Annotated in this window: 53 protein-coding genes and 1 pseudogene (1 of these 54 cut by a window edge); 25 read left to right on the top strand and 29 right to left on the bottom strand. The window is 63.1% G+C overall.

Annotated elements, in window-relative coordinates:
* On the bottom strand, window positions 1–856 hold the 5' portion of the coding sequence (locus tag IVA95_RS26825; RefSeq protein WP_247513223.1) for a GH1 family beta-glucosidase. 557 nt of this gene lie to the left of the window's left edge; only the first 856 of its 1413 coding nucleotides appear in the window; the start codon lies at window positions 854–856; the stop codon falls past the left edge of the window.
* Window positions 857–1155: 299 nt separating this feature from the next.
* Between IVA95_RS26825 and IVA95_RS26820 the strand changes: the two genes are divergently transcribed.
* A complete protein-coding gene (locus IVA95_RS26820) occupies window positions 1156–2703 on the top strand; it encodes a glycosyl hydrolase family 17 protein (protein ID WP_346658051.1) in 1548 nt (515 codons plus the stop codon).
* Window positions 2704–2728: 25 nt separating this feature from the next.
* Here the strand turns inward: IVA95_RS26820 and IVA95_RS26815 are convergent, their stop codons facing one another.
* The 5 genes from IVA95_RS26815 to IVA95_RS26795 all read right to left on the bottom strand — a co-directional run bounded on the left by IVA95_RS26815 (window position 2729) and on the right by IVA95_RS26795 (window position 7826).
* The gene (locus tag IVA95_RS26815; RefSeq protein ID WP_247513222.1) at window positions 2729–3796 is read right to left on the bottom strand and encodes a threonine aldolase family protein; all 1068 of its coding nucleotides are present in this window, start codon (window positions 3794–3796) and stop codon (window positions 2729–2731) included.
* Between the two features lie 40 nt (window positions 3797–3836).
* On the bottom strand, window positions 3837–4982 hold the full coding sequence (locus tag IVA95_RS26810; protein ID WP_247513221.1) for an alpha-hydroxy acid oxidase: 1146 nt from the start codon (window positions 4980–4982) through the stop codon (window positions 3837–3839).
* Window positions 4983–5098: 116 nt separating this feature from the next.
* Complete coding sequence (rpsD, locus tag IVA95_RS26805; RefSeq protein WP_247513220.1) at window positions 5099–5716, bottom strand: 30S ribosomal protein S4; 618 nt, start codon at window positions 5714–5716, stop codon at window positions 5099–5101.
* A 305-nt stretch (window positions 5717–6021) separates the two neighbouring features.
* A complete protein-coding gene (locus tag IVA95_RS26800; RefSeq protein WP_247513219.1) occupies window positions 6022–6801 on the bottom strand; it encodes an acyltransferase in 780 nt (259 codons plus the stop codon).
* 200 nt (window positions 6802–7001) lie between these two features.
* Window positions 7002–7826: an aldolase/citrate lyase family protein gene (locus tag IVA95_RS26795; protein WP_247513258.1), complete on the bottom strand. Its 825-nt coding sequence runs from the start codon at window positions 7824–7826 to the stop codon at window positions 7002–7004.
* A gap of 3 nt (window positions 7827–7829) precedes the next feature.
* Between IVA95_RS26795 and IVA95_RS26790 the strand changes: the two genes are divergently transcribed.
* Entirely contained in the window at window positions 7830–9026 is a 1197-nt protein-coding gene (locus IVA95_RS26790; RefSeq protein WP_247513218.1) for an acyltransferase, read from the top strand.
* A 234-nt stretch (window positions 9027–9260) separates the two neighbouring features.
* Window positions 9261–9728: a heme-binding protein gene (locus IVA95_RS26785; protein WP_247513217.1), complete on the top strand. Its 468-nt coding sequence runs from the start codon at window positions 9261–9263 to the stop codon at window positions 9726–9728.
* A 45-nt stretch (window positions 9729–9773) separates the two neighbouring features.
* On the opposite strand, the gene murI is transcribed toward IVA95_RS26785, so the two are convergent.
* The 4 genes from murI to IVA95_RS26765 all read right to left on the bottom strand — a co-directional run bounded on the left by murI (window position 9774) and on the right by IVA95_RS26765 (window position 14263).
* Window positions 9774–10562, bottom strand: coding sequence for a glutamate racemase (murI, locus tag IVA95_RS26780; RefSeq protein WP_247513216.1), 789 nt, complete (start codon window positions 10560–10562; stop codon window positions 9774–9776).
* Between the two features lie 191 nt (window positions 10563–10753).
* On the bottom strand, window positions 10754–12061 hold the full coding sequence (gene purB, locus IVA95_RS26775; RefSeq protein ID WP_247513215.1) for an adenylosuccinate lyase: 1308 nt from the start codon (window positions 12059–12061) through the stop codon (window positions 10754–10756).
* A gap of 178 nt (window positions 12062–12239) precedes the next feature.
* Window positions 12240–12893 carry a response regulator transcription factor gene (locus IVA95_RS26770; protein WP_247513214.1) on the bottom strand — a complete coding sequence of 218 codons (654 nt, stop codon included), beginning with the start codon at window positions 12891–12893 and terminating at the stop codon, window positions 12240–12242.
* The gene (locus IVA95_RS26765) at window positions 12893–14263 is read right to left on the bottom strand and encodes a histidine kinase (RefSeq protein WP_247513213.1); all 1371 of its coding nucleotides are present in this window, start codon (window positions 14261–14263) and stop codon (window positions 12893–12895) included. Before IVA95_RS26765 ends, IVA95_RS26770 begins: the two co-directional genes overlap by 1 nt.
* A 202-nt stretch (window positions 14264–14465) precedes the next feature.
* Here IVA95_RS26765 and IVA95_RS26760 point away from each other — a divergent pair, with 202 nt between their 5' ends.
* The 4 genes from IVA95_RS26760 (at window position 14466) to IVA95_RS26745 (ending at window position 17457) form a co-directional block, all read left to right on the top strand.
* A complete protein-coding gene (locus IVA95_RS26760) occupies window positions 14466–15233 on the top strand; it encodes a MotA/TolQ/ExbB proton channel family protein (RefSeq protein ID WP_247513212.1) in 768 nt (255 codons plus the stop codon).
* A complete protein-coding gene (locus tag IVA95_RS26755; protein ID WP_247513211.1) occupies window positions 15230–15904 on the top strand; it encodes a hypothetical protein in 675 nt (224 codons plus the stop codon). The genes IVA95_RS26760 and IVA95_RS26755 overlap by 4 nt, the downstream gene beginning before the upstream one ends.
* Window positions 15897–16505 carry a hypothetical protein gene (locus IVA95_RS26750; RefSeq protein ID WP_247513210.1) on the top strand — a complete coding sequence of 203 codons (609 nt, stop codon included), beginning with the start codon at window positions 15897–15899 and terminating at the stop codon, window positions 16503–16505. Before IVA95_RS26755 ends, IVA95_RS26750 begins: the two co-directional genes overlap by 8 nt.
* A 355-nt stretch (window positions 16506–16860) precedes the next feature.
* Complete coding sequence (locus IVA95_RS26745; RefSeq protein ID WP_247513209.1) at window positions 16861–17457, top strand: TetR family transcriptional regulator; 597 nt, start codon at window positions 16861–16863, stop codon at window positions 17455–17457.
* A gap of 133 nt (window positions 17458–17590) precedes the next feature.
* Here IVA95_RS26745 and IVA95_RS26740 read toward each other — a convergent pair whose 3' ends face one another.
* The gene (locus IVA95_RS26740; protein WP_247513257.1) at window positions 17591–17944 is read right to left on the bottom strand and encodes a DNA-directed RNA polymerase subunit N; all 354 of its coding nucleotides are present in this window, start codon (window positions 17942–17944) and stop codon (window positions 17591–17593) included.
* 206 nt (window positions 17945–18150) lie between these two features.
* Complete coding sequence (rpe, locus tag IVA95_RS26735) at window positions 18151–18852, bottom strand: ribulose-phosphate 3-epimerase (RefSeq protein WP_247513208.1); 702 nt, start codon at window positions 18850–18852, stop codon at window positions 18151–18153.
* Between the two features lie 260 nt (window positions 18853–19112).
* On the opposite strand from rpe, the gene IVA95_RS26730 reads away from it, so the two are divergent.
* The gene (locus tag IVA95_RS26730; RefSeq protein WP_247513207.1) at window positions 19113–19862 is read left to right on the top strand and encodes an EF-hand domain-containing protein; all 750 of its coding nucleotides are present in this window, start codon (window positions 19113–19115) and stop codon (window positions 19860–19862) included.
* A gap of 10 nt (window positions 19863–19872) precedes the next feature.
* Here the strand turns inward: IVA95_RS26730 and IVA95_RS26725 are convergent, their stop codons facing one another.
* The 3 genes from IVA95_RS26725 to IVA95_RS26715 form a co-directional block, all read right to left on the bottom strand.
* Complete coding sequence (locus IVA95_RS26725; protein WP_247513256.1) at window positions 19873–20070, bottom strand: KTSC domain-containing protein; 198 nt, start codon at window positions 20068–20070, stop codon at window positions 19873–19875.
* Window positions 20071–20139: 69 nt separating this feature from the next.
* Window positions 20140–21135, bottom strand: coding sequence for a P1 family peptidase (locus tag IVA95_RS26720; RefSeq protein WP_247513206.1), 996 nt, complete (start codon window positions 21133–21135; stop codon window positions 20140–20142).
* A 68-nt stretch (window positions 21136–21203) separates the two neighbouring features.
* Window positions 21204–24014, bottom strand: a complete 2811-nt coding sequence (locus IVA95_RS26715; protein ID WP_247513205.1) for a PAS domain S-box protein — start codon at window positions 24012–24014, stop codon at window positions 21204–21206.
* Here IVA95_RS26715 and IVA95_RS39095 point away from each other — a divergent pair.
* On the top strand, window positions 24013–24693 hold the full coding sequence (locus IVA95_RS39095) for a response regulator (RefSeq protein ID WP_346658050.1): 681 nt from the start codon (window positions 24013–24015) through the stop codon (window positions 24691–24693). The two genes, IVA95_RS26715 and IVA95_RS39095, sit on opposite strands and share 2 nt — an antisense overlap.
* 54 nt (window positions 24694–24747) lie before the next feature.
* Here IVA95_RS39095 and IVA95_RS26705 read toward each other — a convergent pair whose 3' ends face one another.
* The 8 genes from IVA95_RS26705 to IVA95_RS26670 form a co-directional block, all read right to left on the bottom strand.
* The gene (locus tag IVA95_RS26705; RefSeq protein WP_247513254.1) at window positions 24748–26241 is read right to left on the bottom strand and encodes an HWE histidine kinase domain-containing protein; all 1494 of its coding nucleotides are present in this window, start codon (window positions 26239–26241) and stop codon (window positions 24748–24750) included.
* A gap of 16 nt (window positions 26242–26257) precedes the next feature.
* Window positions 26258–32548, bottom strand: a complete 6291-nt coding sequence (locus IVA95_RS26700) for a HAMP domain-containing protein (protein ID WP_247513204.1) — start codon at window positions 32546–32548, stop codon at window positions 26258–26260.
* Between the two features lie 257 nt (window positions 32549–32805).
* A complete protein-coding gene (locus tag IVA95_RS26695; protein WP_247513203.1) occupies window positions 32806–33924 on the bottom strand; it encodes a branched-chain amino acid ABC transporter substrate-binding protein in 1119 nt (372 codons plus the stop codon).
* Between the two features lie 158 nt (window positions 33925–34082).
* Window positions 34083–34820 (bottom strand): ABC transporter ATP-binding protein, encoded by a 738-nt coding sequence (locus IVA95_RS26690; protein WP_247513202.1) that lies wholly within the window; start codon window positions 34818–34820, stop codon window positions 34083–34085.
* Entirely contained in the window at window positions 34817–35242 is a 426-nt protein-coding gene (locus IVA95_RS26685; protein ID WP_256470298.1) for an endonuclease domain-containing protein, read from the bottom strand. Before IVA95_RS26685 ends, IVA95_RS26690 begins: the two co-directional genes overlap by 4 nt.
* A 95-nt stretch (window positions 35243–35337) precedes the next feature.
* Window positions 35338–36171 carry an ATP-binding cassette domain-containing protein gene (locus tag IVA95_RS26680; RefSeq protein WP_247513200.1) on the bottom strand — a complete coding sequence of 278 codons (834 nt, stop codon included), beginning with the start codon at window positions 36169–36171 and terminating at the stop codon, window positions 35338–35340.
* The gene (gene livM / locus IVA95_RS26675) at window positions 36168–37487 is read right to left on the bottom strand and encodes a high-affinity branched-chain amino acid ABC transporter permease LivM (RefSeq protein ID WP_346658049.1); all 1320 of its coding nucleotides are present in this window, start codon (window positions 37485–37487) and stop codon (window positions 36168–36170) included. The genes IVA95_RS26680 and livM overlap by 4 nt, the downstream gene beginning before the upstream one ends.
* An 11-nt stretch (window positions 37488–37498) precedes the next feature.
* Window positions 37499–38416, bottom strand: a complete 918-nt coding sequence (locus IVA95_RS26670) for a branched-chain amino acid ABC transporter permease LivH (RefSeq protein ID WP_247513199.1) — start codon at window positions 38414–38416, stop codon at window positions 37499–37501.
* Between the two features lie 275 nt (window positions 38417–38691).
* Between IVA95_RS26670 and IVA95_RS26665 the strand changes: the two genes are divergently transcribed.
* Complete coding sequence (locus IVA95_RS26665) at window positions 38692–38865, top strand: hypothetical protein (RefSeq protein ID WP_247513198.1); 174 nt, start codon at window positions 38692–38694, stop codon at window positions 38863–38865.
* Window positions 38866–39105: 240 nt separating this feature from the next.
* Here the strand turns inward: IVA95_RS26665 and pcaC are convergent, their stop codons facing one another.
* The 3 genes from pcaC to IVA95_RS26650 all read right to left on the bottom strand — a co-directional run bounded on the left by pcaC (window position 39106) and on the right by IVA95_RS26650 (window position 41849).
* Window positions 39106–39498, bottom strand: coding sequence for a 4-carboxymuconolactone decarboxylase (gene pcaC / locus IVA95_RS26660; RefSeq protein ID WP_247513197.1), 393 nt, complete (start codon window positions 39496–39498; stop codon window positions 39106–39108).
* Between the two features lie 109 nt (window positions 39499–39607).
* On the bottom strand, window positions 39608–40390 hold the full coding sequence (pcaD, locus tag IVA95_RS26655) for a 3-oxoadipate enol-lactonase (protein ID WP_247513196.1): 783 nt from the start codon (window positions 40388–40390) through the stop codon (window positions 39608–39610).
* A gap of 103 nt (window positions 40391–40493) precedes the next feature.
* Window positions 40494–41849, bottom strand: a complete 1356-nt coding sequence (locus IVA95_RS26650; protein ID WP_247513195.1) for a 3-carboxy-cis,cis-muconate cycloisomerase — start codon at window positions 41847–41849, stop codon at window positions 40494–40496.
* A gap of 156 nt (window positions 41850–42005) precedes the next feature.
* On the opposite strand from IVA95_RS26650, the gene IVA95_RS26645 reads away from it, so the two are divergent.
* The 12 genes from IVA95_RS26645 to IVA95_RS26590 all read left to right on the top strand — a co-directional run bounded on the left by IVA95_RS26645 (window position 42006) and on the right by IVA95_RS26590 (window position 52144).
* Complete coding sequence (locus IVA95_RS26645) at window positions 42006–42452, top strand: carbon monoxide dehydrogenase subunit G (protein ID WP_057837317.1); 447 nt, start codon at window positions 42006–42008, stop codon at window positions 42450–42452.
* A gap of 185 nt (window positions 42453–42637) precedes the next feature.
* On the top strand, window positions 42638–43117 hold the full coding sequence (locus IVA95_RS26640) for a (2Fe-2S)-binding protein (protein WP_028349934.1): 480 nt from the start codon (window positions 42638–42640) through the stop codon (window positions 43115–43117).
* Between the two features lie 69 nt (window positions 43118–43186).
* Window positions 43187–43990 carry a xanthine dehydrogenase family protein subunit M gene (locus IVA95_RS26635; RefSeq protein ID WP_247513194.1) on the top strand — a complete coding sequence of 268 codons (804 nt, stop codon included), beginning with the start codon at window positions 43187–43189 and terminating at the stop codon, window positions 43988–43990.
* Window positions 43991–44027: 37 nt separating this feature from the next.
* Entirely contained in the window at window positions 44028–44936 is a 909-nt protein-coding gene (locus IVA95_RS26630) for a MoxR family ATPase (protein WP_247513193.1), read from the top strand.
* 146 nt (window positions 44937–45082) lie between these two features.
* Window positions 45083–46288, top strand: a complete 1206-nt coding sequence (locus tag IVA95_RS26625; RefSeq protein ID WP_247513252.1) for a VWA domain-containing protein — start codon at window positions 45083–45085, stop codon at window positions 46286–46288.
* 11 nt (window positions 46289–46299) lie between these two features.
* A complete protein-coding gene (locus IVA95_RS26620; RefSeq protein ID WP_025589337.1) occupies window positions 46300–46629 on the top strand; it encodes an XdhC family protein in 330 nt (109 codons plus the stop codon).
* The gene (locus IVA95_RS26615; protein ID WP_247513192.1) at window positions 46626–47342 is read left to right on the top strand and encodes an XdhC family protein; all 717 of its coding nucleotides are present in this window, start codon (window positions 46626–46628) and stop codon (window positions 47340–47342) included. The genes IVA95_RS26620 and IVA95_RS26615 overlap by 4 nt, the downstream gene beginning before the upstream one ends.
* On the top strand, window positions 47339–48943 hold the full coding sequence (locus IVA95_RS26610; RefSeq protein WP_247513191.1) for a molybdopterin-binding/glycosyltransferase family 2 protein: 1605 nt from the start codon (window positions 47339–47341) through the stop codon (window positions 48941–48943). The genes IVA95_RS26615 and IVA95_RS26610 overlap by 4 nt, the downstream gene beginning before the upstream one ends.
* Before the next feature lie 236 nt (window positions 48944–49179).
* Window positions 49180–49569 (top strand): DUF4189 domain-containing protein, encoded by a 390-nt coding sequence (locus IVA95_RS26605; RefSeq protein ID WP_247513251.1) that lies wholly within the window; start codon window positions 49180–49182, stop codon window positions 49567–49569.
* Between the two features lie 149 nt (window positions 49570–49718).
* A complete protein-coding gene (locus IVA95_RS26600; RefSeq protein ID WP_247513190.1) occupies window positions 49719–50129 on the top strand; it encodes a DUF2000 family protein in 411 nt (136 codons plus the stop codon).
* Between the two features lie 279 nt (window positions 50130–50408).
* Window positions 50409–51275: an SMP-30/gluconolactonase/LRE family protein gene (locus tag IVA95_RS26595; RefSeq protein WP_247513189.1), complete on the top strand. Its 867-nt coding sequence runs from the start codon at window positions 50409–50411 to the stop codon at window positions 51273–51275.
* Window positions 51276–51649: 374 nt separating this feature from the next.
* Window positions 51650–52144, top strand: a complete 495-nt coding sequence (locus IVA95_RS26590; RefSeq protein ID WP_247513188.1) for an ester cyclase — start codon at window positions 51650–51652, stop codon at window positions 52142–52144.
* 218 nt (window positions 52145–52362) lie between these two features.
* On the opposite strand, the gene IVA95_RS26585 is transcribed toward IVA95_RS26590, so the two are convergent.
* On the bottom strand, window positions 52363–53412 hold the full coding sequence (locus IVA95_RS26585) for an MBL fold metallo-hydrolase (protein ID WP_247513187.1): 1050 nt from the start codon (window positions 53410–53412) through the stop codon (window positions 52363–52365).
* A 387-nt stretch (window positions 53413–53799) separates the two neighbouring features.
* On the opposite strand from IVA95_RS26585, the pseudogene IVA95_RS26580 reads away from it, so the two are divergent.
* Window positions 53800–53877, top strand: a pseudogene (locus IVA95_RS26580) (DUF2000 domain-containing protein); the annotation flags it as partial.
* Between the two features lie 106 nt (window positions 53878–53983).
* Here IVA95_RS26580 and IVA95_RS26575 read toward each other — a convergent pair.
* Both IVA95_RS26575 and IVA95_RS26570 read right to left on the bottom strand, forming a co-directional pair.
* Window positions 53984–54172 (bottom strand): hypothetical protein, encoded by a 189-nt coding sequence (locus IVA95_RS26575; protein ID WP_213245874.1) that lies wholly within the window; start codon window positions 54170–54172, stop codon window positions 53984–53986.
* A 118-nt stretch (window positions 54173–54290) separates the two neighbouring features.
* Window positions 54291–54608, bottom strand: coding sequence for a hypothetical protein (locus IVA95_RS26570; RefSeq protein ID WP_247513186.1), 318 nt, complete (start codon window positions 54606–54608; stop codon window positions 54291–54293).
* A gap of 471 nt (window positions 54609–55079) precedes the next feature.
* On the opposite strand from IVA95_RS26570, the gene IVA95_RS26565 reads away from it, so the two are divergent.
* Both IVA95_RS26565 and IVA95_RS26560 read left to right on the top strand, forming a co-directional pair.
* A complete protein-coding gene (locus IVA95_RS26565; RefSeq protein ID WP_247513185.1) occupies window positions 55080–56393 on the top strand; it encodes a sulfite oxidase in 1314 nt (437 codons plus the stop codon).
* Complete coding sequence (locus tag IVA95_RS26560; RefSeq protein WP_247513184.1) at window positions 56393–56740, top strand: hypothetical protein; 348 nt, start codon at window positions 56393–56395, stop codon at window positions 56738–56740. The genes IVA95_RS26565 and IVA95_RS26560 overlap by 1 nt, the downstream gene beginning before the upstream one ends.
* Window positions 56741–56786: the final 46 nt, after the last annotated feature.

Raw genomic sequence — 56786 nt, 5'->3', positions numbered from 1 at the left:
ACGCCTCGGTATATTTTCCTTCGAGCATCACGGTCAGATAGCCGGCGTTGAGTTCGCGCGTCGCGGTCTCGGCGGCGCGGATGTTGGCTGATGTTTCGATGGCAGGGATGCAGCTCACGGCATTTTCCGCCGGACCGACCTTCGTTCCGGCACGCCCATGGGCGCGGATGGCCTGAACCGCGAGACCATGTCCCAGCGCAACGTGGTGACGGACCTGGTTCAATCCTGACTGAGGCAGTTTGAGGCCTGGCGCGTCGGCACCGAGGCCGTGGCCGAGATGAACGAGCCTGGAGCATTCGTTGATTGTGAAGAAATGCTTCACGCGATCACTCAAGCGGGCAGTGACATGGGCGGCGTAGTCCGCGAAAGCCTTTGAGGTATCTCGCGAAGTCCAGCCGCCGAAGCGATCCTGCAGCGCTTGCGGCAGGTCCCAATGATACAGCGTCGCAAACGGTTCGATGCCATTCGCCAACAACTCGTCGACAAGGCGGTGATAGAAATCGAGGCCCTGTGGATTTGCCGACCCTATCCCATTCGGGAAGATGCGTGGCCATGCGATCGAGAATCGATAGGCTTTTGTGCCCAGCGACTTCATGAGCTGGACGTCTTGCTTGTAGAGACGATAATGGTCGGTCGCGGTGTCGCCATTGCTGCGATCGGAGATGGTGCCAGGCGTGTGGGCAAAGCGGTCCCAGATCGACGGCCCGCGGCCGTCTTCGTTGACAGCGCCCTCGACCTGATAGGCTGAGGTGGCAGTGCCCCACAGAAAACCGTTCGGAAAGCTCAAGGGCTTTTGATGTATTCCGGTCGCGTGATTCGATTGCGCCGTGCTGGACTTGGCTGACAGCATCGACATGCCAAACGCCGACCAGCCTGCAAGTCTGCCAACTTGTCGCCGGGAAAATCTCTTGAATGCCATCATTCTACTCGTCAGGCGCGATCAATTTTGCGCAAACAAAGCTCACTTTTGAAGGAGCTTAGTATCACGGCTTCCGTGCTCTCGCGCAATTGTACACATGGCGGGACCAGCGGGTCGACATGCCTGTCGCGCACGGCTAAACAGGCTCGTCTATTCGTCCTATTAGGGGAGCAGGACCAATCGGCTTTCGCACGCCGCTGGCGCTTTTATTTCTATCGCTGGGCATCGTTGTCGCGGTGTGGTGGTGGCTGGCCACGCCGGTAGCGCTGACGCGCGCGCCGATTGATGATGCATCGAAGCTGGAGTGCGTTTCCTACGCGCCGTTCCGCAACGATCAGACGCCGCATGACCCGACGCTTATCGTCAAGCCGGAGCAGATCGCGGAGGATCTGAAGGAGCTTGCCAAGGTCTCCAAATGCATCCGCACCTATTCCATCGATAACGGGCTGGACAAGGTGCCCGAGCTTGCATCCAGGGTCGGATTGAAAGTTCTGCTCGGCGTTTGGATCGGGCGTGATCGCGCGAAGAACGCGCAACTCGCCGACATTGCGGTCTCGCTGGTGAAGGATCATCCCGGCACGGTCGCAGCGCTCATCATTGGCAGCGAAGTGCTGCTGCGCGGCGACATGACCGTCGGCGACCTTCGCCAAACGATCCAGTCGGTCAAGCCGCGCGTGGACATTCCGGTGACCTATGCCGATGTCTGGGAATTCTGGCTGCGTTACCGGGAAGTGGGCGCCGATGTCGATTTCGTCACCGCTCATTTCCTGCCCTATTGGGAGGACATTCCTCCGCGCGCCGAGGATGCGGCCGCGCATGTCGATGATGTCCGCAAGCAGGTGGTCGCGGCCTTTCCGGGCAAAGAGATTTTGATCGGTGAGACCGGTTGGCCAAGCCACGGGCGGATGCGCGACGGCGCGCTGGCTTCCCGCGTCAACCAGGCACGTTTCATTTCCGAGATTCTCGAACGGGCAAGGCGCGACAATTTTCGCGTCAATCTGTTCGAGGCCTATGACGAGCCGTGGAAGCGCCGCTGGGAAGGAACGGTGGGTGGCTATTGGGGACTGTTCGACGGGGCCGAACGCAAGCTGAAATATCCGGCCGGCGTCGCCATCAGCAACTACCCTTTCTGGAAGCTGCAGATGGCAGGCGGGCTGCTTCTTTGCCTCTGTGTGTTCGCCGTTGCCTGGTTCACGCCGAAGCGCCAGCCGGCGTTGTCATCGTGGGCCGCGGTCGCCGCATCCGCGACCGCTGGCGGGATATTGCTGGGCATCAGCATCGACAAGATGCTCCAGGAAAGCTACGGGCTCGGCGGTTGGCTAGTTCAGGGCTTTCTGTTGACGGCGGCAGTGACAGCGCCGCTGCTGGCTACCTGCGCCCTGATGTCGGGGCGGGGGCTTCCGGCGTTTCTTGAAGTGTTGGGGCCGCGCAAGGGCCTGACCCCATTGTTCATGAGCAACATACTGGGCGTGATGCTGATCGTGACGACGCTCATTGCCGCGCAGACCGCGCTCAGTCTGGTATTCGACGCCCGCTGGCGCGATTTCCCGTTCGCCGCCCTGACCATGGCCGTGGTGCCGTTCTGGACATTGGCGTTTCTCAACGGTTCGAAATCCGGCGAGCGGCCGCTTGCCGAAGCCGTGTTTGCCGCGCTGTTCGCGCTGGCTGCGATCTATATCGTCTTCAACGAAGGCTTCCAGAACTGGCAGGCGATGTGGACCGGCGCGGTGTATCTGCTGCTCGGCAGCGCGCTGTGGCGGGGGCGCACGCCTGCCGTGGCCTGAGTTCACGGCCTCGGGCTGACGCCTCTCACGTGCCGCGGACGATCTCGCGCACCAGCCCGACCGTCTCCTCGATCATCGCAGCACTGACGTCGAGATGCGTGCAGGCGCGGATGCGGCCGTCCATCATGGCGAGCAGCACGCCCCGCTTGCGCAAGGCCTCGACCATTTTGTTGCCCGCGATCCCGGCTCTATCAGGCTTGAAGAACACCAGATTGGTCTCTGGCTCTTGCACCTCGATGCCGTTGATCTGCGACAGCCCTCGCGCCAGCGCACGCGCATTGGCGTGATCGTCGGCGAGGCGGTCGACGTGATGGTCGAGCGCGTAGACGCAGGCCGCGGCGCAAATGCCGGCCTGCCGCATCGATCCGCCGAGGCGCTGCTTCCAGCGCCAGACGTCGTCGATGAAGGCGCGCGACCCCGCGATCACGCCGCCGATCGGCGCACCAAGGCCTTTTGAGAAATCGATCCAGGCGGAATCCCATCCTGCGGCCATGTCGCGCGCCGATATTTTGGTGGCGACGCAAGCGTTCAACAGCCGCGCGCCATCCATATGGGTGATGAGCCCGTTCGCCTTGGCGATCTCCACGATCTTGTCCAGCGCCGCCTTCTTCCAGATGGTGCCACCGCCGATATTGGCGGTTTGCTCGACGCTGACGACGGTCTGCGGCGGCTGATAACGCGAGCGCGGGTGCAGCGCAGCGCGGAATGTTTCCGGCGTGAATTGTCCGTCCTCGCCCGGCAGCGGCGTGATCTGGAATCCGCCCAGCGCTGCATGCGCGCCGCCTTCGCGGGCGATGATATGCGCGGTGGCATGGGCCAGAATTTCATCGCCCGGCCGGCAATGCGCGAGCGTCGCCGCGACGTTGCACATGGTGCCCGACGGCATGAACACGGCGGCTTCCTTGCCGAGCAACTCGGCCACGCGCTCGCACAGCAGGTTCACCGTCGGATCGTCGCCGATCTGCTCGTCGCCGACTTCCGCCCGCGCCATCGCCTCGCGCATGGCGGGCGTCGGTCGCGTCTGCGTGTCCGACAACAGGTTGATGCGGATGGGATCGGCCTTGGGATCGCGCGGAGCAGGGGTGTAGTGCATGGCAGTTTCTCGTCTCTTTCAACTTGATGCGGGACAGAAATTATCTGAACCGCAGATTTTCGCGAGAGAGCTGATTGATCGCAGTGCATCCCATCAGCTTCATTCCCCGCTCGAGTTCCGACCGCATCAGGTCGAGAGCCCGCTCGACGCCGGCCTGGCCGGCCGCCGCGAGAGGATAGAGATAATAACGTCCAACGCCTACAGCCTTGGCTCCAAGCGACAATGCCTTCAAGACATGGGTGCCCCGCTGAATTCCGCCGTCCATGATCACGTCAATTCGATCGCCAACAGCATCGACGATTTCGGCCAATTGATCGAATGGCGCGCGTGAACCGTCCAACTGCCGGCCGCCATGATTGGACAATACGATGCCGGTGCAACCGATCTCGACGGCGCGCCTGGCGTCCGCTACCGACATGACGCCCTTCAGGCAGAATTGCCCGTTCCATAGCTGGACCATTTCAGCCACATCGTCCCAGTTCATCGAAGGGTCCAGCATCTCGGTAAAATATTTGGAGATCGACAGCGCGCCGCTGCCCATATCGACGTGCTGGTCCAACTGCGGAAGCTTGAACCGCTCGTGCGTGAGATAATTGATGCCCCAGGCCGGCTTGATCCCGAACTGGTACATCCCGGCAAGCGTCAGCCGAAATGGAATCGAAAAGCCGGTGCGCTTGTCGCGCTCGCGGTTCCCGCCTGTGATGCTGTCCACGGTGAGCATCATCACCTGGACGCCGGCTTCTTTCGCGCGTTGCATCATCGTGCGGTTGAGGCTGCGATCCCGGTGATAGTAGAACTGATAGACCTGCGGCGTGTCGTGTGCCTGGCGCAGTTCCTCGAGGCTTACCGTGCCGAGCGAGGATACGCCGAACATCGTCCCGTACTTCGCCGCAGCGGCGGCAACGGCGCGTTCGCCGGTATGATGGAATAGGCGTTGCAGTGCGGTCGGAGAGCAATAGATCGGCATCGCCAGCTTCTGGCCCAGGACTGTCACCGACATATCGATGTTTTCGACGCCGCGCAGGACGTTGGGTACCAGGTCACAGCGCTCGAAACTTGCGGTGTTCCGGCGATGGGTCACCTCGTCGTCAGCCGCGCCATCGATGTAATCGAAGATAGGGCCGGGCAGCCGTCGTCGGGCCAGCCTGCGGAAGTCATGAAAGTTGTGGCAGTCGCGCAAGCGCATGTTGACCCGAATTGATTTAAGCCGCGGCGAGGCTCGGCGTTGAGACGACGCCATACTCGCATACAAAAAGGCCCCGGCAAAACCGGGGCCTTTGATATCTCCGAACCGTACTCCGATCAGCGCGAATAGAATTCGACGATCAGGTGCGGCTCCATCTGCACTGCGAACGGCACGTCCGACAGCGCGGGGATGCGGGTGAACTTCGCCGTCATCTTGGAGTGATCGGCCTCGATGAAGTCGGGCACGTCGCGCTCGCCGAGCTGGCTTGCTTCCAGAACCGGGGTGAGCTGCTTGGAGGATTCCTTGACCTCGACGAGGTCGCCCGGCTTGAGCTTGTAGCTCGGAATGTTGACGCGGCGGCCGTTCACCTTGATGTGGCCGTGGTTGATGAACTGGCGCGCGGCGAACATCGTCGCGACGAACTTGGCGCGATAGACCACGGTGTCGAGACGGCGCTCCAAAAGGCCGATCAGGTTCTCACCGGTGTCGCCCTTCATCCGGCCGGCCTCGACATAGATGCCGTGGAACTGGCGCTCGGAAATGTTGGCGTAGTAACCTTTAAGCTTCTGCTTGGCGCGGAGCTGGACGCCGAAGTCGGACAGCTTGCCCTTGCGGCGCTGGCCGTGCTGGCCGGGGCCATATTCCCGGCGGTTCACGGGGCTCTTCGGGCGGCCCCAGATGTTCTGGCCCATACGGCGATCAATCTTGTATTTCGCCTCACTGCGCTTTGTCATCGCGTCCTCTGCTTAAGAGTTTGAGTTTTGAGGAAACGCGCCCTCCTGTGCACCGGGGTTGCCGGGGCCGACAGGTCCGCCTCGAAAGCTCGGGGAAGGACCACGGGTCGCGAAACGCATCGCGGGCCGAAACCGGCCCGCGAGCAAGCGGGTTCTTAGGGAGAAACCGCCGTTCTGTCAATGAAATGGATGTCATTCCGGGGCGATGCTAAGCATCGAACTATGGTGCGCAATTGCGCACCTGAGAATCTCGAGATTCCGGGTCTGGTCCTGCGGACCATCCCGGAATGACGGCCTAGAGGCCGTCAGGTCGCGACCGCCCGGACCGGTTTGGGCTCGGTTTGCTGCCGATTGGCCCGCAATTCGGCTGATATTTCGCCGTTCAGCACCTGTTCCAGCCGGTTCAACGCCCTGGCCATCGGGGCGGCATCGGTAATCCGGTGATCCCAGCGCAAGACGACATCGATGGTCTGATCGGGCTTTTCCACCCCATAGCTCAGGACAAAGGGCCCGGGGCTGATGGCATGGAGCTGGCCCGCGCCATAGGCGGCCACGGAGGTGACCCCAAAACTGCCGAAATAATTGGCCCGCTGGCGGCCGAAATTCAGCCCGACCGCCCAGAACAGCCGCCGCAGCGGCAGCGGCAGCCGCGTGGTTCGCAGGATCTTCCGGAACGCCGGCACCTCGTCGATCGGCGCCACCTTGGCGTGCCGGATCAGCGCGTCGACCTCGGCAAGCGGCATTTCGTCGGGCGCGGCGACCTTTTGCGGCAGCACGCAATCCTGGCCGTCCTCGATCCGGGCGATCGCCACCATCGCGACGCTGCGCGGCAGCTCGTAGAAGGCCGGCATCGGCCATTTGACGTAGAGGGTGCGCAGGATCGGCTCTTCCTTGGCCACCAGCGCGAACGCCTTGACGAAAATCGCAGCCCAGCCCGGCCGCGGGGCGGCCTGCGCGCGGGCTTCCTGCAGGGTGCGTATGTTAAGGGAGCGCGAGAGCGAGACAAACGGCACGCCAAGCGACGCGTGCATGAGGTCAGCGACCAGACGGCGCGGTAGTGTGATTTTTCGAACCGTTCCGCGCATCGCTCCGCCCGGGTTTCCGCAATAGGCAATCAGAAAGCCGGCAGGCCGCCTCAGTAACCTGCCAGCACCTCATCTAGCACGAACAACGCGTTTTGACGCCATGAGGTTCGCATCCGGATTGCCCCGGTTGGCCGGCGCCGCGGCCCCGAGGGACCCCCGTAAACCCGAAGACTTTAAAGGACTTGCGGCCGTCTCGGCACCTATCGCTTGATCCCTTCAAAGCTTGCCGCGATGCCGCGCTGGAACAGCGACCAGTCGAAGCCGAGCGCCAGCGCGACGTAGCCGCGGTCGATCATCTTGTTGGCTTGCTCGGCGGTGCGCGCGACGCCGCCGATTGGTACGCCACTCCTAAGGATGCCTTCCTCGGCACGCTTCATCAGCGCCACCACCTCGGGATCATCCGGCAGGCCGCGCTTGTTGATGGAGGTGGCGAGATCGCCGGGGCCGATCACGGCGACATCGATGCCGGGCGTCGCCATGATCTCATCAATGCGCTCGACCGCCTCGACATGCTCGATGGTGACCATGCAGATCATGTCGTCATCCGCGGTCGCCATGTAATCCGCCATCGAGACGCCCCAGCGGAACGGCGCGTGAAATGGGCCCCACAGCCGATCGCCGTTCGGCGGATAGCGCACGCTGCGCACGGCTTTTTCGGCATCCGCGCGGCTGCAGATCATCGGGAAGTTGATGCCGAGCGCGCCGATGTCCATCGGCGCTTTCGCTAGCCAGGGCTCGTTGGCGGCAATCCGCACCATCGGCACGCAGGGCGTGCCTGAGGTGGCCGTAATCATCGCATGCGCCGAGCCGAGATCGATCGGGCCGTGCTCGAGATCGACGATGATAAAGTCGATCCCCGAACGCGCCATGATCTGCACGGTCTGGATCGAGGGGATGGTCGCGATCGCGCCGAAGGTCGGGCGTCCCTCCCGCCACGACTGGCGGAGACGGTTGAGCGGCGCTGGCTTTGCGGAGGTCAAGCGGAAGCTCCTAATTGATCGATTCAAAAAATCGGCGCTCGGCATTGTATGGATAAATTCGCGGGCCATCGAGCCACCTGTTTTTTGCGCATCGACATTCGGCCCGCCATGCATGGCGATACGGACATGCGTCAATCGCACAACCATATGTTAATACCTTACCCGCAAAAATTGCGTTCACAAAAATGGACGTGCCGGGGTGTTATGCGGACATTCTATGGTGTGCAAGCCATGCGCGGCGTCGCGGCGCTGGCTGTCGTCTGCGGACACGCGGTAATCGCCCGCTCTGATCCGGCGACGCAAAATGCTGCCGAAGCGGCGCACACGATCCTGGCGAGCGGCGTCGATATCTTCTTCGTCATTTCCGGATTCATCATTGCGACCACGGCCGCGTCGCAAACAGACGCGCTGAATTTCGCTTTCAGAAGGGCCATCCGAATCTATCCGATGTATTGGCTTGTATTGCTGGGGGCGTTTGTCAGTTCGTACTGGATCGCACCTGGCCCGGGAGATCGCGCTGCGCTGGACCTCGGCCACCTCTTCGCGTGGGACTATCCGAACTGGTATATCCCACCCGCCTGGTCGATCGCGTTTGAAATGCACTTCTACGCTGTTGTCGCGGTGATACTTGCCATTGCACCACACCGCCTTTTCGAGCTCTTGTTCGCAGGCCTGGGCGTTGCGGTGGTCGCGATCGTTTTTAAGCTGCCTCTCGGGATCTATTCGCATCCCCTAATTCTGGAATTCGGCGCCGGTGTCTTTATCGCTTATCTTGTCCGGATGAAGGGAACGCTGCCTGTTTTGCCATACAGTACGGCTATCTCCGCAGCCTTATTCGCTGCGGGTTGGTACTGGATCTTCGTCCACGGATCGAGCAATCCTCAACTCGCTCGTGTGCCGACCTATGGTCTTGGTGCGGCACTCCTCATCTATACCGTCGTCGCGGCCGAATTCCACGGCGCTTGCTTTTCGCGCATCCTGCAATGGTTCGGCAGCATCTCCTATTCGCTCTACATCTCACATTATTTGCTGATCAAATGGATCGCGAACTTCCCCGAGCTGTGGCAGATTTCGCCGGCAGGCGTCATCATAGCCAGCATCCTGCTTTCGATCGGCCTCGCGGCGATCCTGCACCTGCTCGTCGAAGTGCCGACGCTCAATTGGGGTCGCAAGCTCAGCCTGACGCGCAGGGGCGGCGAACTCCCGCTTACCTTCGCTGGCGCGCGAGATCTTCAGAAGCCCTAAGCGGGTTGATCAATGCCTGGCAGTTTACGCCGGCACGCGGCCGCCGAAAAACGGCATCAGCGCCTGGCTCAGCGTATGCGAATATCATCTCGGCCCCAGCCTCGGCGCTTCCGTAGTTCGGCTCGGGTGCTTGGCTGGTGGCGAACCACAGGGCTTTGCGACATCGTTGGACATCGACGTTTTCATCCACTCCGGTATGATCCCTGCACAATAAAACCTAGGGAGGAGTCAAAGATGAGGACAATTCTAGTCGCCGCTGCACTCGCCGCCCTTACTGTTGGCGCATCCGCTCAGGACAAGCGCCCCGACTACGGCACAGCGGTCAATGCCGCGGGTGCTAAGAAGATCGCAGCCGGCGTCCTCGCCGAATGCCAGAAGAACGGATGGAACGTGGCCGTCGCGGTGGTCGATAATCACGGCTTTCTTGTGTACTTCGAACGCATGGACAACACGCAGACGGCCAGCATGGACATCGCCATCGGTAAGGCGAGGTCCGCGGCGACCTATCGGCGCCCGACCCGTGTTTTCATGGAGGCGATCAACAAAGGCGGGACAGCCACGGCCACTCTGCCCGGGGTCTTTGCCTCGCCTGGCGGAGTGCCGATCATGGTCGACGGCAAAGTCACTGGCGGCGTGGGAGTGAGTGGCGTCACCGGCGACCAGGACGAGCAATGCGCCAAGGCCGGCCTTGGAACGACATAAGAAATTGCATCCCAATCCAGCGTACCGTGACGCGTCCTGACGGCCTTACGCCAGGATGCGGCCGCCGAAGAACGGCATCAGCGCCTGGCTCAGCTTATGCGGCCGCTGGGAGGTGAATATCATCTCGGCCCCAGCCTCGTCGCTTTTCCGGCCCGGAGACCCGAGCAGTTCGGACACGCGCCGGGCGATCGCGGGGGCTGGATCGATCCAGTCGACCGGCCACGGCGCGAGTTGGATCAGGCGATCGAGCAACAGCGGATAGTGGGTGCAGGCCAGCACGACGGTGTCGGTGCGATGCTCACCGTTTCCGACAAAGCAGGGGGCAAGCTCGGCCGCAATATCCTCGTCGCGCACGTCGTTGCCGCTGAGTGCGGCTTCGGCCAGCGAAGCGAGTTCGGCCGATCCGACCAGCGTCACCTCGCAGCCTTGCGCGAAATCATCGATCAGCCGTCTGGTGTATTCGCGCTTGACGGTGCCCTTGGTGCCGAGCACCGACACGCGTTTGGTCTTCGAGTTGGCGCAGGCCGGCTTGATCGCAGGCACGGTGCCGACGAACGGTACGCTATAAGCGTTGCGCAGATGCGACATCACGAGCGTCGAAGCGGTGTTGCAGGCGATCACCACCAGGGCAGGGGCGTGCCGGGCGATCAACTCGCCGACCAGCGGCACCACGCGGGCGATGATCTGATCCTCGCGGTGATGGCCGTAGGGAAAGAACGCGTCGTCGGCGACATAGACGTAGTGCGCATCGGGCTGGGCGCCGACGATCTCGCGCAGGACCGTGAGGCCGCCAAGGCCGGAGTCGAAGACGAGGATTTTCGGCGGGGATGACACGCTGCGACCTTAGCCGATCTGCGGTTACCGTTAGGTTGCTTCGAGGATGCCGGCGGGGGTCACGGGGGTTGTCGGCGGCGGTCGTGGCAATTTGGAATCATCTAATTCGGCTTGGCAAGGCCGGAAAACTGCTGGTTTGGCCACCCAGGAGGCCCAAAGGCGAGGCCCGACCGCTGCCGCCGGCCCAATCATCAGCTCTCGCCGAACACGCGCCTGAAGATCGTGTCGACGTGCTTGAAGTGATAGCCGAGGTCGAACTGCTCCTCGATTTCGGCATCGCTCAGATGCTTCTTCACGTCGGGGTCTTTTTTCAGCAGCGTCTGGAAGTCGCCTTCGCCGCGCCAGACCGGCATCGCGTTGCGCTGGACGTATTTGTAGGCGTCCTCGCGGCTGGCGCCCTTTTGCGTCAGCGCGATCAGCAGCCGCTGCGAGTGCACGAGACCGCCGAGGCGGTCGAGGTTCTTCTGCATGTTGGCAGGATAGATCAAAAGTTTCTCGATCAGCCCGGCGAGCCGCATCAAGGCGAAATCGAGCGTCACGGTGGCGTCGGGTCCGATCATGCGTTCGGCCGAGGAGTGCGAGATGTCGCGCTCGTGCCAGAGGGCCACGTTTTCCATCGCCGGCATCGCATAGGCGCGCACCATGCGCGACAGTCCGGTGAGATTCTCCGACAGCACCGGGTTGCGCTTGTGCGGCATCGCCGACGAGCCCTTCTGGCCCTCGGAGAAGAATTCTTCGGCTTCCAGCACCTCGGTGCGCTGCAGATGGCGGATTTCGATGGCGAGCCGCTCGACCGAAGAGGCGATCACGCCGAGCGTCGCAAAATACATCGCATGGCGATCGCGGGGGATTACCTGGGTCGAGATCGGCTCCGGCACCAGCCCCATCGCCTTGGCGACATGCTCTTCCACGCGCGGATCGATCTGCGCGAAGGTGCCAACGGCGCCCGAGATCGCGCAGGTCGCGACTTCCTTGCGGGCGGCGAGCAAGCGCTCGCGGGCGCGGGAAAATTCCGCATAGGCATAGGCAAGCTTAAGCCCGAACGTCACCGGCTCGGCGTGGATGCCGTGGGAGCGGCCGATGGTCGGCGTCATCTTGTGCTCGAAGGCGCGCTTCTTCAGCGCGGCCAGGACCTTGTCGAGGTCTGATATCAGGAGGTCGGCGGCGCGGGTGAGCTGCACGTTGAGGCAGGTATCGAGCACGTCGGAGGAGGTCATGCCCTGGTGGACGAAACGCGCCTCGGGGCCGACGATTTCGGCCAGATGGGTCAGGAAGGCAATGACGTCGTGCTTGGTCTCGCGCTCGATCTCGTCGATCCGCGCCACGTCGAAGGTCGCATCCCCGGCCTTGGCCCAGATCGTCTTGGCCGCCTCCTTCGGGATGACGCCGATTTCCGCCAGCGCATCAGCCGCATGCGCCTCGATCTCGAACCAGATCTTGAAACGGGTCTGGGGCTCCCAGATGGAGGCCATTTCGGGGCGGGTGTAGCGGGGGATCATCGAAAAACTCCGGACGAGCAGGGCGGGGCGGAAGGCTATCCCCGGCCGATTTGTTTTTTTACGCCACGGCTTAGCAAATCGTGTCAGGAGAGGCCACCCATACAGGGCCGCAGAGACGGGAAAACCGTGAGCTCCGGCAGGGCAGAAACCCGTTCGGCGACGGGGCGCCCCGCCGTCGCTACAGGCTGGCCAGCCCGCACTCCACGGCCAGGCGGACAAGCTGCGCGTCGGTGCGCATGCCGGTCTTGGTCTTGATCAGATAGTGGTAGTTCTGCACGGTCTTCATGCTGATATTGAGATTCGAGGCGATCTGCTCGGTGGTGGCGCCGGCAGCCAGTTGCCTGAGGATCTCGATTTCGCGCTCGCCCAGTTGGTCGAGCACCGATCCCGAGGGGGAGAGGCTTTCCAGCGCCAGCACGCGGGCGATGTCATCGCTCATCGCCTGTTCGCCGCGGACAAGCGAACGGATCGCCCGGATCAGCGCTGATGGGTCGGAGCCCTTCGTGACATAGCCGTTCGCGCCGGCATTGAAGGCGGCTTTCACCTGCGCCGCCTCGCAGTGCATGCTGAAGACGAGAATGCGGGTGTCGGAGGAGCGGGCGCGAATGTTCCTGATCGCCTCGAGCCCGCTGGCGCCCGGCATCGATATGTCCATCACCACCACGTCAGGAGCGTGCGCCTTGAACGCCCGATAGGCGTCGGCGGCGTTGTCGGCTTCGGCCACCACCTGGAAATCATCCTGATGCTCCAGCACGCGCCGGTAGCCTTGCCGGACTACGGGATGGTCGTCGACGAGCAGGATCGAAATGCCTTTGGTCTGCGACGCGGTCATCAGGCTGCAAGCGGGATAGTGGCGGCCACGCTGACCCCGCGGTTCGCATCCGCGATCGATAGCGAGCCGCCGAGCGCTGTGACCCTCTCGCGAATGCCGGTCAACCCAAAGCCGGGAGAGCGGGCCAATTTGGCCGCATCGCCGCCGCCGTCGTCCTCGACGTGGACCAGCAGCGCGTTTTCCGCGCCGGTGCGCCGCTCGATCCGCAGCACGATCACCCGCGCCGAACTGTGCCGCAAGGAATTGGTCAGGCACTCCTGGGCGACTCGATAGGCGGTCGCGGCGACGGCGCCGCGGACGTCGGCGAGATCACCCTTGAGATCGAGCTGGATCATCGGCTGTGCGGCGTTCCGCGAGCGCCAGCTATCGACGAGATCGACGAGGCAGGCCTCGAGCCCGAGTTCCTCGGCGGGCGGATGGCGCAAGCGGTTCAATGTATCGCGCAGACACGCCATGATGCGATGGGTGGCTTGCGAGATCATCCGCGCGTCCTGCGCAACCTCGCTCTTGTCTTTTTCCTGCGCGCTGGTTGCTTCGATCGTGTTGGCGAAAGCGAGGATCGCCGTCAGGTTCTGTCCGAATTCGTCATGCAGTTCACGGGCAAGCGCCCGCCGCTCGTCGCTGCGGATTTCGAGCAGGCGCCGGGTCAGCGCGGCGCGTTCCTCCATGGACTGCGCGAGACGGCCGCCGAGATCGCCGACGGCCTGTCCGATCATGGCAAGTTCCATCGATCGGAAGCGAGGCAGCGACGTGCTGTATTGTCCGCGCGCCATCCGCTGCAGCGCGGCGACGATCTGCTGCGCCGGCGCAAGCGTGTGCGCAATCGCGAGCGAGGCAAGCAGCGCGATTGCAACGGCCATCAGCAGGGCGACGTGGATGTTGTCGAGGATATGCTGCCAGGCGAGTGCGATGGCGGCATTTGGATCGGCAGCGGCCGAGACGCTGCCTGCGTTGGCCGCGCGGGTGCTGATCGGCCGGACGACCGCGGCGTGATCCCCAAGCAGTGTCTGCACGGTGGCCGCGAACCAGCGCGGCGGAGATTGGCCGATCCCCTTGTTCTGTCCGCAGAGCGGCTTCTCGAACGCGCCCGCCGGCTCGAGCCGGACGCAGATGCCCGGCGAGATCAGCCCCATCGTTTCGATGGTGCGCCATTCCGGCACCGGCAGGAGTTGCTCGCGCATTCTGTTGCTGCGCAACATCAATTCGCGCCAGTAGAGCGCTTCGAGCGCCACCGAGACACGCTCAGCGGAAGCGGCCGTGGCACGATCGACGCTGCGATGCGCGTCGATCGTTGCCCAGATGGTTGCCGCTCCCAGGCACAGGATGACCACGACAAACAGGCGGCCGACGAGCTGGAGCACGAGGCGCATGCGATCACTCCCGAATGTGCGGATAAGCGTAACAGCACCGCCAACCCGTGCCAATGCAGCGAGTTCTAATTCGGGAAAATTTCCCAACCAACCGTGGGCATATGTCTTTGGACGCGGTCGCGACCGCTGATCTATCAAAGCCAGGGCCTACTCGCAGGCGGCCTTTGGGCCGCGGTGCGCGTTTACAGGGAGCTCATGCAGCATGAGTGCAACGGCTGGCGCCGAGACCGCATCATCCGGCGCGGATACGTCGGAACGTAGCGTACTCCTGCTATGGATGATTTTCACCGGGCTTTCGGTTTTCGCCGTGGTCGTCATATGGCGATACGGATTGCTCCATCTGATGATCATTTCCGATCGCACCTACATTTCGAGCGTGATTGCCGTCCTCTATATCGTCACTTGCTTCCATTGCTTCTGGCGGACGCGTGCGATTGCGCGTGAAGGCGAGATCACGCGACGCTGCCGCGCGATCCTGGCGGGCCCTGGCGGCGCAAGGGGGCTGGACCAGAATGCGCGCGCCTTGCCGGGCGGACTGGTGACGGATCACATCCGCAGCCTGGTGCAGAAGGCGAGGGCGCAGGCTGCCGGGCGCATCGACCAGACGCTGCTGCTCCGCTCGCTCGCCGACCGGCTGCGCGGCTCCAACGGATTTGGCGTGTTCGTGTCCGATACGCTGATGAAGCTCGGGCTGCTCGGCACCATCATCGGCTTCATCATCATGCTGGCGCCGATTGCTACCCTCGATGCGGCCGACAAGGCTGCAATGAAATCATCGATGGGCTTGATGAGCGACGGCATGGCGGTGGCCATGTACACGACCTTGGCCGGCCTGATCGGCTCCATCCTCGTGAAGATCCAGTACTACATGCTGGATGCCGCGACCCAGCGGGTGTTTTCCGATGCCGTCATGCTGACCGAGACGCACGTCACCCCGGCCCTGGAACGCCATCTTGGAACGCCGGCATGATGGACGATTTCGGTCTCTATCCCCGCGAGGAGGCCTTCGATCCGCTCGGCGTGATGCTGTTCAAGGCGCTTCAGGTGATTGCGTTCCTGTTCTTCCTGGCGCTGCTCGCGGTTTCGCCGGACGCGAAGGACGGCAAGATCGATTCCAAAGCCGAGTTCATCATCACGATGGACTGGCCGGACAACCATCCTGACGATCTCGACCTGTTCGTGCAGGATCCTGCCGGCAACATCGCCTGGTATCGCCATCGCGAAGCCGGCTTCCTCACACTCGATCGCGACGACCGCGGCGGCGCCAACAATTTCATCATCGTCAACGGCAAGAAGATTGCGTCGCCGATCCGCGAAGAGATCGTCACCGTGCGCGGCATCGTGGCCGGCGAATACACCGTCAACGTCTCGCATTTTCAGGCAACGACCGGGCAGCCCGTCGCGGTGAGTGTGAAAGTCCAAAAGCTTAATCCGACCGCGCAGGTGATCTTCGATAACAAGCTGACGCTCGATCACACCGGCGAGGAAAAAACCGCGCTACGTTTCTGGCTGGATGCCGAAGGCAAGGTGGTCGATGTCCAGCAGCGACAGAAGTCACTGATGGAGACGTTCCGCAACGTCCGGGCCAATGGCGCGGATCTCGATCCGAAAACCGGCGTCAGGATGCCGCGCCGTGAGTAACCTGCAATCGGTCGTTCTCACGCTCGCTCTCAGTTACGCGCTGATCGGCGCGCTCTTGCTGATTGTCCTCGTCTATGCGCGCTTGCCCTGGTCGGCCAAGGCAGTCGCCGTGGTGGTGACGAGCGCGTTCTACATTGCGAGCTTCATGGGCGTGCGCGGCCTGTTGGGGTGGGCCAGCGTCGACAGGCTGCCCGCAAGTTTCAAGCTGTTGCAGGCGCGAATCGTGGAGCCGCACTCGCTGGAGGGCGATCCGGGCTCGATCTATCTCTGGGTCGAAGCGCTCGACGACGGCAATCGGCCGAGCGGCGTCCCCCGGGCGTTCCGCGTTCCCTATAGCGACAAGCTCGCGCAAAAGACCGACAAGGCGACCAGTGAGATCGCCGCCGGGCGACCGCAGGGCGGCCGCGCTGCCGATTTTGGCGATGGCGGGGGCAGCCTGCTCGAGGCTGTCAGGGAGTACATCATGCCCACGGCGATCATCGATACGTCGGGAGGCGACCCCTCCACGGGCGGGGGATTGGCCGCAGCACCCCGCGACGGCGACGGCGTGTTGTTTACGCCGCTGCTCCCGCCGCGGATGCCACCCAAGGACGAGCAGTAAGTTTAAGGCGGGAAGCGGCGGGGCTCAGAAGGTCGGTCGATCACGGGTTATTGAATGACAGATATTGAAATCTGTCAGCGAGACATGCTATATCCATTGCCGACGCTGATACTGGGCGTCACCCGGCTCGTTGGCTCTGAGCCCGGGTACTTGCAAAGGACTACGCCATGACTGCCCATCTCATTCATCTGACCGAACAAATCCAGCGCTGGCTCAACCAGAGCGTCGCCCGTCATCTGGCCGCCCAGGCCGAGCGGCTGGAACCGGTGAAACATTGACCCGCCAAAAGGGGTTAAAAGCGGATTGCAAGGGGGATTAGAATGACCACCCGTCCCATCGTTTCGCAGGTGTGCGCATGAACGAAGTCGTGGTTTTGACCCCCGAACGGATCCTGGAGGTCACCGAGGACGTGTTGCGCCGCTATGGACTGGCCAAAGCAACGGTGGTGGATGTTGCCCGTGCGCTCGACGTCAGCCACGGCAGCGTCTACCGCCATTTCCCCAGCAAGGCCTCATTACGCGAGGCGGTGGCCAGGCGCTGGCTCGACCGTCTCAGCGCGCCGCTCCTGAAGATCGCTGAAAGCTCCGGCCCGGCGCGGGCGCGGCTCGATAAGTGGCTGCGCACGATGTTTTCGATCAAGCACAAGCGGCTCGGCGACGACCCCGAGATGTTTGCGACCTACCTGACGCTGGCGCGCGAGGCCTGCAAGGCCGTGAACTGCCACAAGGACTGCCTGGTCGATCAGATTGCCATGATCCTGTCCGATGGCGTGAAGCAGGGTGTCTTTCAGGTGGCCGACGTCAAGGCGACGGCACGCGCCATTTTCGACGCCACCAGCCGCTTCCATCATCCTGCGCACGCCGAAGAATGGAACGAGCCGGGTGCCCCTGCGCGGATGGATGCATTGCTCGCGCTGCTGCTCAAGAGCCTGGAAGCGCCGCGCAATCGCTGAACTTTTCCTGCACATAGATCGCCGTTGCTCGACGCGACAATGCTCGCGCCTTCGGCACGCGCAGGATTCGCTGCGGACATTACCGGGCAGGGTTGCGCCACGGGACAACGCCGCGATCAGACGGCGCGTGCGCTCACTCGAGAGTCTGGACCGGCGGCAGCTTTGTGCTGGAGCGCGGCGGGTTCGGCACGGGATAACTGGTGACGCGGCCGCTCCGTTCGGCCTGACCGGCGGAATTGGATGCGGGGCCTACGGCTTCCGCTCTGGCGCCTCGCACGCTGTCTCTCGAAGTATGCCTCCGGTGCCGCGACGAGCGCGAGCCTTCCAGTCCCCACGAGCGCGATATCGACGGCCCGGCCGTGTAGCCGACGAACGCGCCGGCGACGGCCCCAACCGGGCCCAGCACGACGGCACCGGCTACGGCGCCGAGGGCCGCGTCGCCTGCGCGCTGCGCGAGCGCGGCTGAGGGCGCGAGTACCAGGAGCATTGCGGCTGCGGTGAAGGCCTTGATCATATCTCTGTCCCGTCCGTGAAAGACGGGATGCTGGTCCGCGTTTATGGCGAGATGCGTGAAGCTTTGTGGCCGGAGCATGGACTTTCGGGTTCCATGGCTCGCCGCACGCCGGGTGTGGCTTTCCTGCTGTCCTGCTTACGTCGTTCAGTGCGCTCGGCGTGTGAGGGCGGCAGTCCGCGCTAGACCGCTTCGCCGCGCGCCAGCGCCGCTGCGTTGCGGATCGCGGATATGTTGGCCTTGTAGGCTTCCATGGTGCCGCCCTTGAACACCGCGGAGCCCGCGACCAGCGCATTCGCGCCGGCAGCGGCCAATTGTCCGGCGACGTCAGGCGCGACGCCGCCATCAACCTCGATGTCGATCGGACGTCCCGCGGTCATCGCCCTGATGTCGCTGACCTTGCCGAGCGCGGATTTGATGAATGCCTGGCCGCCAAAGCCGGGATTGACCGACATGACCAGCACCAGATCGATCAGGTCGATGACATATTCGATCGCGCTCGCCGGCGTGCCCGGGTTGAGCGAGACGCCGGCCTTCTTGCCGAGCGCACGGATCGCCTGCAGCGAGCGATGCAGATGCGGTCCGGCTTCGGCGTGGACGGTGATGTGATCGCAGCCGGCCTTTGCAAACGCCTCGAGGTAGAGGTCGCAGGGCGAGATCATCAGATGCGCGTCGAAAATCTTCTTCGTATGCGGGCGCATCGCCTTGATGACATCGGGGCCGTAGGAAATGTTCGGGACGAAATGCCCGTCCATCACGTCGAGATGGATCCAGTCGGCGCCCGCCGCATCGACGGCGCGGACTTCCTCGCCGAGCTTGGCGAAATCCGCCGCCAAAATCGACGGTGCGATGACGAGGGGACGCGCCGCAAATTGCTGGGACATGTGCGTTTTCCCGAAAGGCTTGCGAGAAGGCGGAACGGCCCCGCGTAACATGCAGCACGGCCGGGGGCAATGCGGAGCGCCGACGTCTCCTGTGGGCGGAAAAATCTGCCGCGGCGGGCAGCTATTGCCGGGTTTGCTGATCGAACGGAATACGGAAGAGCCCGATTTTATTGGATTTTCTTCATGGCACAGCACTTGCTGAGGAAAGCGGACACGAGTGTGGGCCGCTATTTCCTGCGCGGCATTGTTGGAGTTCCGCCATGTTCTTTGCTCTGGGCGCCGCGTCATCGGCTATCGATGCTCTCAAGGCGCTGACGTCGTCGAAGTCACCAGCGTCATCCACCGGCGTCAGCCAGAACTCGGCAAGTCCGTTCGCCTTCATGTCCTCGAATGCGTCGGCTTCGATCGGCCCAGGAACTGGTTCGGGCGGCACCGGCTCGCCGATATCGCCGGAAACCATGAGCGCGCTGCTTGACGCGCAAAGCCAGTCTTCGACGGGATCGACCACAGCTTCCAAGAGCCGCCACAACGCGCTGAAGGATCTGTTCGGCCAGATCGATGGCGACGGCGACGGCAAGATCAGCAAGACGGAATTCGAAGAGGCGCTTGGCGCCGGCGGCACCAATCTTGCGCAGGCCGACAGCGTGTTCGGCAAGCTCGACCAGGACGGCGACGGCTCGGTCAGTCTCAAGGAACTGGCGTCGGCGCTCCGGCCCAACAACGGCCATCATCGCGATCGCGATGAGGCGAGCAATAGCGACGGATCAGCTTCCGATCCAGTCTCGCAGGCACGGCAGGGCGCTACCACCACGTCAGTCACCAACAGCGACGGTTCGGTAACGACATCGCTGACCTATGCGGACGGCTCGAAGGTGACGATGACGTCCCCGGCCTCCGGAAGCTCGTCCAGCGCGGCAACCTCGTCCTATAATTTCATCGAGCGGATGATCCAGCGCGAGGCCAAGGCGATTTCATCCGCCGCCACCGCGTCGCTGTCGGTCAGCGCCTGATTGCCGGTCGTCATGCCGAGCGTTCATGGACGATTTCGCGATACTGGTAGCGGTCGCGAATCTCGCGATTGAAAAAGCTGCCTTTTGAGAAGGCCGCCTTGAATGCCTCGAATACTTCAGGCGGAACGCCTTCATAGACGTAGCGGCGGCCGGTGACGAAGGTCACCTGCAAGGCGCGCCGGGCGGTATCATAACTGAAGTACCGTATGACGGTGGATGGCGTGGCGGCATCCGAAGTCGAACCCGCGACAACAACGTTACTTTCACGATTTCGTTGCTAGCCGAAGCGATCTTTCCAAGCAGGTAATGCGCCGGCAAACGGCAGTGCGGTCGCACAATGCACGCCGCGCCCGATCGCGCGCGAAACCGTGTTGGCGGCTACCATGCCGAGTTCGGTGAGGCCGAACAGCGGATCGATCGGCTTCTTGCCGGTCGCGGCGGCAAACACGACATCGCCGTCCAGCGGCGCATGCACGGGATAGATGGCGCGCGCCATGCCGGTTTGCGCGATCATCGCGAGCCGCCTGGCCTGCGGCTTGGTCAGCACCGCATCGGTGACGACGACCACCAGCGTGGTGTTCTGCGACGGAGTCGCCAACGGCGCGCCCTTGAGGCGGGCTCTCAGCATATCAGGCGTGAACGAGGGCGGCAGTCCGTGCCCGCCAAACTCGTTGTCCTTCTCGAACGGCGCCGCCCAGAACCACGGCCCGTCGCCGACCGTCACGCTGCCCACCGCATTGACCACCGCGAGCGCGCCGACGGTCACGCCGCCGTCGGTCTGTGCCGACGCGGAGCCGAGGCCGCCCTTGAAATTGGCAGTGGTCGCGCCGAGGCCGGCGCCGACGCTGCCGAGCGCGAAATCGTCAGCCGCCGCACTGGCCGCGGCGTAGCCGAGATCGCGATAAGGGGGAAAGCGTCCCCATGCTTTGTTGCCGCCGTTGAGCAGATCGAAGCAGATCGCGCCCGGAACGATCGGAATGACCGCGTCACGGATACGAAAGCCGCGCCCCTGTTCGGCAAGCCAGGCCTGCACGCCGCCGGCGGCATCCAGTCCGAGCGCCGAGCCGCCGGAAAGCGCGATGCCGTCGATCGCCTCGACGGTGCTTTCAGGGCTGAGCAGCGCTTCCTCGCGGGTGCCAGGGCCGCCGCCGCGCACGTCGATCGAGGCCACGGCGGGCGAGTCGAACAGGATCGCGGTGACGCCGGAAGCGGCGGCTACATCGTGGGCGTGGCCGACGCGAACGCCGGAAATATCGGTGAGCAGGTTTTTCAAAGCGCCCGTCCGTGGAGCTGCATCTGCCTGGAGCATTCCATCACGGATATCTCAGCCGCAGCGCTGCTTCAACTGGCCAGCGCCAGCCGGATCATCCGGGCAAGCTCGGATTTGCGATAGGGCTTTGCCAGCAGCAGCACGCCGGAATCCAGGCGTCCGTGATGGACGATGGCGTTTTCGGTATATCCTGAGGTGTAGAGCGTCTTGAGGTCAGGCCGGCGCTTCAGCGCCTCGTCGACGAGTTGGCGGCCGTTCATGATGCCAGGCATGATCACGTCGGTGAACAGCAGATCGATGGCGGGCCCATCGTCGATGATGCGCAGGGCATCGGAAGCGTTGGCTGCCTCCAGAGTCGTATAGCCCAGGCTCTCGATCTGGGTCATCACATAGCGCCGCACCAGCGCATCGTCCTCGACGACGAGGATGGTTTCATTGCCGCCCTCGATATTTCCCGAGACCAGCGCTTCCGCCGCGGTCTGCTGCAATCCCGTTGCCCGCGGCAAATAGATTTTGACCGACGTGCCGTGGCCTTCCTCGCTGTAGATCTTGACGTGTCCGCCCGACTGCTTGACGAAGCCGAACACCATGCTCAGCCCGAGGCCGGTGCCCCTGCCGACTTCCTTGGTCGTGAAAAAGGGTTCGAATACCCGTTCGAGCAGCGCGGGCGGGATTCCGGAGCCGGTGTCGCTGATTGCGATCATCACGTAATTGCCGGGCGTGACCTCGCTATGTAGGCTCGCGTAGTTTTCGTCGAGGAAGACATTGCTGGTCTCGAGCGCAAGCTTGCCGCCATTGGGCATGGCGTCGCGCGCGTTGATGGCCAGATTGAGGACGGCCGTGGTGAGCTGGCTCGGATCGACCAGCGCGGTCCACGCGTCCTCGGCCAATAGTGGCGTGATTTCGATGTGTTCGCCAAGGGTCGGGTGCAGCAGCTTGGCGGCCTCCAGCACCAGCGCGTTGACGTCGACTTCGACGGGCTGCAACGGCTGCTTGCGGGCAAAGGCGAGGAGATGCTTGGTCAAATTGGCCCCGCGCTCCGCCGCCTCATCGATCAATTTCGCGACGGCGGCGAGCTGGGGCTGATCGGCGACCGCTTCTTCCAGAATGCCGATGGTGCCGGTGATCACGGTCAGGATGTTGTTGAAGTCGTGCGCGACGCCGCCCGTGAGCTGGCCGACCGCGTCCATCTTCTGCGCGTGGCGCAATTGGGCTTCCGCAGCCTGCTTTTCGGTCAGGTCGCGGCCGATGAAGAAGTGGCGGCGGACCGGCTCCGACCAGGTCCCGGTCCAGTTCAACGCGACGGACTTGCCCTCCTTGCTGATATAGCGCGTCTCGAAATTGCGCTTGCTTCGCCCCCGTCGTCCCGCCCGCATCTCCTTGCGGGTGTGTTCGAGGTCGTCGGGGTGGATGAACTTGATCGCGTTGTGTCCGACCATTTCCGATGGCTGATAGCCAAGGATGTCGCTGACGCTCGGGCTGACCTGGATCAAATTCCCCACAGAATCGCTCACCAGGATGAGGTCATTCGAAGATTCGAATATGCGCCGCCGCTCTTCCATCTCCTGGTCAAGCGCCTTCTCCGTTCGTCTCCGTTCCGTAATATCGCGCGCGATCTTTGAAGCGCCGATGATCTCGCCGGAAGCCGACCGGATCGGAGAGATGCTGAGCGAGACGTCGACGGTACGTCCGTCCTTGCAGACGCGCGAGGTTTCATAATGTTCGAACCGCTCGCCATGGCCGACTCGTTCCAAGAGATTGCTGATCTCCGCGCGTTTGTCCGGCGGGACGATGATATCGATAGTCTTGCCGACCGCTTCCGCCGCCGTGAAGCCGAACAGGCGCTCCGCGGCGCCGTTCCAGCCCGAAATGGTTCCGTCGAGCAGTTTGGTGATGATGGCGTCGCTGGACGATTCCACGACGGCGCTGAACAGGCGCTCGCGTTCGGCGCGAAGATTCCTTTCCGACGCGGCTTCGCGGCGCGATGTTCCGAGCAGACGCGCGAGCTTGGCTTGCAGTCCGACATTATCGATCAGCAGCACGGCGAGCACGAAACTCGCGGCGCAGAGACCGTAGATGCGGCCGAGATAGAAGCCGACATCGAACCGCGCCACGTTCAGGATCGCCGATAAGGCTATATCGAACAACCAGGCGCTCATCACGACCATCAGCCAGACATCGAGAACGAAATGCGGCCTGCGAAGCCACAGCACCACCAATGCAGCGAAGCTCAGGCACCATACGGTCGACACCACTCCCAGCATGGTAGGCGTGTAATGACCGCCGCTCAGAAGGATCGGCAGATGGTCGTGCTGCGCGGTGACGAGCCAGGTGAATGCGGCCATCGCGACACTGACCGCAACGATGCTCGTAACGACGGCCGCCCGGGCCGAGCCCCGTATCTTCGGCTCGTCGTCCCCTGCTTTCAGCAGCGCATAGCCGAGAACCAGTAGCGGGAATACGCCGTGCCAGACCATATAGAGCCAAACGGTGGTTTGCGTTCCCGCACCGAGCAGCCCGCCCGGCGCGAACAGGTCGGGAAAGGTGAGGGCGTGGACAATGGCCGCCATCGCCGTGAACAAATATCCGCTCGCGAGCAGCAGCAGCGCCCGCGAGCGGGTAATCGCGAACTGAGAAAACAGCAGGACGGCGGTAATCAGGTCGTTGATAGCCAATGCGGACTGATAGCTCGCGACGAACGCTGGGACCGGAGCAAGCGGCACGCCGGCAAACGGCACGGCGCAGGCGAACAGCACCGCGGAGACGCCGACCACGGCTAGCGCAGCCATGCGATCGCCGCGCGTCGCCTTCATCGTGGATAGAAAAATGTTGCGCTCGTCACCCATGTCGTCTTCCGGCCAAAATGGCAGCGAACGCGCCATGATCAAAAACTTCAAACACCAAAAAACTATGCATCCGATAAAACTATGCATCCGATGCGGCTGGATATCCAGCCGCTATCGGCGCGGGATTCGCGCGGCCAAGACTACGCTAGTGGCGCCGCGGCGGGAATCAACCCAAGGTTACGTATTACCTGAAGGAAACAGCAGGGAAGCTGATTGGGGTAACCACCTCTTTACCGACCGGCAGAATAATGACCGCAGGATCGCCGAAATCCACGGATTTCGTCGTAAGCTCGCCCGACCGACCCGGGAGGCTTTGATGCCCCGCGTGCTTGTTGTTGACGATCAGGCCGACGTCCGCACGATGATTTCCATCGTGCTGCGCATCCATCGTTTCGAAATCGTCGAGGCAGACAGCGCTGCATCCGCACTGAAGCTGTTCGAAGATACGAGCTTCGACCTTGCGATCGTTGACATCTTTCTGCAGGGCACCAACGGCTCCGATCTGATTGCAGCGATGCGCGCCCGCGTGCCGGGCCTGCCCGTCGTTGCGATTTCGGGCATGACCGCGCTGGACTTTCTGTCCGAAACGCCAGAACTTTCCGACGTCATTTGTCTGCAGAAGCCGTTTCGTCCGCCGGATTTGATGTGTGCGATCGAAACGGCGATGGGACCGGCCCGGCCGCAAGGCGGTGCTGTAGCAGGGGCAGCGCTTTAGCAGACCGGCGTCTGGCAACAGCTTCCGCATGGCCGCTGGTCCGTCCAACGCCGCCTACCGCTCGGCGCGTCGCAGGCCATTGCCATCGACAGCAGCCTCGATGAGCGAAACCGGATCGACGGCAAACTGCCGTTGCGACAACGGCACCGACAGGCGGCAAACGAGTCCTTCCGGGCGCCAGTCGAATTCCGCCCGGCCGCCAAGCTGCGACTCGATGCTGGCGATGACGCTTCTGGTTCCGAACCCTCGCGACACCGGCTTCTCGACGTGTGGACCGCCGGTCTCCGCCCATAGGATCTTGAGAAGGCCCGCCTGGTCTTCCCAACTCACCGACAGCCGGCCCGACAGCGCAGACAGCGCGCCGTACTTCGCCGAATTGGTGACGAGTTCGTGCAGTGCCAGTGCAACCGTCTGAGCCGTCGCAGGCTCGAGATGGATCTCCGGGCCTGACAAGTCGATCTGGTCGCCGGTGGAGTAGGGCGCCAGCTCCTCATCGATCAGTTTGCGTATTTCGGCACCTTGCCAGCTCGAGAGCGAGAGCACGGTGTGCACGCGCGCAAGCGCATTGATCCGTCCTTCGACGGAACGGACGTAGCTCTTCACATTATCGCCGCGCGTCAATCGGACAATGGATTGCGCGAGCGCCAGCGCGTTCTTGGCGCGGTGATCGACCTCCCGCGCCAGCAGGCTTTGCCGCTCCTCGGCCTGCTTGCGTTCGGTGATGTCGACGGTGACGCCGCTGACGCGGATGACGCGACCACCCTTGTCGGTGCTTGCCGCCGCCGTTCCCGCGCACCAGCGCACCTCGCCATTCGGCCGGATGATGCGGAATTCCGCTTCATATGATTTCGCGCCCCGGGCGAAGCTGGCCCACGCCTCGTGCAATTCATGAACGTCGTCAGGGTGAATCAGCGCCTGGATATTGGCTGGCGTCAGTTCGAACGTGGCGGGATCGACACCGAGGATCTGATACTGGCCTTCGTCCCACATGAAGTCGCCATTGACCCAGTCCCAGTCCCATGAGCCCATCTTTCCGGCCGCGATCGCCAGGCTGCGGCGCTGCTCGCTTTCCAGAAGCCTGGCGTGCGACTCCTCGAGTTCGGCGGTGCGCGCGCGAACCCGGTCCTCGAGTTCGACATTGAGCCGTTCGAGCTGGCGCGTTTTGCGATAGAGCTCCGCGAACACCTTGATCTTGGCGCGCAGCACTTCCGGCACCACCGGCACTGGAACGTAGTCGACCGCGCCCATCTCATAGCCGCGCAGCCGGTCGATATCGCTGACCTGGATCGCGGAGATAAAGATCATCGCCGTCTTCTGGAAACGGGGATGTTCGCGGATCATGGCGGCGAGCTCGAACCCGTCGAGTTCCGGCATGCAGACGTCGACCAGGATGATGGCAACATCGTTCTTGAGCAGGAACTCGAGCGCTTCACGCCCGGACGAAGCCTTGACCAGGTTCTCGCCGAGTTCCTTCAGGATGACCTCATAGGCGAGCAGCTTCGCCGGCTGATCGTCAACCAGAAGAATGTTTACCTTCTCTTGATCCATCATCTGCTTACGCCGATCAGCGGTGTAACCACATTCGGATGGCGAGCAGCAACTGCTCGGTATTGACGGGTTTGGCGAGATAGTCCGAAGCGCCGGCTTCGAGGCATTTCTCGCGGTCGCCCTTCATCGCCTTGGCGGTCAACGCAATGATCGGCAGGCGGCTGAAGGACGGATTTTCGCGGATCACGCCGATGGTTTGATATCCATCCATCTGCGGCATCATGATATCCATCAGCACGATTGCGATGTTTGGGGTAGACCCGACCAGCGCAATGGCCTCGTGGCCGGTGGTCGCGGTCAGCACCTTCATCCCGCGTCGTTCTAGAACGCTTGATAGTGCGAAAATGTTGCGGGCGTCGTCGTCAACCAGAAGCGCGGTCTTGCCAACAAGATCCTCATCGGAGCTATTGAGCTTTTCGAGCATTCTCTGCTTTTCGACGGGCAATTCCGTGATCACACGGTGCAAAAACAGCGACGTTTCGTCGAGCAGGCGTTCCGGCGACTCGACGCCTTTCACCACGATGCTTCTCGCCATGGTGTGAAGTTCCGCGTCTTCCTCGGCCGAAAGTTCCCGCCCCGTGAACACCACGACCGGCACGTTCGACAGCACTTCGTCGTTGCGAAGCCGGTCGAGCACCTCGAAGCCGCTCATGTCAGGCAATCGCAGATCGAGCACGACGCAGTCGCAGGGTTGATTCCGCAGCGTCGACAATGCATCGGCGCCAGTGTCGGCGGTGAGGATCTCGATGTCGTCGTGTCCAAGCAATTCGGTGATGCTCATCTGCTCGGCGGCATTGTCCTCCACGATCAGCAGGCGCTTGCGGCGAGGTTTGGCATATTCCTTGATTTGCGAAAGCGCCGCGCTGACGCCCTCGGTCGTCGTCGGCTTGTTGACGAAGGAAAACGCGCCGCGCGCCAGCGCATGCTGGCGGTCCTCGTCGAGCGTGATGATCTGCACCGGAATGTGCCGCGTCAGCGGATTGTGCTTTAGCTGGCTCAATACTGTCCAGCCCAGCATGTCAGGTAGAAACACGTCGAGCGAAACCGCGGTCGGCTGGAACTGCTTGGCGAGCTCGAGCGCTTCGGCGCCGCGGCTCGCGACCAGCACCTTGAAGCCCTTGTCGCGGGCCAGATCGATCAGCACCCGCGCATAATGCGGATCGTCCTCGACGATCAGGAGGATGGTGTCTCCCGGTGCGAGGTTGAGGCGGTCGTCCGGCAATTGCTCGACGACCCGCTCTTGCGTCGAAGGGGCCTGCAACGCCGGCGCGGGCGTGAATGGCGACGGGGCAGCGATGCGCGGCGCGATCGTGGGGCCGGAATATTTCAGCGGCAAATAGAGCACGAAGGTGCTGCCCTTGCCGGGTGCGCTGCGCAGATGGATTTCGCCGCCGAGCAGGCTCGCGAGCTCGCGGCTGATGGCAAGGCCGAGACCGGTGCCGCCGTATTTCCGGCTGGTGCCGGCGTCCGCCTGCTGGAATGCCTCGAAGATCAGCTTCTGCTTCTCCAGAGGAATGCCGATGCCGGTATCCGTCACCTCGAAGGCGACGACGGCGGGCGCGTGATTGAGAATCGGGTGTTCGGCGCTCCAGCCGCCGACGGCGGCCGACACGCTCAGCTTCACGCCGCCTTCCGCGGTGAACTTGAACGCGTTCGACAAGAGATTCTTCAGCACCTGCTGCAGCCGCTTCGAGTCGGTCACCATGCTGCGGGGAAGGTTCTCGTCGACATTGATGTTGAACGAGAGGTGGCGGTTTTCGGCTTCATGCTTGAACGGGCGGCCGACGGTCTCCAGCAGGCTCGACGTCAGGATTTCCTCGGCATCGACCGTCACCGTGCCGGATTCGATCTTCGACAGGTCGAGAATGTCGCTGATCAGGTTGAGAAGGTCGGTGCCGGCGCCGTGAATGGTGCGGGCGAACTCGACCTGCTTGGCCGACAGATTGCCGTCGGGATTTTCGGTGAGCTGCTGGCCGAGGATCAGGATGCTGTTGAGCGGCGTGCGCAGCTCGTGCGACATGTTGGCGAGGAATTCGGACTTGTACTTCGATGTCAGCGCAAGTTCCGTTGCCTTTTCCTCAAGCGCGCGCCGCGCCTGTTCGATTTCCTGGTTCTTTCGTTCCACCTCGACGTTGCGTTCGGCGAGCTGCTGGGCCTTCTGTTCGAGCTGTTCGTTGGTCTGCTGCAATTCCTTCTGCTGCGTCTGCAGTTCGCCGGCGAGCTGCTGGGATTGCTTCAACAGGCCCTCGGTCTGCATCGTGGCCTCGATCGAGTTGAGCACGATGCCGATACTGTCGGTGAGTTGCTCCAGGAAGGTCATCTGTGACGTCGTGAACGACGAGATCGAGGAAAGCTCGATCACGGCCTTCACCTGGTTCTCGAACAGCACCGGAAGCACGACGATGTTCTTCGGAATCACGCGCAGCAACGCCGAATTCACCGGCGCCGTATCGCTGGGAATGTCCGATACCAGCCGCTGGCGCTTGTCCATGGCGCATTGGCCGATCAATCCTTCGCCGAACTGAACGACCTGCGGATGCGGGCGGGCGCCATCGCCGGCGTAGGACGAGAGCAGGTGCAATTGCGGGCTGTCGGCGTTCTCGACCTGGTAAATCACGCCCATATGCGCGTTGACGAGCGGCGCCAGTTCGGTCAGCAGCAGCCGGCCGACGGTGGAGAGTTCGCGCTGGCCCTGCAACATGTTGGTGAATCTTGCGAGGTTTGTCTTCAGCCAGTCCTGCTCGGTGTTCACCTGGGTGGTGAGCCGCAGGTTGCCGATCATCGTGTTGATGTTGTCTTTGAGTTCGGCGACTTCGCCGCGGGCGTCGACCTGGATCGAGCGGGTCAGATCGCCCTTGGTCACGGCGGTCGCCACTTCGGCGATCGCGCGCACCTGCGAGGTCAGGTTGGCGGCGAGCAGGTTGACATTGCCGGTGAGGTCCTTCCAGGTGCCGGCCGCGCCGGGCACGTTGGCCTGGCCGCCGAGGCGTCCCTCGACGCCGACTTCGCGCGCCACGCTGGTGACCTGATCGGCAAAGGTCGCGAGCGTCTCGGTCATGTTGTTGATGGTGTCGGCAAGGGCTGCGACTTCGCCCTTCGATTTCACCGTCAGGTTCTGCTTCAGGTCACCGTTGGCGACCGCGGTCACGACCTTGACGATGCCGCGGACCTGTTCGGTCAAATTGGCCGCCATGAAGTTGACGGTGTCGGTCAGGTCCTTCCAGGTGCCGGCGACGCCCGGGACCTGCGCCTGACCGCCCAGCTTGCCCTCGGTGCCGACCTCGCGCGCCACGCGCGTCACTTCGCCGGCAAAGGCGTTGAGCTGGTCGACCATCGTGTTGATGGTGTTCTTCAGTTCGAGAATTTCGCCCTTCACGTCGACGGTGATCTTGCGCGACAGGTCGCCGCGGGCGACCGCCGTGGTGACTTCGGCAATGTTGCGGACCTGCGTGGTGAGGTTGGCCGCCAAGAGGTTGACGTTGTCGGTCAGATCCTTCCAGGTGCCGCCGACGCCGGGCACCACGGCCTGACCACCGAGCCGTCCCTCGGTGCCGACCTCGCGCGCCACGCGCGTCACTTCGGCAGCGAAGGAGCGTAGCTGCTCGACCATCGTATTGAGGGTGTCCTTCAGCAGCAGGATCTCGCCGCGGACGTCCACCGTGATCTTCTTGGAGAGGTCGCCGCCGGCGATCGCGGTTGCGACCTCGGCGATGTTGCGGACCTGTGCCGTCAGGTTCGAGGCCATGAAGTTGACGTTGTCGGTCAGGTCCTTCCAGGTGCCGGCGACTTCAGGCACCTGGGCCTGGCCGCCGAGCTTGCCTTCGGTGCCGACCTCGCGCGCCACGCGCGTCACTTCGGACGCGAAGGCGTTGAGCTGGTCCACCATCGTGTTGACGGTGTTCTTCAGTTCGAGAATCTCGCCCTTGACGTCGACGGTGATCTTCTTCGACAGGTCGCCCTTCGCCACCGCCGTGGTCACCTCGGCGATGTTGCGGACCTGGCCGGTCAGGTTGCCGGCCATTGAGTTGACGTTGTCGGTGAGATCCTTCCAGGTGCCGGCGACGCCGGGCACGTTGGCCTGGCCGCCGAGCCGGCCCTCGGTGCCGACCTCGCGCGCCACGCGGGTCACTTCGCCCGCGAAGCGGTTGAGCTGGTCGACCATCGTGTTGAGCGTTTCCTTGAGCTGTAGGATTTCGCCGCGCACGTCGACCGTAATTTTTCGCGAGAGGTCGCCGCCGGCAATCGCGGTCGCCACTTCCGCGATGTTGCGCACCTGGGCGGTGAGGTTGCCCGCCATCGAGTTCACGGAGTCGGTCAAATCCTTCCAGGTGCCGGCGACGCCGGTCACCTGGGCCTGACCGCCGAGCTTGCCGTCGGTGCCGACTTCGCGCGCCACGCGCGTCACTTCGCTCGCAAAGGCGTTGAGCTGGTCGACCATCGTGTTCAGCGTTTCCTTCAACTGAAGGATCTCGCCTGAGACGTTGACCGTGATCTTCTTCGACAGGTCGCCCTTGGCGACGGCGGTCGCAACCTCGGCGATGTTGCGGACCTGGCCGGTCAGGTTTGAAGCCATCGAGTTGACGCTGTCGGTGAGATCCTTCCAGGTGCCGGCGACGCCGCGCACCAGCGCCTGGCCGCCGAGCTTGCCTTCGGTGCCGACTTCGCGCGCCACGCGCGTCACTTCACCGGCGAAGGCGTTGAGCTGGTCCACCATCGTATTGATGGTGTCCTTCAGCTCCAAAATTTCGCCGCGCACGTCCACCGTGATCTTCTTCGACAGGTCGCCATTGGCGACCGCCGTTGTCACCTCGGCGATGTTGCGGACCTGCGCCGTCAGGTTGGAGGCCATCGAGTTGACGCTTTCGGTGAGGTCCTTCCAGGTGCCGGCGACGCCGAGCACGTTGGCCTGACCGCCGAGCCGTCCTTCGGTGCCGACCTCGCGCGCCACGCGCGTCACTTCGCCGGCAAAGGCATTGAGCTGGTCGACCATCGTATTAAGCGTTTCCTTCAACTGAAGGATTTCGCCCGAGACGTTCACGGTAATCTTCTTGGAGAGGTCGCCGCCGGCAATGGCGGTCGCGACATCGGCGATGTTGCGGACCTGCGCCGTCAGGTTGGAGGCCATGAAGTTGACGTTGTCGGTGAGGTCCTTCCAGGTGCCGGCCACACCGGGCACCTGGGCCTGGCCGCCGAGCTTGCCTTCGGTGCCGACTTCACGCGCGACGCGTGTCACTTCCGAGGCGAACGAGTTGAGCTGGTCGACCATCGTGTTGATGGTGTCCTTCAGCTCGAGGATTTCGCCGCGGACGTCGACCGTGATCTTGCGTGAGAGGTCGCCGCGGGCGACCGCGGTAGTGACGTTGGCGATGTTGCGGACCTGTGCGGTGAGGTTGCCGCACATCGCGTTGACGGAGTCGGTCAGATCCTTCCAGGTGCCGGCGACGCCGGGAACGATCGCCTGGCCGCCGAGCTTGCCGTCGGTGCCGACTTCGCGCGCCACGCGCGTCACTTCGGAAGCGAAGGAGCGGAGCTGGTCCACCATCGTGTTGATGGCTTCCTTGAGCTGCAGTATCTCGCCGCGGACGTCGACAGTGATCTTCTTCGACAGGTCGCCGTTGGCGACCGCAATGGTAACTTCGGCGATGTTGCGAACCTGGCCGGTAAGGTTGTTGGCCATCGAGTTGACGCTCTCGGTCAGGTCTTTCCAGACGCCGGTCACTTCCGGCACCTGGGCCTGGCCGCCGAGCTTGCCCTCGGTGCCGACCTCGCGCGCCACGCGCGTCACTTCCGAGGTGAACACGCCGAGCTGCTTGATCATCGTGTTGACGATGGTGGCAGACTGCAGAAATTCGCCGCCCAGCGGGCGGCCGTCGACGTCGAGTTGCACGGTCTGCAGCAGGTCGCCCTGTGCTACCGCGGCGACCGCGCGCGTGACTTCGCGGGTCGGCCACAGCAGGTCGTCGATCAGCGTGTTGACGGATCCCTCCATGTCCGCCCACGAACCGCTGGAGAGGTCGAACTTGACGCGCTGGCGCGTCTTGCCTTCGCGGCCGACGACCTGGCCGACGTGCTCCAGTTGCTGCGCCATGCGCTGGTTGGCGGCGACGATTTCGTTGAAGGTATCGGCAATCTTGCCCTCGATGCCGAGGTGATCGCCGGTCATGCGTACCGAGAAATCGCCCGCGCGCATCGCCTGCAAAGCGTGCAAAAGATCCTGCATCGGATCGGACGTGCCGTTGGTGGGAGGTGGTTTGGATTTGGCGACCCGGCGAGCGGAGGGTGATGCTCCAGGGGAAAGATCACTCATAGTGTCTCCTCGGCCAGTTCGCGCAAATCATTTCGGCTGAAATGCGATTTCACAAATAGACCGCTGCCCCCGCGGCAGATCAAGCTGGAATAACGGTTAAGGTCGTGAAATCAATGAGATGGAACTCAGCCCGGCTTCCTCAATGCGCCGGGAAACCAATTGTTCCAACAGGTTAAAAATTATTTGGAACCCGAGATGAAAACGCCCCGGCGAGCCGGGGCGTTCGATGTTCTGATCGGCGCTGATGATCGAACTGATCAGGAGCCCTTCGGGTTGATTTCGGTGTAGTTGCCCTTGGCGTCCCACTTGTAGACGACGTAGTCGATCACTTTGATGTCGCCCTTGGCATCGAAGCCCAGCTTGCCGAGCACGGTGTCCCATTCGCCGCCCTTGATGGTTTCCATGACCTTCTTCGGCTCGGTGGTTTTCGCTTTCGCCACCGCCTGCGTCCACACCTGCATCGCCGCGTAGGTGTAGAGGGTGTAGCCTTCGGGATCGATGTTCTTGGCCTTGAACTTCTCGACGATCGCCTTGGCGGTCGGCTTGTTGCGCGGATCGGGACCGAAGGTGAACAGCGTGCCTTCCGCCGCCGGACCGGCGATCGAGGCGAACTCCTTGTCGTTCAACGCGTCGCCCGCCATCAATATCGTCTTCAGGCCCTGGTCGCGCATCTGGCGCAGGATGAGGCCGGATTCCTGGTGGTAACCGCCGACAAAGACCAGATCGATATTGTCGCGCTTCAGGCGCGACACGATCGCGTTAAAGTCCTTGTCGCCCTTGTTGTAGGATTCGAACATCTTCTCGGTGACGCCGGCCTTGTTGAGCGCCTTCTTGGTTTCGTCGGCGAGACCCTTGCCGTAAGTGGTCTTGTCGTTGAGGATGGCGACGTTCTTGCCCTTGTAGTTCTTGACGATGTAGTCGGCGGCAACCAGGCCCTGCTGGTCGTCGCGGCCGCAGACGCGCGCCACGTTCCACAGCTTGCGCTCGGTGAACAGCGGGTTGGTCGAGGCCGGCGTAATCTGCAGCACGTTGCCGTCGGCATAGGCTTCCGACGCCGGGATCGACGACGACGAGCAGAAGTGACCGGCAACAAACGGGATCTTGGCGCTGGCGAACTTTTCCGCGATCGAGCGCGCCTGCTTGGGATCGCAGGCATCGTCGCCGATCTGCAGCGCCAGCTTCTTGCCGAGCACGCCGCCGGCGGCGTTGATGTCGGCCACGAATTGCTCGGCGCCGTTCTTCATCTGCCGGCCGAATGCGGATTCGCCGCCCGTCATCGGGCCCGCCACTGCGATGGAGATGTCCTGCGCCAGTGCCGTCGTCGATAGCGCCAGCGATGCGCCCAATGCCAGGCCGATGAGTTTCAGTGATTTCATGAGATATCCTCGCAGTCAGTCGATTTCGGGAAACACCCGGTAGGCCGGGTACGAAAATCCCGACCATTGTCGGCTGATTTTACGGCGAAGTCATCGGCAATTTTCGGGCAAATCCACGGTCCGTTCGCCGCATCTTGCCGCAGCGCGCGCCCGGGAGCCTATCCGCCGCTACGGCCGCCTTCCAGATAGGCGGCCCGGATTTCGGGGCGCTGCAGCAATTCGCTGCCGGTTCCGGACAGCGTGATCAGGCCGTTGACCATGACATAGCCGCGATGGGCCAGCTTCAGCGCGTGGTTGGCGTTCTGCTCGACGATCAGCACGGTCAGGCCATCCTGCCGGTTCAGGGTCCGGATCGCATCGAAAATCTGCCGCGCAATCAAGGGGGCCAGCCCCAGCGACGGCTCATCCAACATCAACAGACGCGGCCGGCTCATCAGGGCCCGGCCGATCGCCAGCATCTGCTGCTCGCCGCCGGACAGCGTGCCGCCGCGCTGGGTCATGCGTTCCTTCAGCCGCGGGAACAGCGCGAAGACGCGTTCCAGGCTGATCGCCCGGTCGGCCTCGCTTGAGTCGGTGGCGTCGGCGCCCATCTGCAGGTTTTCCGCCACGCTCATGCGCGGGAAAATCCGGCGACCCTCGGGCGATTGGGCAATCCGCAGCCGCGCAATCTCATGCGTGGGCACGCCGGTAATATCCCGGCCGTCGAATTCGATTCGGCCCGCGCGGGCACGGGGCCTGCCGAAGATTGTCATCATCAGCGTCGACTTGCCGGCACCGTTGGCACCGATCAGGGCGACGATCTCGCCTGCGTTGATGTCGAGGTCGACGCCTTTCAGCGCCTCGATCTTACCATAGGCCGCCCGCAGCGAGCGGATCGCGAGCAGGGGGTGAGTCATGACTCGCCCTCATTCTCATGTGGCGCGAGCGTATCCGTTCTCCCTCCCCCTGAAAGGGGGAGGGTTGGGGTGGGGGTTGCCACCGCTTGCGCAAGCCTCTCAATGTGCCCGAGCAGGTCGCTGAGCACGCCCTCCAAATTCGACAGCACATCATTGTTCCAGTAGCGAACGACGGTAATGCCTTTCTCGGCAAGCCACTGTGTTCGACGATCGTTGGCTTGCTTACGCTGTTCTGCGTGTTGTCCGCCGTCCACTTCGACAGCGAGACGGAGCCGGGAGCAATAGAAGTCGACTGTGTACGGCCCGATCGGATGCTGCTTTCTGAATGAAAGGCCATTTAGTTGGTCACGGCGCAGCGCACGCCACAGCCGCAATTCAGCATCCGTCATGTTTGCGCGGAGAGATCGCGCCCTAGCGGTCATATCTTTCGTGCGGGAAAAGCGTGACCCCCACCCGCCTGCTTCGCGGTCGACCTCCCCCTTCCAGGGGGAGGTGTGGGACTTGTCGCGCGCCCCGCTCACGTCCCGCTCTCCATCACCGCGATGGCTTCCTCCTCGTCGGCGCCGAGGTAGGCGGCGATCACCTTGGGATCGTCGCGGATCTCGCGCGGCGTGCCTTCGGCGATCTTGACGCCATGGTCCATCACCACGACGTGGTCGGAGATTTCCATCACCACGCTCATGTCGTGCTCGATCAACAGGATCGAGGTGCCCTGGTCGGCGCGGATCGAGAGCAGCAATTCGCTCAACGCAGCGCTCTCGCGCGTATTCAATCCCGCCGCCGGCTCGTCGAGGCAGAGCAGGGCGGGCCGGGTGCACATCGCGCGCGCGATCTCCAGACGCCGCTGGTCGCCATAAGGCAGGTTGCCGGCGGCATCGTCGGCTCGGTCGAGCAATCCGATGCGGTCGAGCCAGATCCGCGCCAGATCGATCGCGGCCTGTTCGGCGTGGCGCCAGGACGGCGCCCCGATCAGGCCAAGGAACGTCAACCCGGAGGCGCGCATCAGCGCGTTGTGCTGTGCGACCATCAGGTTTTCCAGCGCCGTCATGCCGGGAAACAGGCGGATGTTCTGAAAGGTACGCGCGACCTTGCCCAGTTTGGCGATCCGGAAATCGTTCAGCCGCTCGAGCCGGATGGCGTGGCCATCATCATGGGTGAGGCCGATGGCGCCCGAGGTCGGCTTGTAGAAGCCGGTGATGCAGTTGAACACGGTGGTCTTGCCGGCGCCGTTGGGGCCGATCAGCGCGGTGATCTTGCGCCGCTCGGCGTCGAAGGAGAGGTCGTTGACGGCGACGATGCCGCCGAAGCGCATCGACAGGCGGTCGACGGAGAGAATCGGATCGCCGCTCATCCGTGTCCCTCCTTGACGAGGTCGGACGAGATTGCCTGGCTATGCTTGAGGAATACGGTCGGCGCGCGATGGCCGACCAGGCCGCGCGGCCGCCAGATCATCAAGAGCACCATCGCCATGCCGAACACCAGCATGCGGTACTGGTCAAGCCCGCGAAACAGCTCGAAGCCGCCGATCATGGCGAGCGCGGCCAGCGCCACGCCGAGTTGCGAGCCCATGCCGCCGAGCACCACGATCGCCAGCACCAGCGCCGATTCATGGAAGGTGAAAGATTCCGGGCTGATGAAGCCTTGTCGGGTCGCGAAGAACGCGCCGGCGAGACCGCCGAACAACGCGCCCGTTGCAAATGCCGTCAGCTTGGTCGTGGTGGTGTTGATGCCGAGCGCGCGGCAGGCGACTTCGTCTTCGCGCAACGCTTCCCAGGCGCGGCCGAGGGGCAGGCGGCGCAGGCGGATCGTCACCCAGTTGGTGAGCAGCGCCAGCGCCAGGATAATGTAGAACAGAAACACGATGCGGTGCGTCGGCGAGAACTCGATGCCGAGCAGGGCCGCAAGCCCGTCATCGGCCGGCGTCAGCGGAATGCCGAACAGGGTCGGGCGGGGAATGCCGGTGACGCCGTTCGGCCCGCCGGTTAGGGTCTGCCAGTTGATCAGGACGAGGCGGATGATCTCGCCGAAGGCCAGCGTAACGATGGCGAGATAGTCGCCGCGCAGCCGCAGCACAGGAAAGCCGAGTAGCACGCCCCAGAACGCCGCCAGGATGCCGGCGAGCGGCAGGCAGATCCAGAACGACAGCCCGAAATTGGTGGCGAGCAACGCATAGGAATAGGCGCCCACCGCATAGAACGCGACATAGCCGAGATCGAGCAGGCCCGCGAGCCCGACCACCACGTTCAGCCCCCAGCCGAGCATGACGTAAGTCAGCACCAGGATCGCGAGGTCGAGAATGTAGCGCTCATCGTAGAAGAGGACCGGCACCAGGAACGTGAACACCAGCAGCGCCGGCGCAACCAGGCGTCCGGCGAGCGACAGCGCGCTTTGCACCGAAGGCGGCACCACCCTGACGGTGTCGACCGGTCCCCACCAACGCCGCAGCAGCTCGACGAGGATGCTGCCGCCGAATACGGCTGCGACCATGACGGCGAGGTCGTCGAAGCGCGTCCAGTAGACCAATTGCCCTTGCGGACCGGCCTCGGTGCGCACGCCGATCATCAGCGAAAACAGCACCAGCGCCACGAACGCGCTGATCAGCGCTTTCTTCAGAATGAAGGCGGCGCCCGGAGCGCGCGAGGTTTGGGCGGCGGGGGGTGCGCTCACGCTGCGGCCCGTCAGACTTTTTCGACTTCGGGCCGGCCGAGCAGGCCGGTCGGAAGGAAGATCAGGACCACGATCAGGATCGAGAACGCGGCGACGTCCTTGTATTCGACCGAGAAATAGGCCGACCACAGCGTCTCGATCAGGCCGATCAGGAGACCGCCGAGCATCGCCCCGGGCAGCGAGCCGATGCCGCCGAGCACGGCCGCGGTGAACGCCTTGATGCCGGCGACGAAGCCCATGAAGAAATCGACCAGCCCATAATAGAGCAGGTACATCATGCCGGCGACGGCGGCGAGAGCTGCGCCAATCACGAAGGTCATGGAAATGGTGCGGTCGACGTCGACGCCGAGCAAGGAGGCCATGGTCTGGTCCTGTTCGCAGGCCCGCATGTCGCGGCCGAGCCGCGTGCTCGACACCAGCCAGGTGAACAGCGCCAGCAGCACGATCGTGGTGATGACGACGATGATCTGGATGTTGGAAAGCTGCACGATAAAGCCTTCAGAACCCTCATGCAGCGTATAGCCGCCGGTGATGATCGGCGGCACCGGCTTGACCCGGGCGCCCTGGGCGACCTGCGAATAATTGGTCAGCACGAATGACATGCCGATGGCGGAAAGCATCGGCGCCAGGCGGAACGAGTGCCGCAGCGGCCGGTAGGCGATACGCTCGACCGTCCACCCATAGAGCGCAGTGATCGCCATCGACACCAGCAGCACGACCAGCAGGATCAGTGGGATAGCGGTCAGCCCGAACGAGACCAGGATCAGGAAGGTGATCAGGGCGATGAAGCCGCCGATCATGAAAATATCGCCATGGGCGAAATTGATCATGCCGACGATGCCGTAGACCATGGTGTAGCCGATCGCGATCAGACCGTAGATCGAGCCGAGCACGAGGCCGTTGATCAGTTGCTGGGCGAAATAATCCATGCGCTGCCGTTTGTTGCACCAGGACGCGGCGAGAGCTCCGGCAGCCCATGACGACGCGTCGTGTCATTTTCTAACAGTGGGAACTGGGGGCGGCAACAGCGCCGGCTGCGGCTTATTTGGCTTGTACAGAGCTAGTTTTTGCGCAGCGGTTCCGGCGCCACAGTCCGGACACGGCATTGCCTTCCGAATGATCCCACCGGAACCGCTGTTCCGCTGCAACCGACGCCGTGGCTCTCCGTTACTTCTGGCTACGTCTCAGCAACGGAGATCCCTCGATGAACAAGATGAACCAGAACCCGGGCCAACAGAACCAGAACCCGGGCCAGAAGCCAAGTCAGAAGCCAGGCCAGCAGCAGCAGGGCGGCGGTCAGAAGCCGGGCCAGCAGCAGCAGGATCCGGGCCGTCAGGGTCAGAGACCCAGCCAGGATCCACGGCAGATGCCAGAGTAGAAAAAGATCCCGCCGAAAGGCGGGATTTTCTTGTGCGCGTTCCGCCCACTGCCGTCGTGGCCGACCGGACCAGGGTCCCATTCGTGTCCCGGACGCGACGCCGCGCCTCTTAGCGGTGCGCCGCAGAGCCGGGACCCCAGATGCAGCCTGGGTCCCGGCTCTGCGTCGCGTCATTTCGTGCCGCGCCGCGTCCGGGACACGAGTGCGATCGAGGCCGCCAGCCGCTACAACCCCGCCCAGCTAACTCTTCAGCAAACCCAATTCCGCGATGATCGCGTTCGCCTCCTTGACGGCGTGGTTGGCTGCCGGCACGCCGCAATAGATCGCCTGCTGCAGCAGGATTTCCTTGATGTCATCGGGCGTGAAGCCGCCTTCGGCAAGCGCCGCGCGCACATGCAGGCGGAATTCATCCCACTGTCCCAGTGCCACCATGGTGCCGATCACGAGCACGCGGCGGGTGCGGTGGTCGAAATGCGGCCGCGTCCAGATGTCGCCCCAGGCATAGCGGGTGATCAGGTCCTGGAAGTCGGTATTGAACGCGTTGCGGTTCTTGATCGACTTGTCGACCCATTCATCGCCGAGCACCTTGCGGCGCTGGGCCATGCCCTCATCGCGGCGTTGGTTGTCGTCCATGGTAAGATCTCTCCCCGTCATTGCGAGGAGCGAAGCGACGAAGCAATCCATGTATCCGCAAGCGGTGATATGGTTGCTTCGCTTCGCTCGCAACGACGTCTCTGGTTAGCTACCGTTGCGTCAGAAAACCGATCACCGCGTCGGTGAAGGCGTGCGGCTGCTCGACGTTGGAAATATGCGCGGTATCGAGCAGCGTCATGCTCGCACCGGGGATCCGGCTGCGCATGAATTCGGCGTCCGCGACCGTCGTCGACATGTCGTGACGGCCCGCGATCACCAGCGTCGGGCTCGTGATCTTGGGCAGCAGCTCGCGCTGGTCGAGCGTCGACAGCGCTTCGCAGCAGGCGATGTAGCCGTCGACCGGCGTGGTCAGCATCATCGCCTTCATATTGGCGGTGATCTGCGGCTCGCGCTCACGAAAGTCCGCGGTCAGCCAGCCGGCAATCACGGTATCGGCCACCGCGGCGATGCCGCCTTCCTTCACCGCCTTGATGCGCTCGTGCCAGCGCGTCGGGTCCGGGTAATGGCAGGTGGTATTGGACAGGATGATCTTGCCGAATCTGTCGGGCGCGTTGGCGCCCAGCCATTGCCCGACCATGCCGCCCATCGACAGGCCGCACCAATGCGTCCGCGCGATGTTGAGATCGTCGAGGATCGCCAGCACGTCACGGCCGAAGCGTTCCAGCGAATAGGGTCCGGGCGGCACGCTCGACTTGCCGTGGCCGCGCCGGTCGTAGCGGATGACACGGAACACCTGGGAGAGCGCCTTCATCTGCGGCTCCCACATCTGCATGGTCGAGCCCAGCGAATTCGACAGCATCAGCGTCGGTCCGCCGTCGCGGCCTTCGACGGATACGTTGAGCAGGCAACCGTCGGCGTCGATCATCGGCATGGGTCTAACCTCCGCTGTCATGCGCGGACTTGATCCGCGCATCCATCTAAACAAAAAACTCTACTCAAGGTGATGGATTGCCGGGTCAAGCCCGGCAATGACATCATCCTTTATCGATTGAAGCGAGCAGGCGGTCGATCAGGGCTTGCGAGGCGCCCTGGTAGGCCATCGGCTCGAAAAGTTCGGTGATCTTGTCGGCGGCGAGTTGTGCAGTGATTCTCGAATCTTGCGTCAGCACATCGCGCAGATGTTTCTTGTCCTTGACCGCCTTCTTGCTCGCAGCCTCGACCAGATGGTGCGCTTCGCTCTTGCCGATCTTTTCGGCCAGTGCCATCGCCACCGCTTCGGCCATGATCAGCCCATCGGTCGTGTCGAGATTGGCGCGCATGCGCGCGGCGTCGACTTCGAGCCCTTCCGCGATATCCACAATGGCCGCAAGCGCACCTGATGTGACCAGCAATAGCGTCGGCAGTGTCGGCCATTCCGCGTGCCACGGGCCGGCGCTGCGCTCGTGATCCTGCACTTGCGCGGCAAATATCGTCGCGGCGAGATTGGGCGCCATGGTGGCAGCGGCCAGCGCGCTGGCTGCCGCCACCGGATTTCGCTTGTGCGGCATGGTGGAAGAGCCGCCGCGGCCTTCGCCCGAGGGCTCGAAGGCTTCGCCGACATCGGTCTGCATCATCAAGGAGACATCACGCGCGATCTTGCCGCAAGTGCCGGTGACGATAGTCAGCACGGAGGCCGCTTCGGCGATGCGGTCGCGGTGGGTGTGCCAGGGCGCGTCCGGCAATGGCAGCTTCAGTTCCTCGGCCAGTTTTTCCGCGACCGCCAATCCCTTGTCACCGAGGGCCGCGAGCGTACCGGCGGCGCCGCCAAATTGCAGCGCCAGCGCCTCGCCGCGCACGCGCTGCAGCCGCAGCTTCGAGCGCTGCAATGCAGCGGCATATTCGGCGAGCTTCAGGGCGAACGGCATCGGCAGCGCATGCTGCAGCCAGGTGCGGGCGACCACCGGCGTGTGGCGGTGCTGTCGGGCCAGCCCGGCAAAGCCTGCGATCGCACGATTAATGTCGGCTAGCAGCGCATCGATGCCGGCACGAAGGCCGAGCATGGCGGCGGTATCTATGACGTCCTGGCTGGTCGCGCCCCAATGCACATAGCGTGCAGCCGCGGCATCCGATTTGGCGACATTTGCGGTCAGCGCCTTGACCAGGGGGATGGCGAGGTTGCCGGCTTTGGTCGCGGCATCAGCCAACGCGGCGATGTCGAATGATTCGGCCCGGCACGCGCTGGTAATCGGGCCGGCCGCGCTTGCCGGAATCACCCCGGCTGCCGCCTCGGCGCGCGCCAGCGCCGCCTCGAAATCCAGCATGTTCTGCAGGCTCGCCATGTCGTCGCAGACGGCACGCATCGCGGCGCTCGACAGCATCGGGGCAAGCAAGGGGGAGAGGGACGTGCTCATCGGCGCGACCTAACCATTCCGGCCTGTCAATGCCAATGCCCTTATCGCCTTGTACTTGTTGCACTTGCGAATATGCATCGCTCATCGCCCTTCCTTTTGGCCCGGGCGTGCTTTACTTGGGGCTATCAGGTTGACGCGATCCAGGAGGGCACCCCTATGGCCATGACGATGAACGGCGAAGTCCAGCTTGCGGCGTCGCGCGAGGCCGTGTGGGCCAAACTGAACGATCCGGAGGTGCTGAAGGCCTGCATTCCAGGCTGCGAGGAGCTGGAAAAGACCGAGGATAACGGCTTCCGCGCCACCGCCAAAATGAAGGTCGGGCCGGTCTCGGCCCGCTTCAAGGGCAAGGTCATGCTGAGCGATCTCGACCCGCCCAACGGCTACAAGATCTCCGGCGAAGGTGAGGGCGGCGTCGCCGGCTTCGCCAAGGGGGGCGCCACGGTTGCGCTGACCGAGAAGGATGGCGGCACGCTCTTGAGTTATAATGTCGAGGCGCAGATCGGTGGCAAGCTGGCCCAGCTCGGACAGCGCCTGATCAACGGCGCGGCCAAGAAGCTGGCCGACGAATTCTTCACCAATTTCGGCAAGGCCGTGCAGGGCTGATCTTCAGGTTGATTCCTGCGCACCGGCCCTGGTCGAACAGGCCCGTCAAGTCACTCAGGCCATGCCCCAGGCGAGGGGCTCCTGAGGTTGCTCATTAGGGGGATGGCCCATATTATGGGCTTTGGAATGACTATAAACGCCTGCGCTGCCGGCATATCCGGAAGGTGCAGCTCAAGAGAGTGGTGATGGCCAAGATTTCCCTGATCGTGAACGGTAATCCCGTAAACGCCAACGTCGATCCCCGTACCCTTCTGGTCCAGTTTCTGCGGGAAAATCTCCGGCTGACGGGCACCCATGTCGGCTGCGACACCTCGCAGTGCGGCGCCTGCGTCGTGCATCTCGACGGCAAGGCGGTGAAGTCCTGCACCACGCTCGCGGTGATGGCTGACGGCCACGAGGTCAAGACCATCGAGGGCCTGGCGCCCGACGGCGCACCGCTGCACCCGATGCAGGAAGCCTTTCGCGAGCATCACGGATTGCAGTGCGGCTTTTGCACGCCCGGCATGATCATGACCGCGGTCGATCTGGTCAACCGCAAGGGCCACGACCTTTCGGACCATGTCATCCGCGAGGAGCTCGAAGGCAATCTGTGCCGCTGCACTGGCTATCAGAATATCGTGACCTCGATCGCCGCCGGCGCTAAGGCAATGGCCAAATCCGCTTAACCGACATGCCCGCTTAATCGACAAGTTCGCCTAATCGATTTCATCGCGAGTAGCGATCAGGAAGTTCTCATGTACGAATTCAAATATCATCGGCCGGCGACCGTGCGGCAGGCCGCCAATCTCCTGGTGAAGAACGAAGACGCCAAGGTGATCGCCGGCGGCCACACGCTGGTGCCGGTCATGAAGCAGCGGCTTGCCAGCCCGCCACATCTGATCGATCTCTCGCACATCGAAGGGCTCGACGCGATCGAGATGAAGGGCCGTTCGCTGGTGATCGGCGCGACCGCCACGCATGCCGATGTCGCGACGTCGCCGATCGTCGGCGAAGCCATCCCGGCGCTCGCCGAACTCGCGGGCGGAATCGGCGATCCCGCGGTGCGCCACAAGGGTACGATCGGCGGTTCGCTCGCCAACAACGACCCGACCGCGGATTATCCCGCCGCCGTTCTCGCGCTCGGCGCCACCATCGTCACCAATAAGCGCCGGCTGAAGGCGGAGGAATTCTTCCAGGGCCTGTTCACCACCGCGCTCGAAAGCGACGAGATCATCACCAAGGTGATGTTTCCGCTGCCGAAGAAGGCGGCCTACGTCAAATTCCGCAACCAGGCCTCGCGCTACGCGCTGGTCGGCGTGTTCGTCGCCAGGCGCCCGTCGGACGTGCGCGTCGCGGTCACCGGCGCCGGCTCGGAGGGCGTGTTCCGCGCAACCCGGTTTGAGGAAGCGCTGAAGAAGCGTTTTTCGCACAAGGTGCTCGACGGCATTTCGGCATCGCCGGAAGGGCTGAACAGCGATCTACACGGCAGCGCCGAATATCGCGCGCATCTGATCGGCGTGCTGACCCGCCGCGCCGTCGAAGCGGCAACGGCGAAGTAAATTTGCCGCTTTCTGGCTCATCAAGATTGGCTGTCTCATGAGTGCATCGACGCTGCCCAAATCCGTCGATGGGATGCTCGAACTCCTGACCTCCCGCGGCTACCTTGCCGAGCGGTCGCTGGCGACGGTCACCTATCTGTCGCTGCGCATGGGCCGGCCCTTGTTTCTCGAAGGCGAGGCCGGCGTCGGCAAGACCGAAATCGCAAAGGTTCTGTCGGCCGCGCTCGGACGAAAGCTGATCCGCCTGCAATGCTACGAAGGCCTCGACGTCGCCTCCGCCGTCTATGAATGGAGCAGCGCGGCGCAGATGATCGCGATCCGGCTCGCGGAAGCCGCCGGCGATACCGACCGCGAGCAATTATCGTCGGATATTTTCGCTGAACGTTTCCTGATCAAGCGCCCGCTGCTGCAGGCGCTGGAGCCTGATGTCGCCGGCGCGCCGGTGCTGCTCATCGACGAACTCGACCGCGCCGACGAGGCGTTCGAGGCGTATCTGCTGGAAATCCTCAGCGACTTCCAGGTGACGATCCCCGAATTCGGCACCATCAAGGCGCCGCATCCGCCGATCGTCATCATCACCTCGAACCGCACCCGCGAGATCCACGACGCGCTGAAGCGCCGCTGCCTCTATCACTGGGTGGATTACCCAGAAGCCGAGCGCGAGCTGGCGATCGTCAAGTCGCGCGTGCCAGGCATTTCCGCAAAGCTGTCGCAGCAGGTCGTCAGTTTCGTGCAGGCGCTGCGCGACCAGGATTTCTACAAGTCGCCGGGCGTCGCCGAGACCATCGACTGGGCGACCGCGCTGACCGAACTCGACGCCCGCTCGCTGACGCCGCAACTGGTTGGCGATACGCTTGGCGCGTTGTTGAAATACCAGGACGACATCGCGCGCATGCAGGGCGATGCGCTGCAGAAGGTTTTGAAGGACGCGACGAGCGAGAATTGACCCGCGCGTCGTGACAAACGCACCGTCATTCCGGGGCGTGCGAAGCACGAACTATGGTGCGCAATTGCGCACCTGAGAATCTCGAGATTCCGGGTTCGACGCTGTCGCGTCGCCCCGGAATGACGAGAGTGGAAACCGGGTTCACCATGACCACCATCGATCACCTCAACCCCCCAACTGGCCAAATGGCCGACAATGTCGTCGGCTTCGCCCGCGCGTTGCGCGCGGCCGGAATTCCGGTCGGCCCGGGCGCCGTGATCGACGCACTCAACGCGCTGCAGGCGATCGAGATCGGCAACCGTGCCGACGTCTACGCCACGCTGGAGGCGATCTTCGTCAAGCGCCACGAGCATATGCTGATCTTCGCCCAGGCCTTCGACCTGTTCTTCCGCGCCGCCGAAGACTGGAAGCACATGCTGGATTCGGTGCCGTTGCCCGATCCCGCCAAAAAGAAGCCGCCGCCGGCCTCGCGCCGCGTGCAGGAGGCGTTGGCACAGCCCTCGGCGCGAGATGAAGTACCGCAGGTCCAGGAGCAGGAATTGCGGCTGTCGGTCTCCGACAAGGAGATCCTGCAGAAAAAGGATTTTGCGCAGATGAGCGCGGCCGAGATCGCCGAAGTGACTCGTGCCATCGCCAACATGAAGCTGCCGCAGGCGGAGCTGCGCACCCGCAGATACCAGCCCGACGCGAAAGGCCTGCGGCTCGACATGCGGCGCACCTTGCGCAGTTCCTTACGCACCGGTGGCGAGATCATCGATATCAAAAAACTCGGCCGGATCGAAAAACCGGCGCCGATCGTGGCGCTGCTCGATATCTCCGGCTCCATGAGCGAATATACCCGCCTGTTTCTGCATTTCCTCCATGCCATTACCGACGCGCGCAAGCGCGTCTCGGTGTTCCTGTTCGGCACGCGGCTCACCAACGTGACGCGAGCGCTGCGGGCGCGCGATCCCGACGAGGCCCTGGCGAGCTGTTCGTCCTCGGTGGAGGACTGGGCCGGCGGCACCCGCATCGCCACCTCGCTGCACTCTTTCAACAAATTGTGGGGGCGCCGTGTGCTCGGGCAGGGTGCTATCGTGCTCTTGATCTCCGACGGGCTGGAGCGCGAGGCGGATGCCAAGCTCGCCTTCGAGATGGACCGGCTGCATCGCTCCTGCCGCCGCCTGATTTGGCTCAATCCATTGCTGCGCTACAGCGCCTTCGAGGCCAAGGCGCAGGGCATCAAAATGATGCTGCCGCACGTTGACGAATTCCGCCCGGTGCATAACTTGACCTCGATGGAAGGGCTGATCGAGGCGCTTTCGGCGCCGCCCCCGCCGCACCATATGAGTCGCATCCGCTCAGCAGCTTGAAAGGGCATCCCATGCTCAACCGCGACGAAGACATTCTGCAGGCCGCCGAGAACTGGCAGAAGGCTGGTCACGGCGTGGCGCTGGCGACCGTGGTCGAGACCTGGGGCTCGGCCCCGAGGCCGGCCGGCTCCAGCCTCGTCATCAACGACGATGGCACGTTCTTGGGCTCGGTTTCCGGCGGCTGCGTCGAGGGCGCAGTTGTCACCGAGGCGCTCGACGTGATCGCCAGCGGCAAGCCCAAAATGCTCGAATTCGGCGTTGCCGACGAGACCGCCTGGAACGTCGGCCTGTCCTGCGGCGGTACCATCCGCGTCTTCGTCGAGAAGGTGGGCCAATCGTGAAGCTGGAAACCCTCACACAAGTCAATGCCGAGCGCGCCGCGCGCCGGCCGGTCATCGTGGTCACCGACGTCGCCAATGGCGATCAGCGTCTGGTAAAGGCGAAGGATATCGCCACCGATCCGCTGAGCGCCGAACTTTCAAAACAGCTCCGCATGGGCAAGAGCGGCATGGTCGAGAGCGGCGGCAAGAAACTGTTTCTCAATGTCTATGCGCCGACCGCGCGGCTTGTCATCGTCGGCGCCGTCCATATCAGCCAGGCGCTGGCGCCGCTTGCCCGCTCGCTCGATTACGACGTAACGGTAGTGGATCCGCGCACCGCGTTTGCCAGCCCGGAGCGGTTTCCCGACGTGCCGCTGATCGCGGAATGGCCTGACGTCGCGCTGCCGCCGCTCAACATCGATCACTACACGGCATTCGTCGCGCTGACGCATGATCCGAAGATCGACGACCCCGCGCTGCTGCACGCGTTCGAGCGCGACTGCTTCTACATCGGCGCGCTCGGATCGCGAAAGACCCACGCCAAGCGGGCGGAGCGGTTGAAGGCGCAAGGCGCTGCGGATGCCGACATTGCGCGCATCCATGCGCCGATCGGGCTTTCGATCGGCGCTGTGTCGCCGTCGGAGATCGCGATCGCGATCATGGCCGAGATCACCGCCGAGCTGCGGCTGCCCAAGGAAGGCGAGAAGCAAGCCGCGAAGGTGCAGGCGGCATGAAGTTCGGTCCCGCCAGTCCGGCCGATGCGATTGGCGGCGTCACCGTGCATACGCTGCGGCAGGGTTCGCTGGTGCTCAAGAAGGGCACCACGATCGGGCTTGCCGAAGTCGACGCGCTCAACAAGGCGGGTGTGAAAGAAATCGTCGTCGTGCGGCTGGAGGAGGGCGACGTCTCCGAAGACGAAGCCGCCGCCAGCATCGCGCAGGCCGTCGCGGGCGAGGGCGTCACCGTCGAGCGCGCCTTTACCGGCCGCGCCAATCTGTTTGCGGCGCAAGCCGGCGTGCTGGTAGTGGACCGCGCCGCGGTCGACCGTATCAACGGCGTCGACGAAGCCATCACCTTTGCGACGCTTTCGGCCTTCAAGCCGGTGGTCGAAGGCGAGATGATCGCAACCGTAAAGCTCATCCCGTTTGGCGTCGAGGCGAAGCTGCGCGACGCCGCCGTGGCCGCCGCAGGCCGCGACGTGCTGCGGATTGCGCCCTACGTCATCAAGCGCGTCGGCGTGGTCTCGACGCTACTGCCGGGGCTCTCGCCAAAAGTGATCGACAAGACCTTGCGGGTGACGGCGGAGCGGCTGGCCCCGGCCGGCGCCAGCATCATCGCCGAACGGCGCGTGCCGCACGACGAGGCGGCGCTGGCGTCCTCAATCAAGGAATTGCTCGGCCTCGGCGCTGAGCTCGTCGTCGTGTTCGGCGCGTCCGCGATCGCCGACCGCCGCGATGTGATCCCGGCCGCGATCACCGAAATCGGCGGCGCCATCGAGCATTTCGGCATGCCGGTCGATCCCGGCAATCTCTTGCTGATCGGCAGCGCCGCCGGCGTGCCGGTACTGGGCGCGCCGGGCTGCGCCCGCTCGCCGGTCGAGAACGGCTTTGACTGGGTGCTGATGCGGCTGATGGCGGGGCTGAAAGTCACGCGCGCCGAAATCACCGGCATGGGCGTCGGCGGCTTGTTGATGGAAATCGTGACAAGGCCGCAGCCGCGCACGGTTGCCGACACCGAAGCCAGTCGCAACGTCGCCGCCATCGTGCTTGCCGCCGGCCGCTCGACCCGCATGGGGGGTCCCAACAAGCTCCTGGCCGAAATCGACGGCAAGAAACTGGTGCGGATCGTGGCCGAGCAGGCGCTGGCCTCGAAGGCAACCGAAGTGATCGTCGTTACCGGCCACCAGGCCGAGCTGGTCGAGCAGGCCTTGGCAGGCCTCAATGTAAGGTTCGTTCGCAACCCGGATTTCGCCGGCGGACTAGCCTCATCGGTGAAGGCCGGCATCGCCGCGGTGCCCGACAGCGCCGACGGTGCTGTCGTTTGCCTCGGCGACATGCCGCTGATTGATGCGCAGTTGATCGACCGGCTGATCGAAACCTTCGCGCCGGACCGCGGCCACCTGATCGCGGTCCCCGTCAGCGACGGCCGCCGCGGCAATCCCGTGCTGTGGTCGCGCCGCTTCTTTAAAGAGCTGATGACGCTGGAAGGCGACGTCGGCGCCCGCCACCTGATCGCCAAGCACACCGAGGCGGTCGCCGAAGTGCCGGTCGAGGGCAACAGCGCATTTCTCGATATCGATACGCCGCAGGCGCTGGAAGCGGCGCGGCGATCGTAAAGCAACCACCGCTGTCGTCCCGGCCTTGAGCCGGGACACATAACCACCGCTGCCGATTGTTGCGACGAGCTGGGGCCACAGCCTGACCCCAATACGTCATCCTGTGGTTATGGGTCCCTGCGTTCGCCGGGACGACGACGTGGATAGACTGACGCTTCCGTTCTCAATCAACCGTTCACCAACTGGAAACTCCCCCGGCTTAAATTCTACCCGTTACCTCGGGGGAGGGGATTTTGATCGTTTCGACTGTCGCGGCACAGCGCCCCGCGCTGTTCGTCGTTGCATTGACACTGATACTGGCCGTCTCGAGCTACATCACCAAGGCATGGGCGGCCGGCGCGGTCGCGATCGGCAAGTGCGGCGCGTACGGCCAGGCCTATGATTATGCCGCCGAGGCCGACGCGCGTAGCGCGGCGCTGAAGCAGTGCAAGGGCACCTGCACCGCGATCACCATGAAGCGCGCCTGTGCCGCGTTCGCGGTCGACATGACCAACCCCTGCGGTCCCCACGGCTATGCCGTGAAGCCCAAGATTTCGAGCTCGCTCAACGCCGCAACAAAGAAGTGCTACGAATTCGGCGGCAAGGAATGCGTGATCCGCGCCTGGGCCTGCGACGCCAAGGGGTGATACGTTGAACCTCATCCTGAGGAGCGCGCTTCGCGCGTCTCGAAGGATGAAGGCCCGGCTCGGGCCTCATGGTTCGAGACGGCGCTGGCGCGCCTCCTCACCATGAGGAGCTGAGCTCATCCGAACGCTCAAACATGCGGTAATTCATCATGCAATTCGACACCAAGATCGCGATCGTGATCCGGACCGATCTCGAAACCTGGCAGAAGCTCAACGTCGCCTCCTTTCTTGCGGGCGGCATTGCCGCAGCGTTTCCCGAATGTATCGGCGAGCCCTATGGCGACGCATCGGGCACGAAATATCTATCGCTGATCGGCCAGCCGATCCTGGTCTACGGCGCCGACCGCCCGGCGCTGTCCCGCGCGCTGGAACGCTCGCTTGCGCGCAACGTCACGCCTGCGGTCTATACCGAGGACATGTTCAAGACCACGCATGACGCCGCCAACCGTGAGGTGGTCAAGGGCGTAATCCGCGCCGAGCTCAATCTCGTCGGGATCGCTGTCCGTGCCGAGCGCAAGGTGATCGACAAGATTGTGGATGGGTTGAAGTTTCACAGCTAGGCGTTTCGAGCAAGCCTGAGCTGTTGGCCGGGCATTGTGCCATGGCGGCCTCGTTGAAGGGTGACCTCAAAGCAGCCGCCGCGCTAACCGCTGAGTTGACTTGGTAAGTCAATCGTCGGACCAGACATCGTTGGTGCAGTGCTCGCCGCGCCAACAGTCGAGCTCATCGCAAGACGCTGATCTGCCCGTCTAACCCGGCGCTGCAATTTAAGAGAAAAGCCGAGGAACACTTGCCGTGACAGGCTTGTTCGTTCGTCGGGGCAGCACGAGGAGGCTACCATGAGGACACCTCAGCTCTCCGCATTAATGTTAGCTGTTCTTACCTTCAGCGCCGGCGCCGCGGAACCTCAGAAGCTGTGGGAGGCGAGTGGCTTCAAGAACCCCGAATCGGCGGTATTCGACCGAGCTGCGGGGGCCGTCTATGTGTCGAACGTCAACGGCGATGCGATGAAGAAGGATGGCAACGGCTTCGTTTCAAAACTCGGGCCGGATGGAAAGGTCGTAACAATCGAGTGGATCAAGGGACTAGACAGTCCGACCGGGCTCGCGCTTGCCGGTGGCAAGCTGTACGTCGCAGATGTGGACCGGATTGCGGAAATCGACCCCGCCAAGGGCGAAGTCCTGAACCGGTTCGAGGCACCCGGATCCAAGTTCTTGAATGACCTCGCGGCTGACAAGAGTGGACGGATTTACGCTTCCGATATGGTATCCAACAGCATTTGGGTGCTCGACCGGGGCAAGCTGTCTCTCCTGATGCAGGATGACGCGCTCGAAAATCCGAACGGGCTCCTCGTCGAGGACGGCCGGCTTGTGGTTGCGTCGTGGGGCAAGATGGCCCCGGACTTCTCAACGAAGGTGCCCGGCCGCATGAAGGCGGTCGACCTCGCGACGAAGAAAGTGTCCGATCTAGGTAGCACGACACCAGTCGGGAATCTCGACGGCGTCGAACCCGATGGCAAGGGCGGCTATCTTGCGACCGATTGGATGACCGGCGGGCTATTCCGCATCGCGCACGATGGCACAGCGACGCGCCTTCTTCCACTCGCCAAGGGGAGCGCCGACCTCGGGATGGGACCGGATGGGATCGTCATCATCCCGATGATGATGGAGGGCACTGTTGTGGCTTACAGGGTCGACGCACGCTGAGAATAGGAATGCGTCTGGCCTGCGCCGGGCGCGGCTTCTGATGAACTGCGCCCCGGCCCACGATAGTCAAGATCACGCATGATGCCACCAACCGCGGCGTTCCGAACGATGCGTGAGCAATCGGTTGCGCTGAACTCAATGCCAATCGGCGTGCACATCGGAGCCGGTGGTGCGAATTGCACGCGGCAGCGACGCCCACTTGAGTACCAGTTACCAGCGTGCCGTGCGAGCCGATTATTTTACTGGCTACCACCCCTCTCTTGGGCGCGTCGAATGCAAGGACTTGAACCTTTCTCGCCACGCACAAGACAAAGTGAGCGGCTGGGAGCGGTGCTCTGCGCCCGACCGCCGCGCCAAGAGCGAGCATGGTTTGCTTGTGGCGCCGCGTGTCTTTGGCGCCAGTTGGAGGATCAGCTATGGCGGACGTCATTGAAATCGCAAAAGCCACCGTTACCGCATACAACAACAAGAACTGGAACGAGATGAGAGGCTTGTTGGCTGCCGACGCCGTGTATGACGAAAAGGCAACGAGCCGTCGCTTGGAGGGCTCGGGTCAGATCATCGAAGCGCTCGAGGGTTGGGCCCAGGCATTCCCCGACTCGAAGGGGACATTCATCCGCGAGTTTGTCAGCAACGATAGCGTCGTCTTGGAACTCATATGGAAGTGGAAGGGCGTTCACACCGGGCCGCTGCAGACGCCGACCGGTGCCATTGCGGCATCGAACAAGCCGATCGAAGTGCCAGCTTGCGAAATCTTCCAGGTAGAAGGTGGAAAGGTCAGGAGCGCGACGCACTATTTCGACATGCTCACATTGCTGAACCAGATCGGCGTGACCGGAGCTGCGGCGCCTGCAAAGAGCGCAGCATAGGCTGAAATATATCAACCCGAACACAGCAGAGCCCGCCGGTTCATCCCGGCGGGCTTGATGCCTGACAACGCGGACTACACCAATCTCGTCGGGCTTGCGATGCGCGCCGAGCGCAAGGTGATCGACAAGATCGTCGACGGGCTAAGGTTCCACAGCTAGCGCAGTGCGATATGTCCGGGAGCGCCATGTCCATTTGATCGTTGCTCAGGTGGCTGGCTTCATAGGTTCGAATGCCTCATACGTGGTTGCCGCGCCCGAAGGATACCGAAGGGGTCTTCGCGGCGGGCCAGCTTCCGATAGGTGGCCAGATCATCTTCCTGGAGCGCCGGTCCCTCGCCACGGCGCCCAACAGAACCCGTGCCTGGCGCCAACGGCAGCGAGGTGCCAACACCCGCATAAAGGTATCGATCGCCGTAGGCCTGCTTCAACGCTGCAAATGTCGGCTCACCGGTGCAATGGCCCGGAGCGATGTTCTCGACCTTGAACGTTTCCTTGAGCGCTGCCACGGCCTTGGCAATGATCTCGTCCGATGCGACGACGAGGTGGAAACCGCCGGCGATCAAGCGAATTCTGGGATTGATCGCTGTCGCCGCCTCGACGATCTTTTCGATCCCAGGGTGCGCGCAGCCGACCACGAGCACAATGCCGTCCGAGGTGTTGATGGCCAGGGACAACTCCTTGAGTTCCTTCGTGCCGGGCGTGTCGGACACAAGTGCGAGCAACGTAATGCCCGGGGCGATTTCCGTTGTTTTGTCGATAAGCTCGATGTTGGCTCCCTGCCACGCGGTACCGAACTTCATGACTTCCGGCGGCCTGCCATCGTAGTAACGCATCGCGGGCGGCAAGGATTCGTCCTTTCGGTAGAAACTCGATGGCAGCGACGAGCCATAGATTCCGAATCCTTCCCTAGGTGCGTAGATCTTCACCGTTGGATTCACGCTCAGAACATGGTTCAAGCCGGCCATGTGATCGGAGTGGCGGTGTGACAGAACCACGAAATCGATGCTCGTGAGGTCAATACCCTTTGCCTTGATGTTGGTCGCGAAGATGTCTGGATCGTTGCCTGTGTCGAACAGGATCCGTTTGCCGGAGATTTCCACGAGCGCGGAGAAACCCCAATCCTTCTTCATCGCGGCATCGCTGCCGAAAGCGTCGTAGAGGATGGTGATCTGGCTGTCAGGCTCAGCCGCAGCAATTCTGGCAGGGGTAACTACGGCAGCAACGCCGCCAAGTGCGACTGCAAAAAGCAATGTTGCGCGACGTTTCATGGCGATCCTCCTCTTTGAGAGCGCCCCCTTGAGTTTGTTTATCGCAGCCCTGCGCGTTTTCGCGATTGGAATCCTGCGCCTTGCTCGGCGCTGATCAGACGATATTTGGTCTATGCCAAAACACCGCTTCTAGTTGTTCGACGAACCGGTCGTCGTTCCCGGTGTCATTCGAGGGCTATGCCCACGACGCTGAGGCCGTGATCAGTGCAATGCTTGACTACGCCCTATTTCCGGAGGTGTCACTACGAAGGTCACGAGGCGCGGCGTAGACGTTTGGAGCAGCATCTCGTGTCAGCACCGCTGACATGCCCCAGCAATAAAAGAGCGGGCCACAGCACGCATCGCTCACCCGGAGCTTTGAGGTGGTAAAGGCGTGATCCGTGCCGACTCAATCTGGACGGGCTCGCGATGCGCGCTGAGCGCAAGGTGGTCGACAAGATCGACGGGCTGAAGTTTCACATCTAGAGCAGTCGACCGATCAGTTCAGAGCGGTCGGCGGGCGTTCGCTGCGCACTCCAGTGGGCCAGCGCGCCGACTGGTTCCGAAATCCAGGCTGTCTAAAACATCTCGCTTAGTCTTCGTCCGGCTCGCGTACGACCGGCGCTTCGTTTGCGCCCTCTTCTTCGTCCTCTTCCTCTTCGTCTTCTTCGTCTTCATCGTCTTCATCAGGATCTCGAGGCGGCATCGTGTTGGCCACGATTACGAAGGGATTCCTGTCGATCAACCTGGTAGAATCTTCCTCGGGTATGTGTGGGGTCATGGTGTTGCTCCTTGGATGTGACCGTGTAACGTTTTACCCCTTCTCGCCCCTTTGCGTGAGGGGTAGGGCACATCAAGTCCGCACAAGAGCGGATACCGAGCAGTGGCCGTCCTGCGCCTCAACTCTGCAGTCCGACAAATCCACGCAGCTTCTTGACCGTCTCGGCAGCGTCCTTGGCTTCCTCGGTGGTCAGGACGGTGATCTCGCCATTGCGCCTGTGCGTGACGCTGTGGTGGATTTCCGCGCCTGAAAGGCCGTCCACGTCCGACTTCACCGCGATGTCGTCGATTTCGGAGAGCGGGAACTCGACTGGCTTCTTGTTCCACAGCAATATTTTTTTCTGCAGTATCGCCTTGCCGGAATCCTTGTCGAACGTAAGCGTGGTCGAGCCTGCTTTCAGAACGAGCTTGCTCGGAGCTTCTTCGATACTAGTCATGGCAGGTCTCCGCTGTTTCCAACTTTGACATGGCAGCTATCGGGCGATGCCTCGATAGACGGGCGATACCTGCCCTCAGCGACCGGTGATGATGATTGCTGCCAGTACATCGCCGGCACTTCGAAGGCGCGAATTACGCCCGACTGTCTGCCTGGCAGACAAAGTCACAACTCCGCAATCGAGTTGCGAGCAATGCAAGTCTGACGACAAGCATGTCCCGCCTTCCGTGTGCGGCGGTCGCATCTCGGAATCTCGCAAGGTTTGTGGGCCGTGTCGAGCGACAAATTGACGCCAATGCCGGACGGATTTTCCTGGCGGCGCTCCGAAGATGGGGCATTTGCAAATCGTGCGCGGCGGCTCCTCCAGGCCGTCTTGCGGCAAGGCCGCAAAACGCGAATACTCCCGCCAGCCGGGTTTCTCGAAGGGAACTGCGGCCAAAAAGCCCGGCATAGGGCAATGAGGGAGGATATCATGGCGCGGGAGTCCGGGCGCGACGCGCCCAATGGCAACAATTTCAATACCAGCCGGCGCAGATTTTTGGGCAGTTCGGGGCTGGCTGCGATCGGCGCCGTCATCGGAGGCGCGATGCCGCTCTCACGCAACGACGGCGGAATCCCTCAGGCCCATGCGCAGGCCGCTCCGGCCGCCGCGCCCCCGTCGGCCGCCGCACCGGCCAAGGGACCGCAATACCTGAAATATCCCGGCAAGCACGAAGGCCTGGTCGTGCTCGGCGAGCGGCCCTTGGTCGCCGAGACGCCCGAAAGCCTGCTCGACGACGACACCACGCCGATCGAGAAATTCTACATCCGCAACAATGGGCAGGTCCCCGAGGAGACGAAGGATCCCGACGCCTGGAAGATTACCATTGATGGCGAGGTCAATAACAGACTCGAGATCACGCTCGGCGAGTTGAAATCGAAACACAAGGCCGCGACGCGGCGCATGGTGCTGGAATGCGGCGGCAACGGCCGCTCACAGTTCTCACCGCCGGCGCGCGGCAACCAGTGGACCAATGGCGGGGCAGGTTGCGCCGAATGGACCGGCGTGCCGCTCGCCGACTTGCTCAAGAAGGCGGGCCTGAAGCCATCCGCAAAATACACCGCGCATTATGCGGCCGATTTTCATCTGTCGGGCGATGCCAGCAAACCGACCATCTCGCGCGGCGTGCGCATCGAGAAGGCCATGGACCCGAACACGATGATCGTGTGGGGCATGAATGGCCAGCCGCTGCCGAACATCCATGGCGGGCCGGTGCGCCTGATCGTGCCGGGTTGGACGGGCTCGGCCTCGCAAAAGTGGCTGACGCGCATCACCATCCGCGACCGCGAGCATGACGGCCCCGGCATGACGGAATTTTCCTACCGCCTCCCCATTAAGCCGATGGTGCCCGGCGGCAAGGCCGATCCGGCAAACTTCCGCATTCTGGAATCGATGCCGGTGCGCTCGATCATCACCAATCCTGCGAACGGGGCGAAGTTCGCGGCCGGCACCAAAGAGCTGAAGCTGCGCGGCGCCTCCTGGGCCGGCGATCTCACCGTCAAGCAGGTTGATATCTCCACCGATTTCGGCGCGAGTTGGCAGCGGGCGACGCTCGAAAAACCGAAGAACAAATATGACTGGCAGCGCTGGACCGCGACCTTGAAACTGCCGAGTGACGGCTATTTCGAGATCTGGGCGCGTGCGACCGACTCCAAGGGCGCGATGCAGCCGCATCAGGCCGGCTTCTGGAATCCGCAAGGCTATGGCGGCAACGCCATGCACCGCATCGCCGTGCTGGTCGGATGATGCAGCGCTTGGTGTGGTTCGCGATGGCCGGCGCGCTCTGGATCGCGCCGGCCATGGCGCAGACAACGTTTGCGCCACGCGAGGAAAGTCCGGAGCAGTTTCCCGCAGGTCCCGGTCGGGACGAGACCTTCTACGCCTGCACCGCCTGCCACGGTTTCCGCCTGGTGGCGCAGCAGGGCATGACGCGCGCGCAGTGGGAGGATTCGATCAACCTGATGATCCGCCGCCATAACATGCCGCCGCTCGACGACAAGGATCGCGACGTGGTGCTGAACTATCTCGAGATGGCCTATCCGCCGCGCGCGCCGGCCGGCCGAGGAGGCTGGGTGAACCCGTTCGCGAAGTGAGCTGCTCGCGACTCACACTCCGCCCAGTGATCTCGCAGCATCGATG

Origin of the sequence: Bradyrhizobium sp. 157, from assembly GCF_023073815.1 — a bacterium.
Taxonomy (GTDB): domain Bacteria; phylum Pseudomonadota; class Alphaproteobacteria; order Rhizobiales; family Xanthobacteraceae; genus Bradyrhizobium.
The sequence above is the reverse complement of the archived record's forward strand: the minus strand, read 5'-3'. Positions and strand labels throughout refer to the sequence as shown.

What these genes read in the sequence shown, in the direction of transcription:
- IVA95_RS26815 (WP_247513222.1), bottom strand. Translation starts at nt 3,796, where the DNA reads ATGCACTACACCCCTGCTCCGCGCGATCCCAAGGCCGATCCCATCCGC.
- IVA95_RS26810 (WP_247513221.1), bottom strand. Translation starts at nt 4,982, where the DNA reads ATGCGCTTGCGCGACTGCCACAACTTTCATGACTTCCGCAGGCTGGCC.
- rpsD (WP_247513220.1), bottom strand. Translation starts at nt 5,716, where the DNA reads ATGACAAAGCGCAGTGAGGCGAAATACAAGATTGATCGCCGTATGGGC.
- IVA95_RS26800 (WP_247513219.1), bottom strand. Translation starts at nt 6,801, where the DNA reads ATGCGCGGAACGGTTCGAAAAATCACACTACCGCGCCGTCTGGTCGCT.
- IVA95_RS26795 (WP_247513258.1), bottom strand. Translation starts at nt 7,826, where the DNA reads ATGCCGAGCGCCGATTTTTTGAATCGATCAATTAGGAGCTTCCGCTTG.
- IVA95_RS26790 (WP_247513218.1), top strand. Translation starts at nt 7,830, where the DNA reads ATGGATAAATTCGCGGGCCATCGAGCCACCTGTTTTTTGCGCATCGAC.
- IVA95_RS26785 (WP_247513217.1), top strand. Translation starts at nt 9,261, where the DNA reads ATGAGGACAATTCTAGTCGCCGCTGCACTCGCCGCCCTTACTGTTGGC.
- purB (WP_247513215.1), bottom strand. Translation starts at nt 12,061, where the DNA reads ATGATCCCCCGCTACACCCGCCCCGAAATGGCCTCCATCTGGGAGCCC.
- IVA95_RS26770 (WP_247513214.1), bottom strand. Translation starts at nt 12,893, where the DNA reads ATGACCGCGTCGCAGACCAAAGGCATTTCGATCCTGCTCGTCGACGAC.
- IVA95_RS26765 (WP_247513213.1), bottom strand. Translation starts at nt 14,263, where the DNA reads ATGCGCCTCGTGCTCCAGCTCGTCGGCCGCCTGTTTGTCGTGGTCATC.
- IVA95_RS26760 (WP_247513212.1), top strand. Translation starts at nt 14,466, where the DNA reads ATGAGTGCAACGGCTGGCGCCGAGACCGCATCATCCGGCGCGGATACG.
- IVA95_RS26755 (WP_247513211.1), top strand. Translation starts at nt 15,230, where the DNA reads ATGATGGACGATTTCGGTCTCTATCCCCGCGAGGAGGCCTTCGATCCG.
- IVA95_RS26745 (WP_247513209.1), top strand. Translation starts at nt 16,861, where the DNA reads ATGAACGAAGTCGTGGTTTTGACCCCCGAACGGATCCTGGAGGTCACC.
- IVA95_RS26740 (WP_247513257.1), bottom strand. Translation starts at nt 17,944, where the DNA reads ATGCTCCTGGTACTCGCGCCCTCAGCCGCGCTCGCGCAGCGCGCAGGC.
- rpe (WP_247513208.1), bottom strand. Translation starts at nt 18,852, where the DNA reads ATGTCCCAGCAATTTGCGGCGCGTCCCCTCGTCATCGCACCGTCGATT.
- IVA95_RS26730 (WP_247513207.1), top strand. Translation starts at nt 19,113, where the DNA reads ATGTTCTTTGCTCTGGGCGCCGCGTCATCGGCTATCGATGCTCTCAAG.
- IVA95_RS39095 (WP_346658050.1), top strand. Translation starts at nt 24,013, where the DNA reads ATGATCAAAAACTTCAAACACCAAAAAACTATGCATCCGATAAAACTA.
- IVA95_RS26715 (WP_247513205.1), bottom strand. Translation starts at nt 24,014, where the DNA reads ATGGCGCGTTCGCTGCCATTTTGGCCGGAAGACGACATGGGTGACGAG.
- IVA95_RS26705 (WP_247513254.1), bottom strand. Translation starts at nt 26,241, where the DNA reads ATGGATCAAGAGAAGGTAAACATTCTTCTGGTTGACGATCAGCCGGCG.
- IVA95_RS26700 (WP_247513204.1), bottom strand. Translation starts at nt 32,548, where the DNA reads ATGAGTGATCTTTCCCCTGGAGCATCACCCTCCGCTCGCCGGGTCGCC.
- IVA95_RS26695 (WP_247513203.1), bottom strand. Translation starts at nt 33,924, where the DNA reads ATGAAATCACTGAAACTCATCGGCCTGGCATTGGGCGCATCGCTGGCG.
- IVA95_RS26690 (WP_247513202.1), bottom strand. Translation starts at nt 34,820, where the DNA reads ATGACTCACCCCCTGCTCGCGATCCGCTCGCTGCGGGCGGCCTATGGT.
- IVA95_RS26685 (WP_256470298.1), bottom strand. Translation starts at nt 35,242, where the DNA reads ATGACCGCTAGGGCGCGATCTCTCCGCGCAAACATGACGGATGCTGAA.
- IVA95_RS26680 (WP_247513200.1), bottom strand. Translation starts at nt 36,171, where the DNA reads ATGAGCGGCGATCCGATTCTCTCCGTCGACCGCCTGTCGATGCGCTTC.
- IVA95_RS26670 (WP_247513199.1), bottom strand. Translation starts at nt 38,416, where the DNA reads ATGGATTATTTCGCCCAGCAACTGATCAACGGCCTCGTGCTCGGCTCG.
- IVA95_RS26665 (WP_247513198.1), top strand. Translation starts at nt 38,692, where the DNA reads ATGAACAAGATGAACCAGAACCCGGGCCAACAGAACCAGAACCCGGGC.
- pcaC (WP_247513197.1), bottom strand. Translation starts at nt 39,498, where the DNA reads ATGGACGACAACCAACGCCGCGATGAGGGCATGGCCCAGCGCCGCAAG.
- pcaD (WP_247513196.1), bottom strand. Translation starts at nt 40,390, where the DNA reads ATGCCGATGATCGACGCCGACGGTTGCCTGCTCAACGTATCCGTCGAA.
- IVA95_RS26650 (WP_247513195.1), bottom strand. Translation starts at nt 41,849, where the DNA reads ATGAGCACGTCCCTCTCCCCCTTGCTTGCCCCGATGCTGTCGAGCGCC.
- IVA95_RS26645 (WP_057837317.1), top strand. Translation starts at nt 42,006, where the DNA reads ATGGCCATGACGATGAACGGCGAAGTCCAGCTTGCGGCGTCGCGCGAG.
- IVA95_RS26640 (WP_028349934.1), top strand. Translation starts at nt 42,638, where the DNA reads ATGGCCAAGATTTCCCTGATCGTGAACGGTAATCCCGTAAACGCCAAC.
- IVA95_RS26635 (WP_247513194.1), top strand. Translation starts at nt 43,187, where the DNA reads ATGTACGAATTCAAATATCATCGGCCGGCGACCGTGCGGCAGGCCGCC.
- IVA95_RS26630 (WP_247513193.1), top strand. Translation starts at nt 44,028, where the DNA reads ATGAGTGCATCGACGCTGCCCAAATCCGTCGATGGGATGCTCGAACTC.
- IVA95_RS26625 (WP_247513252.1), top strand. Translation starts at nt 45,083, where the DNA reads ATGACCACCATCGATCACCTCAACCCCCCAACTGGCCAAATGGCCGAC.
- IVA95_RS26620 (WP_025589337.1), top strand. Translation starts at nt 46,300, where the DNA reads ATGCTCAACCGCGACGAAGACATTCTGCAGGCCGCCGAGAACTGGCAG.
- IVA95_RS26610 (WP_247513191.1), top strand. Translation starts at nt 47,339, where the DNA reads ATGAAGTTCGGTCCCGCCAGTCCGGCCGATGCGATTGGCGGCGTCACC.
- IVA95_RS26600 (WP_247513190.1), top strand. Translation starts at nt 49,719, where the DNA reads ATGCAATTCGACACCAAGATCGCGATCGTGATCCGGACCGATCTCGAA.
- IVA95_RS26595 (WP_247513189.1), top strand. Translation starts at nt 50,409, where the DNA reads ATGAGGACACCTCAGCTCTCCGCATTAATGTTAGCTGTTCTTACCTTC.
- IVA95_RS26585 (WP_247513187.1), bottom strand. Translation starts at nt 53,412, where the DNA reads ATGAAACGTCGCGCAACATTGCTTTTTGCAGTCGCACTTGGCGGCGTT.
- IVA95_RS26575 (WP_213245874.1), bottom strand. Translation starts at nt 54,172, where the DNA reads ATGACCCCACACATACCCGAGGAAGATTCTACCAGGTTGATCGACAGG.
- IVA95_RS26570 (WP_247513186.1), bottom strand. Translation starts at nt 54,608, where the DNA reads ATGACTAGTATCGAAGAAGCTCCGAGCAAGCTCGTTCTGAAAGCAGGC.
- IVA95_RS26565 (WP_247513185.1), top strand. Translation starts at nt 55,080, where the DNA reads ATGGCGCGGGAGTCCGGGCGCGACGCGCCCAATGGCAACAATTTCAAT.
- IVA95_RS26560 (WP_247513184.1), top strand. Translation starts at nt 56,393, where the DNA reads ATGCAGCGCTTGGTGTGGTTCGCGATGGCCGGCGCGCTCTGGATCGCG.